The following is a 57671-nucleotide window of genomic DNA, read 5'->3' as shown; positions in this document are numbered from 1 at the left end:
ATGTTCCACTTTGATCTGATCTTCCAAGGCATAAGATGGATTTTTAGCGATACTTTCGAACCAAATTCCACCACAGGCAAGAATTAGTTTTTCAACCTCATTTTTCTTTTCAGTTTTCCAGTATTCATCATCAATTTGATCCAGTGCTTTGTACAGTTGGATCAATTCAGCAATGATCAATTCGGGCTTATCAATTTGATATGTTTGATTGATGTGATCAATTAAGGACTGAACTTTACTGCCGTTTTGAATTCTTTTCCATGAGGTGTCAACACCATCCAAGAGTGTGTTTTTGGCAGGTGCACCGTCTACATACTCAAAGTATTCGATTGATGAGCCACGTTGGCTTGCTGAACCAAAGCCTTGGCTTTTGTGTGATGAACGGCTGTGTGCGGCAATTTCCCCATAAGAAGCTCCTAGAAGAGAATTGTAATCCCCGATATCTATTTTTAACTGATCTTCACGTGTATTGTTTTGACCTCCGAAGTTAGCTGTATTCCAAAGCAAGCGTTTAGCTTTCCAGGGGCGTACAAATTGAAGTTGCTCTGGAAATTGATTCGGATCAGCAGCAGCTTTAAAGGCTTCATGTGCTAAAATTGCAGACGCTTGATGATGACCATGTCCACCCCTTGGATCTGGAGGAAAACGTGTGATGATGACATCGGGCCTAAATTTGCGGATAATCCATACGGCTTCGCGAAGAACACGCTGTTTATCCCAGAATTCGAAAGTTTCTTCTGGAGTCTTTGAGAATCCAAAATCATATGCTGAGGAAAAGAATTGCTCACCCTTATCGATTTTTCGAGCAGCCAGTAATTCCTGCGTTCGAATCAATCCAAGTTCAATACCTTGTTCTGTTCCGATGAGGTTTTGTCCGCCGTCACCTCGAGTTAGGGATAAATAACCTGTTTTATATTTTTTTTCCTGAGCTAGCCAAGCGATTAGCCGGGTATTTTCATCATCCGGATGTGCCGCAAAATAAAGGACTGAGCCCAACACGTTCAGTTTTTCTAGATTAACTTTAATTTCAGCAGCATTCCACTGTGGATTCTGTGCTTTAACGATTGAAGTTGACAAGATACCAGCCAAAATAATAATAACAGAGAGAAAAGGTCTTCGCATGTTTAAAGATAAAGATTTTGATGAACAACGGATTGTTGGAGATTGTAATTTTATTGACAGTCTTTAAGTAGCGTGTTTATGACGTTGGTTTATTGCTTTGACTTACGGATATTAACCATTAACCTGATTCAACTTAGGTCAATATTTAGCGAAGAGGTAAAGGGATCGATCGTTGAAAGGTAAAACAGAGGTATAAATAAAAAACGGAAATCCCAATCAATTTGGAATTTCCGTTTAACAATTAAAATATTTTTTCCTGAAACGAATTTTTAGAGAATAGTTATTTTGTCGCTTCGCTCCAAGTGGCAACCTTTAACATAGTAAATATATGTAGAAAATATTTAGTTCTGTTAGATTACTTTAATTAGTTTTCCACATTGCTAAATTTTGTCAACATTTTAGCTTTTGGAAAACATATAATATATAGGCGTCATGCGTTTAAGATGCTGCAATACAACGATCTTTAGGGTAAGATAGATTCTCCACTACCTTAAAAAAAATCTGGATTGGTCTAAATCCAATTGCATATTTGTTTGACAAATTTCAATTGATGTTAGTTTTTATGCTTCAAATGCTCAAAAACGACAGGAACAACCTTTAAAGAAAGTTTCACACGAATGCTTTTTTGCAAAGACTATTTATCAATAGCACCTAGAACACGCTTCATAAACATATTTAACGCGTCTTTTTTTGAGTTACCTTCTTTAATTAATTTATCAACCTCTACAGCTCCGTATAGGTTTGAAATCAATTCACCAAGAACGTCAAGTTCTTCATCCTTTAAAGGAGCTTCGGTTAATGCTTCCAGTGTCTCGATTGTTTCCAGGACATAATCTACATCATTCTGCTCGATGAACTCTGTCAAATGCTTAATTACTGGTAGTTTCATTGAATAATTCTACTAATGCGTCTAACTTATTTGTTTGTACCTGATTGACTAATTTACCGTTCTTAAAAGCGGCAAAAGTGGGTAGGTTATTGACATTTGCCAGTTTGCGGGATTCAGGAAATTTTTCTGCATCAGCAATAACAAAAGGTACGCTATCATTTTCGCCAGCCAGTTTTTTGAATTTTGGTTTCATGATTTTGCAGTTACCGCACCAAGTGGCAGAGTACTGAACCATCACAATATCGTTATTGTTTACAATTTCTTGTAAATTATCGTTTTCTAATTCTTGTAACATGATTTTATTATTAAGGTGATTGTTGGAGAAATCAACAGGAGCCGGGAAAAGCTCCTGTTGATAAGACACTGTGGTCTTGTATTGTTAGTGTTTCGCTAAATAATCAGCTACACCTTTTCTATCTGCGTTCATGGCATCTTTACCTTCTTCCCAGTTTGCAGGACACACTTCGCCAAATTTCTGAACGTGAGCGTAAGCGTCGATCAAACGTAAATATTCTTTAACGTTACGGCCCAAAGGCATGTCGTTTACTGATTCATGGAATACACGGCCAGTTTCATCGATCAAGTAAGTTGCTCTATAAGTAACCGCAGAACCTTGAGCCAATGTTCCGTATTCAGGGTGTTCAACTTCTTGAACATCTAAGATTCCCAATATACTTGATAAGTTACGGTTGGTGTCTGCCAAAAGAGGATATTCAACACCTTCAATTCCACCGTTATCTTTTGCTGTGTTTAACCAGGCAAAGTGTACTTCATTTGTATCGCAAGAAGCGCCGATTAAGACTGTATTGCGTTTTTCAAACTCAGCAGCTGCTTCTTGGAAAGCGTGCAATTCAGTAGGACATACGAAAGTGAAATCTTTTGGATACCAAAATAAAAGCACTTTTTTACCTTCTTTAACTGCTTTTTCAAAAATGTTGATTTGTAAATTGTCGCCTAAATAATCAATTGCATCTACTGTAATGCTTGGAAAACTTTTACCTGTGAAACTCATAATATATCTTTCTTTTTTTTGTTGACACAAAGATACAGCAACTCGATGCAAAAAGCGAATTGATTTTACCAATACACTATCGTCAAAATCTATTATGACTAGATTATAACAATAAGTTTTTATTATAATAATGATAACTTGATCTCATGATGAACAGATCATTTGAATGTTTCTTGAAAATAAATGAATTAATACTGCGGTAGTTACAAATTTATGGCCTAAAATAATTGCAGTTTTGCAAATCAAAAGCTACTTTTGCGACGTTCAATTCTAGAACAACACAATGCTGGAGGGGTTCCAGAGCGGTCAAATGGGACGGACTGTAAATCCGTTGCTTCGGCTTCGAAGGTTCGAATCCTTCTCCCTCCACCATTTTTCATTTTCTAAATCCAGTTTATCTTTCAGGTTCTAAATTTGCGTTTGTTCGGGACTATTCCATCGTACATGAAACGGCTTTAATATAGATTTTTTGCTATTGTGGATGTTAATGGCTTTAGTATAACCAGTCTATACAGGGGTTACCTCTCTTTTTGAAAAAAATATAACAGGATTTTAGACTAGCTATTGACTTATATATAAAATAAACCTAAGTTTGGCTTCTGAAAAGGCCCCGTAGTTCAACGGATAGAATAGATGTTTCCTAAACATTTGATAGCAGTTCGATTCTGCTCGGGGCTACTGAGAAAAGCGATGGATTTCCATCGCTTTTTTTGTTTAGTGTTTAATAGTTTTTCTTTTCTTATCAAAATAAATGCGTAATAGAATTGTAAATTTTTAATAGAATGTTTACTTTCGGATCATTATTTACACATACAGCAATTTTACTTTTGGCCTGTAATTCTGTAACATAGATTGAATGGGAAAATTTTTATTATACCAATTTAGAAAGGTATATGCAGCTAATCCTGCTTTTTTTGTTTGTTTTGCCATTTGGATGGCCTTAATGACAGCTATAGTTGTATTTATACCGAAGGGAGATTCATTCCATTTTGTGAATACACGTCATGCATTTTGGGCCGATATTCTTTTTACAATACAGACCTATTTTGGAGATGGTCTTTTTGTTATAGGTGTTTTTATTGCTTACTGCTGTACACAGCAGTGGAATTTTGCTCGAGCTATCCTCGGGACTTATATCTTTTCAGGGCTGATCTGTTGTGTATTGAAAAACCTTTTCGATGCCGATAGACCGGCAACGGTATTTCATGGAGACCCAACATTCCATGTTGTTTCTTGGTTGCGTGTAGCGCACTTTAACTCTTTCCCTTCTGGACATACAACGTCGGCCTTTGCGATGGCAGCTACGTTAGCCATTATCTCAAAAAATAGGGCTTTTGGTATAATTTTATTTGTTCTTGCTGTATTAACGGGCTATTCTCGGGTGTATTTGGGCCAGCATTTTGTAGAAGATGTATGGTTTGGATCGATTTTAGGAACCAGTACAGCTTGTTTTTATTTACTTGCAATGCCTTATGTTTTAAGAAGTAAACGCATGTCATTTGGCCTGAGATTTCTTCAGGTCAAAATCTAAAGTGCAAATTCGGTAAACATGTGCGTTGATAGATTAGGCTACGCGTGTTTCTTTAAATAAAGATAATCGCCCAACCATCACAAACATCAATAGGCCGAAACAGGCAAAAACACCGTAGGAATAGCGTAGGCTAAAAGCTTCAGCAATATATCCAATTAAAGGCGGTCCCATTAAGAAGCCCAGGTAACTGATGCTTGAAACCATGGCTAAGGCTACTCCAGATGGTACATTTTTGTTCTGCCCAGCAATGCTATAGATAGATGGGACGTTACAGGCCACACCCATACCTACCAACATAAAGGCTAGGGTACAGATGATAAATTCGGGGAAGATAACCGATGTCATCATTCCGACGAACATCAGGAGGCCACTGTATTGCAGGGTTCTTTTTCTCCCTAATTTGCGAATGACAGCATCACCAACAAAGCGCCCAGTGGCCATCATAATCATAAAAGACGCGTAGCCAACGACAACAAATTTTTCAGGAGCTTGAACGATCTCTTTGAAATAGACCCCACTCCAGTCAAACATTGCCCCTTCTGTTGCCATGCTGAAAAAGCCGATAATGCCGAGTTGAAGTAAGCCACCTTCTGGTTTAGAGAAAAAACTACGCTTTTCCTTTTGAGGAGATTTGCCCGGAACCAGATACTTTTGGTTGATTAGTGTATTCGCTGTGACAATGACTAATATGATTAAAAAATGATAAAAGGTGTTCAGACCCAAATTCATCGTTAACAAGCCAACTAGTGCGCCTGTGAAGCCAGCGATGCTCCAGGCCCCATGAAAAGAAGTCATTATTGATTTTTTGAAAATCTGCTCAGTTGCAACGCCTTGCGTGTTAACGGAAATATTACACATATTGCCAGTGACACCAAACAGAAATAATATGCCTCCCAACTGCCAGGCATTCTGTGCGAAGGGGATGGAGCACAAGACCAAGGTGTAAGCGATAGGTACAATACGCAAAACACTTGCACTGCCATATTTTGTGACCAGCTTTCCTGAGAGAGCCATTGTTGCAAGCTGCCCAACAGGAAGCATTAATAAAATTGTACCCAATTGCCCCTCACTTAAATGGAGATGAGCTTTAATAACGGGAATTCGACTTGCCCAAGATGCAAACGCGATCCCTTGGCAAAAAAAGAAAAGTGATACCGCGATTCTTATGCGATTTCGTTTGTTATAAAGATCTTCTTCTGAGTGAGTTAACGTTGCTTCCATAGTTTCTGATTTGAGGGGGCAAAGTTAAGGATAAGTATCCCATTAAAAAATATAATGATTCAAAAAATACTTCAACTTTTGGGTTGCAATAGGGATACAGAAATATGCCTATATTTAAATTGTTTATCGGTAAGCTTATAATTATATGCTATTGTTGTGATAATTATCTTCTCTTGCAATCTTCTGGTAAGAAAATAGTACCTTGTCCTTTTTTGAATTCGGCTAAAACATATGTATTCAATGTGATATACTTTGCATAACCATTCCTTGTATAAAAACCGGAAAGAGACACATTTGTTTCAGTCTATTTCAAGCATGCTTCAAGTTAAGAAGATATTAGTTGCGGAAGTCAAAAATAGGCCAAGTGGGAACTTCTACTTCATTAGAAAATAAATACCAATGAAATAGGGAGGAAAGGCCTACGATCAAATGTTGAAATAGTGAAGAAATAAAAATATAAAATTCTTCACTATTTCATAGTGGTTTGTTCAATACCTATTCTACCTTTGTATTGGCAAACAATTATTAGCCTCCTAGATAACATGATAAAAAAACTAATCTTAAGTACAGTTCTAGCCTATGCTGGAACAACCTGTGTTATTGCCCAACAACCCACATTTTTGTCCCATCCGACATTGAGTCCCGATGGTAAGGAAATGGTTTTTAGTTACGAAGGTGACCTTTGGAAAATAGGGAGCCAGGGTGGTGTTGCAGTTCGGCTGACAGGAATGGAAGGAAATGAGATCAATCCACGAATTTCCCCTGATGGAAAATGGTTGGCTTTCTCGGCCAATCAAAATGGTAACATGGACGTCTATGTGATGCCTTTGGCTGGTGGAGATATACGACAGCTTACATCGCACGATGCTTCGGATGAAGTAGACAGCTGGAGCTGGGATAGCAAGACGCTTTATTTTACGTCATCGCGTTACAATAGAATGAGTGCTTATCAAGTCGCTTTGGATGGCGGAACGGCAACAAGGTTGTTTCCTCATGTCTTTAATTATATCAGTAATGTGGTGCCAACACCTTCAGGAGAATTATTATTCAATGACAGCTGGGAAGGCTATAGCTCGGCCAACCGCAAGCGATATAAAGGTGCTTTCAATCCGGATATAAAGTCCTATAATCCCAAAACAAAAGCTTTTCAACAGTATACAGATTATATAGGTAAGGATTTTTGGCCGACAGTAGACCAGAAAGGAAACATATTCTATGTGTCCGACGAAAGCAATGGTGAATACAATCTTTATCAAATAGCTGGAAAAGCGAAAACCCAATTGACCTCTTTCCCAGAATCAATCAAACGTCCGTTTGTCGCGGCAGATGGTAGTAAGATCGCTTTTGAAAAGGGGTACCAGCTTTATATTTACGATGTCAATGGAAAGAAAACCATGCAGCCCAGCATCGCACTTAACCGTAATCAGGTCCTAGGAAAGCTGAAGGAGTTCAATATTTCAGGTAACATCAGTAATTTCGACGTTTCACCGGACGGGAAAAAGATGGCATTTGTATCCCGTGGGGAATTGTTCGTTTCGGATATCGAAGGAAAGTTTGTTCGTCAGATGCCTAGTCAAGGGGAGCGCATCATGGAAGTTAAATGGCTTAAAGACAGTAAAACATTGCTCTATAGTCAAACGCATCAAGGGTATCAGAACTGGTTTTCACGTACAGCAGACGGTAAAGGAGAGGTAAAACAATTGACACAAGATCTGCGTAACAATCGAGATATTACATTCAATGGGGATAAAACAAAAGCGGTATATCTCAGCGGACGTGATGAAGTTCGTCTATTGGATTTGACAAGTTTGAAGAGCCAAACAGTAGTTAGAGATGAAATCTGGGCATTTCAAAATTCTTCGCCCTCATTTTCTCCCGATGGAAATTATCTTTTATTCACGGCTATACGCAATTTTGAACAGGATATTTTTGTGTATAACCTGAAAAATGAGCAAACGACAAATTTGACAAATACAGGTGTTACAGAAGCAGCACCATATTGGTCTCCTGATGGTAAATACATTTATTTTGCGAGTAATAGGACTAAACCTTCTTATCCTACTGGTATGCAAAACTCAAGCATTTTCCGAATGGCATTGACCAACTTTGACCAACCTTATCGTAGCGCAAAGTTTGATGAATTATTTGTAACACCTGAAAAGAAAGATACGACAGTAAATAAAACTGGTGCAACTAAGAAGGAAGATGCTGCTAAGGATAAGAAGAAAAATGATGCCGACAAGGTAAAGTCAACCGCAATACCAGCAGCCGAAGCAAAGAAAGCTGTTTTGGTCCAATTGGATTTAGAAGGATTGCGTGACCGAATTGAGCAAGTCAGTCCAGCATTTGGAACACAATCTGATCCTTTGGTGATACAAAAAGGGGATAAATCCTATTTGTTCTATGCTTCCAATCATGAAGGAAAATATAGTACATATCGTACCGTATATGAGTTATTTACACCAGCCAAAACCGAAAAAGTCACAGATGGAGGTATGGGGCAATTTGTAGAGTCTGCAGGCAAGTACTTCGTGCTGACCCGAGGAACAATTCAGAAATATAATCTTGACTTGAATAAGCTTGATGCGGTCACCATGAGTTTTAAATTCAATCGGGATCTTGAGAAAGAGTTCAATCAGATGTTTTATGAGACATGGGCCAATCTGGAGGAGAATTTCTACGATAGCAATTTCCATGGTGTAGATTGGACCGCTGTTAAAAAGAAATATGAGAAATATCTTCCAGGTATCAACGATAGGACAGATTTGCGCATCCTCTTAAATGATATGTTGGGCGAACTCAATTCGTCACATTTGGGGTTCAGTTCTATGGGGCAGGAAGAACGTAAGCCGTTTGGTTTTGTAACGAATGAAATCGGTGTGATCTATGATACAAGCAACCCTTATAAGATTAGCTATATTGTTCCGAATGGCCCCGCAGCAAAGAAAGAGGCCGATATTCACGCGGGTGATATTCTCATGGCGATTAATGGAACAAAATTGAATACGCAGGCAGACCGCGATAGTTATTTTACTTGGCCTTCACTGGAAGAAGAAATCCAATTGACCTTGAATCGTAATGGCAAGGAAATTCAGACAAACATTCGTCCGGTATCAAGCGCTGTGTTTAGAGACCTCCTCTACGACCAATGGATTAGAGATAACCGAAGCCGAGTTGATCAGTTGAGTAGCAATAAGATAGCGTATTCACACATGAAAAATATGTCGGATACTGAGTTACAGCGGTTCTTGATCGACATGGCTGAACAGGAGAATAACAAACAAGGGATTATTTTAGATTTACGGTATAATACAGGCGGAAATGTGCACGATGAAGTTTTACGATTCCTGTCACAACGCCCTTACTTACAATGGCAATACCGAGGTGGTAAACGTGCGCCACAAAGTAATTTTGCACCATCTGCCAAACCTATTGTTTTATTGATTAATGAGCAATCGCTGAGCGATGCTGAAATGACCGCTGCGGGCTTTAAAGCCCTTAAATTGGGGAAAATCATCGGTAATGAGACCTATCGTTGGATTATTTTTACTTCTGCTAAAGGCTTAGTCGACGGATCAAACTATCGACTTCCGTCTTGGGGATGTTATACGCTTGATGGTCAGGATCTCGAGCAAACCGGAGTTGCCCCAGATATTCTTGTAAAAAATACAGTACAAGATCGGATAGAAAATAAAGATCCGCAATTGGAAAGAGCAATAAAAGAAATTCTTGACAATATCAAATAGGGAAGTAACAATTAGAATTACTTACTGTAAATAGGCTGTCCAACTTTTTTGAGACAGCCTATTTTTTTTAACGTCTCATGTTTTTATGAATACGATCTTCTAATTTTTGCTATTTATTACCCTTCAGCGTATGATTTACCTCATTCGGTTCATTTACTTCATTTGGTCCCACCCTTTGCTCTGTGGAAGTTAATAGACGATTTTAAATGGTTTTATTTTTTTAAGTATCTGTTTATCAGTTTTTAATGTTTTTGTGCACTGTTTCATTATGAAATTGGTGATTTTCCTGCATCCCTTCTGAAAATATAAGGCAATATGGAAAAGATTGTATTACAGGTAAAAGAATCTTGCTCTGCAGATTGGGGTAAGATGACGCCGCAAGAACAAGGCCGTTTCTGTGGCCAATGTGAGAAGATGGTTGTTGATTTTTCACAGATGAATGATCAGGAAATTGTGGATCAAATAAAAAAAGCCAGTAGGGGGTTATGTGGTCGATTTTATGAAGATCAGTTGATGCGCGAATTGGATGCTACTATTTCTTTTTCTAAAACCCCCATTTGGCAAGGCAGATGGACAGGCATTGCTGCGGGCCTCCTATTGGTTGGATCCTTGAGTTTTCATACTGCTCAAGCACAAAACAAACTGACTGGAGAAGTTGTCGTTGTCCAAACAAAAACGAAAAATGCTCAGATAAAGAAGCAAGGTATGGACGACTCATCAAACGATCATTCAGCTTTAAAAGGAAGCGGTGATAGTACGAAGGTAAGCATAAAAGGTAAAGTTGTTTGTGCTGGAAACGATGTAAGCATGGTGGGAACAGAAATATCCCTAGGAAACTATCGTACGGAAGTGGATGCAAATGGAAATTTTCAACTTTGGGTACCGCAATCTCTGTTTCGAGTAGATCAAGAGCTCCGTGCGCAGATGTTCGGCTATAAAACAGCTGTGGTTCCATTCAAAAAAGGGAGTAAAATGCAATTGGATAAACCAATAGAAATGGAAGTTAAGCCAATGATTATGGGAAAGATCGCTGCGCCAAGGACACAAAACAATATACAACGGAAGAATAAATAGTTTAAAGATTCTCTTTAGTAAGAGACCAACAATCTCGCTTGAATGTCATAAAAGTCAAAAAAATAGTCTTTTCCACTTGACTTTTTCTACGGTGAACCTTACATTTGGATTATCGAATGACTTCGTAGCTCAGTTGGTAGAGCAACAGACTCTTAATCTGTGGGTCCTGAGTTCGAGCCTCAGCGGGGTCACTTTCAAAAAAGCCGTTTTACGTAAGTAGGATGGCTTTTTTATCGCTAACCTAAGTTAGGGATTGCCATTGTGCAGATATTAGCCTTAAATCGTTTTTCTGATGTTGTATGTTGTAATTTTCGGATGACTAATTCCATTATTTTTATTGGCATCGCGTATTATTTCTGCTAGGAAAACATAAAACTCTTTAATCTGTTATTAATTCAGCAAATTTATTACGTAAATTTGTGTTTCAGACGATAAGCTTATGGAAGACAAGAAGATTTCGATATTGTATGTTGACGACGAAGAAAACAATTTGTTTTCTTTTAAAGCGACATTTCGACTAAAGTATAAGGTGTTTACGGCAATTAGCGGTGCCGACGCAATCGATATTGTCAAAAACAACCAAATACATATTATTATTACTGATCAACGGATGCCGGAAATGACCGGTGTGGAGTTTTTGGAAGAGATTATTAAAATAAACGCAGCCCCAATGCGTATTCTTTTGACAGGATATACAGATATGGCGGCTGTTGTTGATGCCGTTAATAAAGGAAAAATCTTTCATTATCTCAACAAGCCTTGGAGTGAAGAGGAGCTTGATCAAACGATTCAACGCGCTTATGATGTTTATGCAGAGCGTCAAAAGATTGTGGAGACCAATTCTCAACTTGAGACTTCGAATGATCAGTTGGAGTTTTTGCTTCGCCAAAAGCTGCTTTCCTAAAAGAATGTTATTTTAGGAAAGCAGTTTTTATTTAAAATGCCTGTTTGCGTTGAGATAACACTCGCTTCCATAGGATATGCTTGGCAGCGGTGAGGGGCTTATTTGCTCGGTATAACGACTGTAAACGTGGTGCCCTGATTTGGTTGTGACTGCACGTCAATTTTTCCATGTAGCTTCAAGAGCGCATTCTGGACATTATAAAGTCCAAATCCCATCCCCTTAGCTTGATCACTAGCCCTGAAAAATAATTTGAAGATATCTTCAACATATTCTGGAGATATCCCTATCCCGTTGTCACTCACAATAATTTTGGCTTTTCGTTCTGATACCAAAACCGAGAGTTTGACATACTGGTTCTCCTGCCCTTTGCGTTGGTATTTAAAGGCATTAGAGAGAAGGTTATGCAAAATGAGTTCTAGCAGTGCTTTGTCTCCATTAAAGATTTCCTTTTGGTCCACTGAGATTTCAAAAGCAACATCTTTATTTTGCGTATACATGCTGTAAAACTGGCGTATGTTGGCAAAGAGTTCTTCGAAATTTATCTCTGACAACATAAGTTCACCTCTTCGTAGGAGATAATAGTCCCGTAGACTGTCAATATAAGCATCTAAGCTGACCAATGAACTATCCATTAGGGCTAGTAACTCATGAATGCGGTCTATACTGTCAAACTCCAGTCCAAGTTTTACAGCAGAAAGAACACCTGTTAATGGGTCACGAAGGTCATGACTGACACTATAAGCAAATTTATCCAATTCATCATAAGCTTTTTGTAGCTCTTGATTCTTAACTTCAAGCATAGAGTTAGCAATATAAAATTTATTTGCTTCTTCTATAGCGGAAACGATCTCTTCATTCATCCATGGTTTTCGGACAAACCGAAAGATATGGCCCTTATTGACTGCATCAATTACAGTTTCCATATTGGCATAAGCCGTTAAAAGAATACGAATCGGTTTTGGGAAGTCTTTTTTAATGCGATGCAAAAAATCTATGCCCATCTCATCAGGCATACGTTGGTCACAGAAGATAATACGGATATCAGGATGACTATGAAGTATCTTCTCAGCTTCGCTCGTGTTGGATGCTGTATGGATAGCATAATCGTATCTAAAGTTTGCTTTAAAGCTAACCAAATTGTTTACTTCGTCATCGATATATAATATTTCAAGCTCCCTCTGCATAATTTTATTATATGGTTTATTCCCTTACAAAAGATATGAAAAAATAATAGTTAATTGAACTATTTTAAGTTTATAGTGGTACTAATTATTCTGTTGAATCGGAATGATGAGCGTAAAACTTGTTCCCGCTCCCACTTCTGAGTCTACAATAATCCGACCGTGATGTTTCGCAACGGTATTATAGGCAATGGACATCCCTAGACCGGTACCCTCACCAACGTCTTTCGTGGTAAAAAATGGTTCAAATATCCGTTCATGGATTTCTTTAGGAATGCCGATACCATTGTCGGCTATTTTGATAAACACTGATGTATTATCGCTATAAACTCCGGTCTCAATCCATATTTTGCCACCAACATCGTGATTAAATTTTTTATTTACAGCGTATATGGCATTGGTCACAATATTCAGGAAGACTTGATTTAGCTTTCCTGCATGGCATTCGACCTTTGGCATATCGCCATAGATCTTATCAACTTCAATCGTGTTATTCAATAAACTATTGAGAATAACCATGGTTGATTCTAGCCCTTCATTTAGATCGGCAAATTTTAATGTGTCCTCGTCAACACGTGAAAAGATACGCAAACTCTTTACTATTTCAGCGGTCCGGTGGGCTCCATCATGCATCCCTTTTAATAGAAAATCTACCTCTGTTTTTAGATAGTCAATATCCAGATCATCTTTGAATTTTTTAATCTGCGTTTGTTTCTCTGTATCGGATATTCCTTCTTTAAAGGCTATGCGCTCCACTTCCTCCAGTGTTTCCCAGATCATCTTGATATCACGTTTTAAAGGAGCAACGTTGGATGTAACAAAGTTGATTGGATTATTGATCTCATGTGCAACCCCAGCAGTCAATTGACCTAAGGAAGCCATCTTCTCGGCTTCAACAAGTTGAGACTGTGTTTCCTTCAAGTGAGTAAGTGTGGTTTGTAGAGACTCATTAGACTCTGTTAACTCACGCGTCCGCTCATCTACTTTTTGTTCCAGTACAATATTTTGCTCGCGTATCAATTTTTCGTTTTCTAGCGAGATCGCTAACTCCCTGACTTGTGACGCTTCTTTCTCTTCTTTTAAGATATTGATACTATAGGCTAGACCGAAGGACAATAAGGCCATCTCTACAACAGATGCAATTTGTACGGCATTGCTTGTGAAATCGTTATATTTTAAGATGCCATAGTCTTTCAGTAAAAACACGACGGAACCTAATAATAAAATTGTCCAACCGTAAACAAAATATTTAGCCGGTTTATAACCATTTATCATCACACGATAGGATAGGTAAAGGACAAATAAAGACCCGGCCCCTGTTGTTAGCTGCATAACCATGAACGCTGGTTGTGTCAGGTTGAGCAGTGTAAGAAGGCTGCCAATGACAAAAAGGATGATAAAAACAGTAATCACACGTCTTGACCGAGGCGCATTTTTCGGTAATTGAAGAAATGAATCTGCAAAAAGCAGGGCACATAAGCCTGATAAACATCCAAAGATAATAGGCCCCTTTGTTGCAAAATAAGTCCAATTTGGCCACAAATATTGAAAACTGTAACCTTTAATACCCATTTGTGTTATTCCTGCGCAAAGAACATAAAGTACATAATACAGATAGCCTCTTTCACGAACAGAAAAAAACAAGAATAAATTGTATATCGCCATAATGCCGACAATGCCAATATAGATGCCGCTTAACAAACTGTCGTCATTCATCTCTTTTAAGAAACTGCGCTCATTACTTAAATAGATGGGGAGAATAATCTGTTCCGTACTTTTTATACGAAGAAAAAATATGGTCTTCTCATTTCCAGGTAATTGAATGTCGAATGCGTAATTGGGAACCTTATATTTTCTAGCTGAAAAAGACCGATGTTCTCCCAACTTGATCGATTTATAACTACCATTTGATGATGGTATAAAAAGTTCGACCTCATCGAGAAGAGGATAGGCAATCTCGAGCAAGAGTTCAAGTTTTTCTTTGCCCTTATTTGTCACGGGCAATCGAAACCAGATGTCAGCGGGTGATATGCCCAAATTGGGTACCTTGCTTTCTACCGATTGAAAGGAGGAAGCTGAAGTGTCCGCAAAGTTAGGTTCGCCTTTTCCCGTATAACGCTCCAGGCCATATCCGATTAATATGCGCTGTGTTGGGTGATCGATAATAACTTCTCCAAAACAGGCTGAACTGCACGTAAAAATAAATAAGAAGATCAAATTAAGCCAGCATTTCATCACTATATGCTATTTTTTTGCTTCGGCTATAACTAAATTCATAGAAACAAGGAAACAGCCAGCCTCATCAGCGTGGTCTAATGTTTTTTGAAATCCCTCCATTTCAGCTGTACTCAATTTCTCTTTCTCAACCATCTCCAGAAGAATTTTATCTAAGAAAAGATAGCGATTGGCCTCTTCTTTCGAACGGGCTACCATACAGTATGTTTGCAATTGAACTTGTTTAAAGCCTTGAGTCAATAGGTCTGAAGTTAATTTATTCCCAGCCCAGCCATTGTTGACTTTTTCTTCGGTCAAATAATGACATATCTTAGCCTCAATGTTAACATGTTTGCTGTAAAACGTCAGGCTGTTCCAAATGGTCTCAACGATCACTAAGGGTTGACCTTCACGCAAAACACGGTGAACCTCAGCAAACATTTTTGGCGCTTCCAGCAGATGTTGTACAACGCGCTCCATTCTAATGCCAGAAATGGAATTATCTGTAAAGCTAAGTTGATAAACTTCACCCTGAACAAAGTCGACGTTCTTTACCTCTTCACTGCTTGTTTTGGCATGCTCGATTAAAGCCTTATCATGATCCAACCCAACGACAAGTACATTATGGCCCAACATATTAGCCAAATTGATGGCATCCATTCCAGTTCCACAGCCAAGATCGACGACAACCCCCTCTTTAATCGTATTAAAAGGAGTATATGAATGTATTTTTAATTGTTTAAGAAAATCACCGGTATCCATTAAATAGCCGGCACCATAATGTTTAGTGTCCATTATAAGATATTTAAATTACGATCATCTGGTTTATGATCTAATGATGTATGTTTCAGATTTTTAATAATTTCATTTAAATCCCATTGATTGAGATTCGGAATATCGATTTGATAATGAATTTCAATCTCCTTATTCCGCAAAGTTTCTATGCGGACAATATTGGAATTATTACGAAGCGACAAAATTGCATCTTTGTTTTCCTGATCGGCTTCGGTCAAGGTGTCTAGATTGCGCATAATCATTACGGTAGCCAGTAGATCCAGCTTCGGATAATAGAATGTGCCATTATTTCCAACACTTGTATCAATGCGGTAGCCAACACTTTCTGCTAATTTCACCGTGTAAGGAGCACATAAAGCAAAGAGTGATTTAATGCCAACCTGTGTACTGATGGCGGCACCAGCTCTCGTCAAAAATATGCTGCCAATGCCATATCCAGCAATCTCCCTGGAGTTCCAAAGGCCACAACCTTCACCTGTCCCCTGTTGCGCATAATCATAAACAAGGTCTAAGATTTTAGCGTCCATCGCTCCCGTGGCCTGTTCAATGGGAAGTGGTTCGCTCCCTCCAGATACGTGTATACGTACTCCACCATAGACTTTATCGCCATCAAGGGATTCTACGATCAATACGAATGATGCGGGATTGTACATCCAGTCATTTTTGGAAGAAGTTACTTTCTTTACGCCTATAGCAGTTAACACGTGCGCGTGTCCTTCTATGAAACGTTCACAGGTTTGGGGATCGTCGATAGCCCGAAATGCTCTGAGTCTTACTACTGGACGTCCGTCGTTGAATAATAATGCCACCGAATGCTTTGATTTATCGTTTAAACGCAAAACTAATCAATTAAATGCAAAGGTGTTTACTCTTCAAATAAATTATACCCTAATGCAACCGCCTGCACCTAGTGATGGTAAAAATTGTTTGATTCCTTTTTCACCTTTAAGGGCCCAAATAGCCCCTTTTAACTGATGTCATCGAAAATACATTTTATCATCTTAATATGCTGTATTTTCGATATACAATAAATTTGACCTTGGAAATATTAACGTTTCTGGAGGCTATTTTTATGAATCTGACCGTCTTTCATGATTAACAGAAAGTTTTTTTCAGGATCTGCCAATAGTTTTAAATTCTTAAGAGGATCTCCGTCTACAAGGATTAGATCTGCCAACGCTCCTTCTTCTACTGTTCCCAGCTTGCCAGGATAAGGACTTCTTAATCCCGAAAGCTGCAGAAGCTCGCCATTGTCTTGGGTAATCATTTTAATGATTTCGACATTCGTAAACCACTTTTGAAGGCGTAAAATAAAAGTATTCTGCAATTTATTCAGGTCCGGTTCAAAAAGGAAATCTGTACCCCAAGCTAGTTTTACCCCATATTTCTTAGCCATAGGCCATACTTTTTCTTGACCTTCAATGACAGGCTTACGCTTGATTCTTCGTTGTGGATCCATATCGGGTGTATCTTCCACAAGATTCTGTAAACTAAGCCAGATATTTTTTTCTGCAATTAGCTGTAAAGTTTCTTCATCGAGCAATTGTCCATGCTCTATACATTTTACGCCAGCTTCGATCGCTCTTCGAATTGCTCTTGGCGTATATGCATGTACGGTGACATAGGTTCCCCAGTCTTCGGCTGCATCTACTGCTGCTTTCATTTCGTCTAGCGTATATTGGGTGACATCCACAGGATCATATGCTGAAGAAGTTCCTCCGCCTGCCATGAGTTTAATTTGACTTGCCCCGAATCTTAGATTCTCTCTTACTGCAGTCAGCACCTCATCACGACCATCGGCGATGAAGGTTGCTCCATATCGCTCCGCACGAGAGACAACGCCGAAAAAACGACGCGATTTTTCCTCCGGTGTCCGAAAATCTCCATGCCCTGCAGTTTGGCTTACAACGGCACCAGAAGGCCAGATTCTAGGCCCTAAAAGCTTGCCCTTGTCGATCGCTGCTTTTAATGGAAATATGGGGCCGCCGACATCACGTACACTTGTAAAACCCCGCATTAACATCTGTTGAGCCGATAGCCCCACCGTCTTGATCAAGAAGTCCTCGGATAGGTCATTTGTCATCATTTGAGGCATTGTCAAAGCTCCAAATACCAAATGGACATGCACATCAATCAATCCAGGTATCAGTGTTTTGCCTTTAGCGTCAATTCTGACGATATTCTTTCCTTGTGCGTCAATAGGGGATGTACTGATGGTCTGAATTGTATTTCCGTTTATTAAAACATGTTTTGGTGGAGTTAAGGTTTTAGTTGTATAGTCGAGCAGTTTGACATTTTCTATTAAAACTTGCTTTTCCTGTGCTTGGATAACATGTACAAAAGCCGAACAAAGAAATAAAGTAAGTAGTTGACCTAAACGCATAGCTTGGAGAATTACGTTAAAATATAATATGACAAATCAATTTTAATTCAAGCTAACTAATGTGCTTGAAAAAATATCTTCTAAGTTAAATTATAAATTCAATATATTTCAATTTTTTCACTATAAATTTTTGCTCTGCCAGCCTTTTTTGAAGAAGTCTTTGTGTAATGTACGCTGTTAATCGCAAGAAAAATGCTAAATTTATCCAATCATGATATATAAAAAATCTATTATAAATTATTTAAATATCGTAATTCCCAAGATTGTCTCCATAAGAGAGCTACTCACCTATGCCCTCTTACTCGGCTTATCAGCTTATGTATTTCTACTGGTTTTTCAGCCATTTGGAACGTATAATTTTGAGAATGCCTATAAATTTAGCTTGTTATCCGGATACGGGGCTATTTTATCCATTGCATATGCCTTAATTTCTATTGTCTTGCGTAAAAAAAGGGGGACAGTTGCGATAGAACTATTTCGTATTTTTCTTGTGTTCCTATTATCAAGTTTTTTAAATTTCGTCTATCACGGTTGGTTCATCAATCAGGCCCCGTTGCAGTGGAACAACCTGCCCTATATTGGATGTTACACGCTTTCACTTTATAGCCCTATTGCAGCGATTTATTTTTTGCTTCGAGTTGATAAGCGTCATTCGAATCATGAAAAGAATAAATCGTCGATAGAAAGTCTTTCAATAAAGCCAGCTATGATATTGAGTCAAGCGAATGACTGCCATTTGGCTTTGGTCGATATTCCCAATGGTAATCAACCGTTAAAGTTGCTGCCAAGCGATTTTATTTTTGCAAAATCGATGGATAATTATTGCATGATCTACTTTAGGAAGGATGGCATGGTAAAGAAGCAGATGGTACGAATTACGTTGAGCCGCTTATCTGAACTGTTGAATACAATGTCTATTCACCGATGTCATCGGTCCTTTCTTGTCAATTTTGAAAAAATCCTTGTAAAGGAAGGGAATGCCCAAGGTTTTTTGTTACGTTTTGCAGATACTGAAGATTGTGCTGTTATTTCGAGGTCTGCTATAGAATCAGTTAGACCCTATTTGTCGGACTGACCACCCACGTTTTGGTCAATCGTCCCTAAATCTTGCCATACGCCACATAACTTTGTATACTCGTCTTGGGTAGCATAATTTTGTTCAAAAAAAAGATGAACACAAAAAGTTTAAACCTGCTGGTATTATTTCTCTTCTTCGGAATATATTTTATCCTCGATTATTTGTTTTTTGCGCCCCTTCAATCCATGATAATCAACTATGTCCAAAGTAGATTTTTGGGGCATGTACTGACGTATTCAATTAGCCTTGTACCGTTGCTTTTTGGGGCAATGCTGCTTAAACCGAAAGGGCAGAATGAATTCTTGGAAAAATTTGGGTTGAAAGGCAATTTTTTACAGGGGCTTTCTTTTGGAATAATAGCTACCTTACCGATGTTCTTGGGGTATGCCTTTGTTTTTACCTTAAATCGGAAAATAGATCCAAACGGGCTATTAATAAATAGTGTGTCATCAGGATTCTTTGAAGAAATGATCTTTCGTGCCTATTTTTTTGGTTTAGTTTTTCGCTATACCCGACTAGGTTTTATTCCATCCATTTTAGCTACATCACTCCTGTTTGCTTTACTACATCTTTATCAGAGTCAGGATTTGGGTGAATTGGTCCTGATTTTCGGTATGACTTTCTTCGGCTCTATCCTATTTTCGTGGTTGTATGCTGAGTGGAAGTTTAACCTTTGGATACCGGTAACACTTCATGTTTTGATGAATTCGGCTTGGATGATTTTTGATGTTTCGGACAATGCTGCCGGAAATGGATGGAGCAATTTTTTCCGCTTTTTGACCATCATTGTAGCAATCATAATGACCATTGTCCATTCAAGGAAGTCAAATGGCGGTCTACAAATTGAAAGGAAAAATTTGTGGCTAAAAGATTAGAAATCCGGAGTTTTTTTAATGAACCTTCATAGCTGTAGATATGTTCTTCAAATGATCTGGCCCACATTTGGAATGAGCGTTGATTTAGGTTGCCAAAACTATGAAGCTTTTGATAATAGTATTGGATCTCGAAGAACCCCTGAAAACCAGTATTTTTTTTTGGCATGGGAATCGCTACCTTGACCTTTATGAATAGACAGCTATTTTCACCCCTATCTTTATTCCTAGGAGCGACGTTATCCATTGGAATCTTGAGCTGTGGACACAATACAAAAGTCAACGGTGCGGATTTAAAGGATTCTGCTGAACTTAAAACAGTCGCTGTGAAGGATACGATGGCTGCTGCTAAATTTCCTCCTTTGCCAATTGACTTTGACAAGACGAAGGTTTTAAAAAATACCTATGTTGTTGATCGGGCTGGAGCCGAACTTAGACAAGGCGCGGATAAGGCTGCCCCGCTATTAGGAAAATATCCCTATGGTACCAAGCTCGATGTGATCGGTGAAGAAGGAGAATGGATTGCCGTAATGGATCGTATCCAGCGCGATTATAGCGGGAACAATGGCGAAAAAGGTGATGTAACGCGATGGGAAAAGGTCTATGTAGCGAAGTCCAAGCTGGGGAAACAAGATAAAATTACAATCTCTCCCAAAGATTTAAATTCAATCGTTTCATTGACGATAAATGGTAAAGAAATGTATTACGAAAATGGACATTCTTTAGATAAGTATCTCCAGCTAGAGTTGATTGATGAGCAAACGTTCTTAGCCGCTCGGAATACGGCTAAAAACTACTTGATCAAGGATACTCTGTCTTATCCCAAAAATGGAAAGATTTTGGAATTGCCGTTGACAAATGGGAAAAAGCTAACATTTAAGGATAAGGATATCGATAATGAATTAGAAGCCAGCTATTCTTATAAAGGGCATTACGATTTTTTAAATGCTTTTGCTGTTGATGGGAATTATTGGGAAAGTGCTGATGTGCGGCTTTTTGATAAACAAGATGGTCATCTTATTGTGGAATGTGGGGATTATCCATTCTTCTCTGCCGATAAAAATTACCTGATGACCTTGCATGCCGACCCCTATGAATCGACGGGCGACCTGCAGCTCTTCCACGTGAAACAAGGAAAGGTGACACCGATGCTTTTTATTAGTTTTAAAGAGTGGATGCCAACCTGGAAAGAAGAGTTAATGTTCTGGGGAAAGGACGGTTGTATCTATACTGCTGCCAACCATGTAGACGGTTACTGGGGTGAAGAAGGATCGCTGAACGAAAGATCACAATTTATCAGAATCAAGATATTACCCCATTAAACAGGCACAAACCATACTTTTATTGGTTTACTGCAGGCGTATATATTTATTGTTTTTCTGTTTTAAGTAAAACTATTCTGGCATGCACCTGTTGTATTCCATAAAATAGATTATAGTTTGTAATTTAGCTGGATGAAACTAAGAATATTATCGTTATTTACTATCCTTCTTCTCTTTTCCACGTTGTCTATGGCACAAGATAAGCCATGGAAACAGCATAATAAATGGATTTGGGGTCCTTCAGTAGGGTATCAGTATCAAAGTGGTAATTTCCTTAAAGTTTCGGGTTGGGGATTATTTGCACCTAATGATTTTCAGTATATGAAAATTGATGCCGGAGCCAATTTCAGCTGGATGGAAGGTAAAACGACTGTTATTCCAGAGCTGGGGTTTACCTATTATCTAAATGATTTTGTTGTTTTTCCTTTTGTAAAAGCAGAGTTAACACCTTATACCATAACGCCAAAAGTTGGTGCAAGTCTATTCTCTATTGTGGATCTGGGAATAGGTTATGGATTTGATTACAATACTAAGAAAAATTTTAAGCCGATTGACGGAATTACCGTTTCAGTAGGGGTAAATATTCCGCTCAATTTTCATATTTATTAATTGAAAAATGCGCAGTAAGACGGTTTATAAACTCCTGGGGTCACTTGTTGTGTTATTAGCTATAGTTAGCAACCTAAAAGCGCAAGACCACTTAATCGGTCCGACGTTAAGCTACCAGTTTCAAAAAGGGAGTATAATAAAAACTGGTGCTTATTTCGCATTTCCTTTTATAGGAGATCATATTCTCCGAGCAGATGCCACAGCCAACTTTACTTGGACACAAAAGAAGTTTGCCGTGATACCTGAGGCTGCAGTAACGTATTATCCTCAAACATATGTCTTAACTCCCTTTGTTCGTGCAGAGCTTACTCCGTATACCTTTACGCCCAAAGTTGGAGTGAGTTTGGCCACATTGGTGGATATTGACTTTGGTTATGGATTTTCCATCAATGAAAAAAAAGATTACAATCCGATAAAGGGGTTCGCGGTGTCTCTTCGATTTAGTATTCCGCTAAATTATCGAATCAATATGTAGCTTAGATTAATGGATCCCACATCTGCTTGGTTTACCTTCCAAAAGCTAAACTTGACAGGACCATTTTTTATGATAGTCTATTTCACTTGCAAAGTAATTGCGCTAAAGCACTTTTTAGAGAGGACTAGATTAATTGTCAAGCCAGTTTTTGAAGGCCGTGACTTTCTCCCGTGAAACAATGAGCTCATCCGATTCATAATGCTTAAGGTATATTTTTAACCGGGCATTAGAATGTACAGCAATATTTTTGATAGCATCAAATTGAACTATAGTGCTTCGGTTGATCCTAAAGAAATCCTTAGGGGATAGTTGTGGCATCAGCGCATCCAATGTTTGGTCCAAAAGATAGTTCCCCTTTTCATTGGTATAAAGGTAAGTGCCTTTGTTTTCGCTGTAAATACATTCGATTTGCTGGGTGGTCACTACTTTTAGGTTTTGGCCTATTTTGATGGTAAAGCGTTCCTTATATGTTTGGACAGTGTTTCTAAATAAAGCTTCAAAAGATGCCAGATCGAGCTGTGGCTTTGGGTGTCTTAATTGACGGAATTTTTCAATAGCATTTTTCAGCTCTTCATCTTCAATCGGCTTCAGGAGGTAATCGATGCTATTTTGTTTAAATGCCCGCAACATATATTCATCAAGACCGTTGCAAAAGTGTTTGGTTTTTATTTTATTGATATTCAAGTTTTTAATTTGTTTCTTGTTGATTTTCGTTATATTTAAGGTATGGAAAAGACAGAAAAAGTTAGCTTTGTTGATTACATGGTTCAAAGACGGAAAATCAAGCAGGAATTCTTCGATCAGATCAATACATTGGTAAATTGGCATCCGATTTCAAATATTATCAACAAGCATTACCACAAAGGGGAAAGCAAAATGGGACGCCCTAGTTATTCTGGTCTTGTCCTCTTCAAAATGACACTTCTACAGACCTGGTATGGTCTGAGTGACTACGAAGTAGAAGACCGTATAAACGACAGTATCTCCTTTAGTCGCTTTGTTGGCATCAGTTTGGACGATTCGGTTCCCGATCACAGTGTTATTAGCCGTTTTCGCAGCTCGCTGACAGAAAAGGGTGTTTATGAGAATCTATTCAAGGAGCTGAACAAGCAGTTGAATAAACATAAAATATTGGTAAAACGTGGAGCTATCGTTGATGCCAGTATTGTTGATTCTCCGCTAAAACCAAAAGGCAAAGTTATTTACGAGATCGAAAGTGACCGTAGTGAACATCCTCGCGAAGATTCTGAGCTGGATAAAGAGAATAGTGAACAGTTATTGATCCAACAAGAGAGCCCGGGTGTTGACCATGAAGCTCGTTGGATAAAGAAGGCTGGGAAAACACGTTATGGCTATAAAAAGCATTATGTCACCGATACAGAAGGCCTGGTTCTGGGCGTGGTAACCACTCCAGCAAATGTAAATGAAATTGCCAATCTTCAACAGGTAATATCTTCGGCTGACCTTCCAAAGGGCATCCATATCTATGCTGACAAGGGATATCGTTCCTCTAAAAATGAGGAATTGATCAAATCAGGAAAGCTAAAAAGCAGGATCTTGCATAAGGCAAAGAAAGGAACAGCGTTAACCGAAAGAGAGAAGTTAAGAAACAAACTGATCGGCAAGATCAGGTTCAAAGTTGAACGGACCTTCGGGAGCATCCGGCGATGGTTCAACTCAAGCTGTGCAAGGTATAAGGGGATCGCCAAAATGCATACACAAAATCTAATGGAAGCCATGGCGTACAATCTTTACAGATCACCTGGGATACTTGTGTCCAATGCAATAAAAAACACAAATTAAGCAGTTGAAAAGGCCTCAAAAAGAGGATTTTTCAAGAAAACGCAACTAGATTTCCGAATCCAAATCGGAAAAAACTGCAAAAAAAAGCAAAAATAACCGATCAGAAAATATCAACATTATTTTGCAACGGTCTTTCATCGTATGCGGTGGTAAAAATAATGGCCGAATTAGGCTTCACCTGCTCAAGGATGTCAAATGAAATCCCATCGGCGAGCTGAATATCCAAGAACAGTAGGTCAGGTTCGGTATTTGACATAAACCATTCGATAGATTCTTCCACAGTCTGCAGTACGGCAGCTACCGTGTAACCGAGGTTCTCCAGTTTTCTTTGGAGTAATCTAGCTGATGGGAGTTCGTCTTCTATAATTACTATTTTCATTGTTTTTTGCATGCTTATCGATCATCAGACCGTTGTATTGTTTAATTTATCGAGCATCGTTGTGCCTATGCTATTAGTTTTGCTACGATTACCTCTTGCATGTTTGTTTAAGAACAGGTTACTTTTAAGAGACTATTTCATTGATGATGGGCAGTCCGACAGAAAATAAAATATCAGTTTCCTGAAGATGTACAGATAAATTGGACAGTATAGCGTAACGTTCCTGAATGTTTTTCAGACCGATTCCCGAATGATCATGGAGCACTTTCTTCTTTTGAAGATTATTTTCAACATAGAGGTAATTATTTTTTCGATAAATCTTCAATAAAAGAGGCTTCCTGACCGAAATAATATTGTGTTTGATTGCATTTTCGATCAGTAATTGAAGGGAAAGGGGTAATATAAAACCAGTATGTTGTTCCGCATTGATCTGTAAATCGATCTGTATACCGGCTTCGAAGCGAAGACTCAAGAGGTTTAAATAGGCCCTTGAAAAAGTAAGCTCATCCTGTAAAGAAACGAGGCTTTTGTCTTTTTGCTCCAATACATAGCGATATATCTTAGAAAGGTCCGTGGTAAACATGCTGGCCTTTTTGGGGCTTTCTTCAATTAATCCATTCAATACATTCAGGCTGTTGAACAAAAAATGTGGATCGAGTTGATTTTTGAGCGACTCAAATTGTGCTGTTATTTGCTGTTTTTCCTGATGAGATTCTTTGATTTGATAATCTTTGAATCTTTTATAGAAATAGAATCCAAAAAAAATCATAGAAATGCACCAAGATATCATCGCAGTTTGAAAATAATATGCAACACGTTGTTGGTGAATAAATTGGTGGAAACGTTGTGGGAAATTTTGGGCAATACTGGGTTTAAACAGTCCGGAAAAAAAAGCATTGACAATAAAAACGACCAGTATGGTCAAGAAGAAACTGACACTGTAAAAAACAATCATCTTTTTTCCAAAATCTTTACTGCTTGGGTATTTGTTCCCGACCCATTTCGATAGATAACTATGACCTAGAAAGAGAAAAAATCCGTATAGTAAACCTCTGACCATATTAGGATGAAAGATGATGGATATCCAAGGGACATCATTGTGGTCAAGTTTGGCCACAACCACAAAATAGATGGTTACGACCAAGCTTGCGAGTAATGCTTGTATAATAGCTTTAAATGGTGCTTTTTTCACAAAGTGTTATTTGCATTCTTTTATCAACTGTTCTGCCCGATCTTTGCCCCATGAAGGTGCAAATGGTGTAGTAGTTTTCTCTTCACTGAATAAAGATAGTGCTTTCTTTACATCCTCACATTCTTTGCTGGTATCCTGGTTGAAATATTTTTTTGCGTTTATTTGGAATTCCGCTAATCCCAATACCGCACGTGGATTATTTGGCGCAAGGGTGATGGCTTTTTTATATAGACCTATAATCTTAGGTGAAAGCTCTTTGGCTTTTGTCATCGGATCTGTAATCATCAATGCCGTTTGGTTCATCGCTTTCAGCACAAGCCATTCTGAATTATTGTCCTGGGCGCTATTGTTTAGTATTTCTTCTGCAGACTGTATATATTTTGTCTGTGTCTCTTTATTTTTCTCCCTGAAGGATGCTGTTGTCAGTACCATGGCCTGATAATAGGCAGGAATCCAATTGTCCTTTTCTGCCTGTGAAATACGTTCTAAAAGAGCGGCCGCTTTCTGCGTCTCACCCGATTGCCATAGGCTCATGGCTTGTCCCATACTTTTTTCAAAATTGCTTTGTGCAAATGTGCTGCCGCTTATAAGGCAGATGATGGCGATAATAAATGATTTCATGATCTTTCGTTTTTAGTAGTAAATATTTTTCTAAGTTATTGTTGTTGTGTTTGATGTATCTGATATTGAGTGTTATTGAAGTTGGTAATCCTTTTCTGCAAACAGAAATAATTCTGGATGGACCGACGTATTTCGATGATGAGCTGATGTTTATTATAGATTGTCCAATTGATTGTCTTTTTCATTTTTACTGATTGTCCAAAAATAGCCTAGAAATACAAAGCGTTTGGCAGTAGGGACAATCGGTCTACGGTCGTAGATTCCTTGTGAATTTGGCCGGTCTGCATATTGATACCCATAGATTGGGCTAGCGCCAAGAACATTACTGACGGAGAAATGGATAATTTTTTGCTGGCTGTAAAGAAACGACCAACTCATAGACAGACTATTGTAGCCTTTTGTATGGCCATTCATGAATACTGTTTGGTTGGGATCATTGTAATTTCTGCCGGATACAAACGAATTTGTCAAACTGAGCTGTGAACGTAGGCTTGATAGCCAGTATTTTCCAACGATATAGAAACTGTGTTTGTAAACATAAGGGGGAGTGACTGTCGTCGGATAATTCGCTTCATTTCTCTTACTGTCGGTATAGGAATATGAAATCCAGTATTGGAGGTTTTTGATGGTGCTGCTGTTTTTATAAAATAAGTCAAAGCCTTTGACCTTACCGCTTCCGTTATTGTCATATTGGCTGTCATATTTTGGAGTTATACTGTTGTATTTTGCCAAATTGTTATATTCTTTGTGATAGGCTTCTAAGCGAAGTAAGTGCCCGCCACGCGAATAGAAATAATTTGCGATATAATGATTGGCCTCCATCCAGTCAAGTTGTGGAGCATATTTTTAACAGCGGTGTTGGCGCCTGCTGATGGAAGTTCCCATAAGCAAGTGATAGCTGCGTATATTTATTTAATGCATAGCCCAGCGAAGCCCTCGGTTCTAACGTGCTCTTCGCCTGTAAATTGGAAGAAGTTTCTCGTAAGCCGATCTTCCCGATTAAGTTCGGGAGGATGCCGAAGGTAGTTTCCGTAAATACAGCGGTCATCTTGCTATGATAACCATAGCTATAGCCAAGGGTTTGTCGGTGATATTCTTCTTGATAATTCGTGTCGAAATATTCTATTCCTCCGATACTTTTAATCTTATTGTTCCAGATCTTACTTAGCGTTCCTTTTAAGTGAAGACTCTTTTCTTCATTAGGTAGGTAAACGTCATCGTAATGCAGCTTATCGGTCAGGTAGCCTAGGCCAATACCAGACTGGAATGTCCATCGGTTCCCCAAATTCTGACTGTAGCTGATGTTGGCGTAGGCATTGTTGGATTTCTTTTTCAATGGGACGGGCTGCTCATAATTGATGTCCGCTTGGTAAAGTCCCATATTTTCGAAATTGTAAGCCCCATAAATATTTAGAAAACCTTCTTTAAACTGATGGCGATAGATCATTTCTCCAGAAGCGTTTTCATAGGGTTTCGTCCATTTTATATCTGGTGTAATAATTTTGGAATAGGGTTTTAAGTTTGTATAACTGCTGTTGAAGGTGAGAGAGTTTTTGCCCCATTGTAAGGTATGTCCTAGCCCTAATCCAACGGAAGATAGCGAAAGCTCTGTTTTGGACTGCTCTATGGTATTTTCAGTGTTTAGCGCTAGAATGCTGGACAGCGCATTGCCAAATTCTGCAGAATAGCCGCCTGTAGAGAAATTCACGCCTTTAAAGAGCATAGGCGAAAACCTGCCCCTTACAGGAACTTCGTTTGGTGTTGCGGTGTAAGGTTGGGCTACTCTGATTCCATTGATGTAGGTCTGTGTTTCGGAAGCATCTCCACCGTGAACCATAAGACGTCCATTCTCGCCCCCAACCTGTGCTCCGGGCAATGTTGCCAGTGCGCTGATGATGTTTCCCATGCTGCCTGCCGTAGTGACAATATCCAATGGACTCATTACCGTGTTTTTTCCGGAGCTATTGGCTTGTAGGACCCCTGCCTGAATCGTAACTTCCTGTAAGCGATTCTCGCTTTCTTGCATTTGAATAATCAGCAATTCTTTTTGAGGTAGCTGGATAGGCCTGTTATATGTTGGGAGGCCCACAACAGACGCTTTAATGATTTTAGTGCCTTGTTCACTGGTCTCAAATACGAAATTTCCAAGGGAATCGGTGGTGCCACCATCATAGGTGCCTTCAATATAAACATTGGCTAAATATATAGGTTTGCCGTTTTTGCCCAGCACTTTCCCTTTCAAGATGGACTGCGCAGATACGATGGTAATACTTAAAAATAGTAAGGTTAATAACAGCTTCATTTTTCTTTAATTTTATTCAAATATCCGCGGCTGTAAGTGTTCCTGCGAAAAAGAGTGGATGGAATGTCAAAATATCATGACGAATTGCAGGATTCCAACTTTATGCTGTAAATTGATATCGAAAAACAAAATTTCCTCCATAAATAAGTTCCGCAATGGAAAGTGGAGAACGCGAAAAATTGCTTTTATATGCGACGTACTTATATCGGATATAAAAGTCATTTTACTTTCGTTTGATATTGAAAATAAGAGTTTAAAATTAAGTCAGAAAAATGCGAATAACCATTTTAGATGACTATCAAGACGCTGTCCGAAAGTTGGACTGTTTCAAAATTCTTGATGGTCACGATGTCCAAATATTGAAACAGTCCTATTCAGATCCGGCTTTACTGGCCGAAAAATTGAGCGATACGGAAGCGCTAGTGCTCATCAGAGAACGGACGCGGATTACAGAAGACCTGTTGTCTCAGCTTCCCAAGCTTAAGTTAATTAGCCAGACGGGCAAAATTTCAAACCATTTGGATTTGGCTGTTTGTAGCCGTTTCCATGTGGCTGTTGCTGAAAGTATGGGCTCTCCTGTTGCTCCGGCTGAATTGACCTGGCTTTTGATCATGAATGCCCTCCGTGGTTTACCTAAGGCTCTTTCAGATATGGACAAAGGCCTATGGCAAACGAATATAGGAGATTGTGTCGCCGGGAAAACAATAGGGATATGGAGCTATGGAAAAATAGGGAAGCGAATAGCGCAATATGCAAAGGCTTTTGGTGCACAAGTAATTGTTTGGGGAAGCGAAAATTCCCGAGAGGAAGCTGTAAGAGATGGTTTTTTAGCTGCTGCCAGTAAATCCGATTTTTTTCATTTTTCAGATGTTGTTACTTTACACCTTAGGTTAGTGCCTGAGACGCGAGGTGTCGTAAAGCTCGAAGATCTCCGGTCTATGAAGCCGACAGCGCTTTTTGTCAACACCTCTCGTGCTGAGTTGGTTGAAGAAGGGGCACTATTGACCGCGCTCGAGACAGGTGTTCCGGGGATGGCTGCGGTAGATGTCTATGAGTCCGAACCAATCTTTGATCCGAACTATCCGTTATTGCAGCTGCCAAATGTACTTTGTACGCCACATATTGGCTATGTGGAGAAAAATGGTTACGAACAATTATTTAGACTTGCTTTTGAGAATATTGTAGCCTTTTCTGGGGGCGATCCACAGCATATCGCTAACCCCGAAGTTTTGACCCACTAATTAAATGAATCGGCTATACATAGATGAATAATTTTACGCATTTAGAACAACCAACAGGTCGCGTTATTGTGGTCGGCGGTAAGGAATATCTTTTTTTTGGTGGAACTTCCTATCTAGGGCTGGCAACAGATAAAGCATATGCTTCTATTTTCATAGAAGGTATACAGCGGTATGGTATCAACAACGGCACTTCACGAAATAATAATGTGCAACAGGCCATATTTGATCAAGCCGAAGAATATGCAGCAAAGCGTTTTGGTTTTGAAGCAAGCCTGTTGCTCTCAAGTGGATATTTGGCAACGCAATTTCTTGTAAGAACCTTGGCGACCGAAGGAGAAGTATTGTATGCTCCCGCTTGTCACCCTTCTTTATGGCTAGATAAGAAGCCCGTCGCAACTGGGCATTTTGTTGCGTGGGCTAATGCAACGATCGAGTATATCAATCATTCAGCCCAAACATCATTTATCATCGTTAGCAACAGCTTGGACAATATGCGGCCAGAATTGTACGATTTCACTGTTTTCAATCGTATTGATCCGGACAAAAAGATTATACTGCTCTTGGACGATTCTCACGGAATAGGAGTTTTGCGCAAGAATAGCATTTCATTGGATAAAAGTAGTGTTCAACAAACTAATATTGAACTGATCGTCGTCGCATCCTTGGCAAAAGGCCTGGCAACGGATGCTGGATTGATTTTGGCCGATGGGGAACGGATCAGGTATCTCAAGCGATCAAACTTTTATACAGGGGCTTCTCCAAGTTCACCAGCGAGCTTATATGCATTTGTTCATGGAGAGCAGATCTATCTACAGCAATTCGAAAAGCTGCGGTATAATATTGATTCCTTCAAAGCACATATGGAGTCTGGGTTAAACACTGTTGCTGATTTTCCGGTCTTTTCTTCAATGGATACGGGCCTTTATGCGAGGCTGATGAATGCTGGAATACTGGTTTCAAGTTTTCCTTATCCCCTCGCTACAGACCCGCTATTAAATCGGATTGTGGTGAACGCGCACCATACCAAGGCAGATTTGGACCAGCTGAGTCATGCAATTGGCATATATTGATTTTTATATGACAAGTAATAAGTCAACATCTTGTAAATTAGATAATTGTTTTTATTTTTGAGGTCTATTTAATGGTTGGTTGGACGCAATGTCTCGTTAATTGATTGTAAATGTTTGGCTTTTGGAAGCTTATTTATCAAAAAAGTATTTAAATAATTTCCATTACTCATTTTAAAACAATACTTTTGCATCCCCAAACATTAGTTGGCTTAAGGGTTGAAAAATAAATAATTACAGTAAAATAGATATGACTAAAGCAGAAATTATTGCAGAAATCTCTACCAAAACTGGCTTAGAGAAGGTAGATGTTCAAGAAACCGTAGAGGCGTTCTTTAAAGTTGTCAAAAACGCAATGATCGGAGGAGAAAATGTATATGTAAGAGGTTTTGGTAGCTTCGTAGTCAAAAAAAGAGCTGAGAAGACTGCAAGAAACATTTCAAAAAATACAGCAATCATTATCCCTGAACACTTTGTTCCTAGTTTCAAGCCAGCTAAAATTTTCGTAGAGAAAGTAAAGAATGGCAATAAATAATCTTTAAAATAGATTAAAATGGCAAAAACCAAACAGATAATAGTAATAGGATCAGTAGTAGCCTTGGTTGCTGTGCTTTTAGCACAGCCTATTAAAGGTTTGGTGAACAAAGAAAAACAAACTGCTGCAGCATCTGAGTCGAAGCCTTCCAACGAAGTAAATTTGGAAAATATATCTTCGATGACAAAACAAGGTTTAGATGCTAGTTTAGTCAAAGAAATTTCCGATATTGAGGGCCAAGTTGCAAAAGCTTCTGGAGAGGATAAGATAAAGCTGTTGCAACAGTTGGCAAATAAGTGGGATGATGTCGCAAAACCAGCCCCTCAGGCTTTCATCTATGAGGAAATGGCAAAGGTTTCACCGAAGTTTGAATATTGGTTGAAAGCAGGTAATGCTTATCGTGCCGCTTATACAAATTTGCAGGATTCTACTTTAGCCCAAGCGTTGAATCAAAATGCTATTCATGCATATGAGGCTGCGTTAAAAGCGAATACAAGTAGTTTGGATGCAAAAACAGGATTGGGTGCCGCAATGGTATCAGGAACGAACAACCCTATGGCAGGTATTGCCTTATTGCGCGAAGTCGTTGCTGCCGATCCTAAAAACTTAGAAGCAAACAAAACTTTGGGATTGTTTTCATTACAATCCCGTCAGTTTGACAAAGCCATCGAGCGTTTTAAGACCGTTATCGATCAAAAACCCGATGCTGAGTCATACTTTTACTTAGCCACAGGCTATGAAAATATTGGGATGAAAAAGGAAGCCGTTACAGCTTTTCAAAAAAGTAAGGAACTGGCAGCCGATCCTTCCCTATCACAATTCATCGATCGAAAGATCGCGGAATTGAGCAAGTAATTAATTTATTATTTTATAATCATTAAAAAATTTAGCTATGCCAAGCGGAAAAAAAAGAAAAAGACACAAGATGGCTACTCACAAACGTAAAAAACGTTTAAGAAAAAATAGACACAAGAAAAAATAGTCTTGTGATAAGCTTTTAAACATCTTGGCCCATTTTGCTGAGATAGCTTTACGAAACGATCTACATGTCTGTGAAGGGGATGTAGATTGTTTTTTTCGTAACAACGTTCTTTAAATGTTTAATCGGATACCCAAGATTGCGATAGGATATTGCATAGGTATCAAAAATGAGTAGCTTTTGGTAAAGGAATTAATTATCGATTCAACTCCTGATAAAGGGGTAACTATTGCTTTACTACAAGATAAGCAGCTTGTTGAACTTAACCGGGAGCCCGCAAATAATAACTTCGCCGTTGGAGATATCTATCTCGGACGTATTAAGCGAATTATGCCTGGGCTTAATGCAGCTTTCGTGGATGTAGGCTACGAAAAGGATGCTTTTCTACATTATTTAGATCTGGGTCCTCAAGTTCAATCTTTGCTAAAGCTTACGCGTATAGTGAAGAATGGCAGTTATCAAGAGAAACTGCTCAATAGTTTAAAACTTGAAAAGGATATCGATAAAGCTGGTAAGATCTCTGATGTCTTAAGCAAAAATATGCTCGTGCCAGTACAAATCGCCAAAGAACCCATTTCAACAAAAGGGCCGCGTCTGAGTTCAGACCTTTCAATTGCGGGCCGTTTTGTCGTTTTGGTACCTTTCTCAAGTACTGTTTCCATTTCCAAGCGTATCAAAGGTAGTAATGAACGCAATCGCCTAAAAAAGATTGTCGAAGGAATTAAGCCAGCTAATTTTGGCGTTATCATTCGTACAGTTTCCGAGGGTAAGGGTGTTGAAGAACTACAACGTGACTTATTGGACCTGATCTCAAAATGGGAGCTATTTACCAAACGTCTTCGTAATGCTGAACCGCCTCAAAAGGTTCTTGGCGAAATGGATCGTGCATCCACTATTCTACGAGATATTTTGACAGACGAGTTTTCGCATATTTATGTTAATGATCCTTCGATCTTCGAAGAAACAAAATCATATATACACGATATATCTCCAGACTTGGAGAAAATTGTCAAACTTTATAAACATAAAGAGCCAATTTTTGATCATTTCGGAGTTGAAAAGCAAATCAAGGCAGCTTTTGGCAAAACTGTAACATTGCCGGGCGGTGCGTACCTCGTTATAGAGCATACCGAAGCCTTGCATGTCATTGATGTCAACAGTGGTAACCGTTCTGCTAATAAGGAGAATCAGGAAGACAATGCATTGCTGGTCAATATGGAAGCAGCAAAAGAAATTGCGCGTCAGCTGCGTTTGCGTGATATGGGCGGAATTGTAGTCATCGATTTTATCGATATGCATAAACCCAATCATCGAAAAGAGTTGTATACGTTCTTAAAAGAATGTATGGTAGCGGATAGAGCGAGACATACAATTTTGCCTCCAAGTAAATTTGGATTGGTTCAAATTACACGTCAGCGCGTTAGACCTGAAATGAATATCGTCACAAACGAAAAATGTCCGGCTTGTGATGGTACAGGTGAAATCCGATCAAGTATTGTCCTCATGGATGATATTGAAAATAATTTGAGCTTTATTCTTCAAGAACAAAACGAAAAGAAGGTGACCTTATGTGTTCACCCTTACATAGACGCCTACATTAAGTCTGGTTTGATTTCTAAAAGAATGAAATGGTTCATGAAGTACGGAAAATGGATTAAAGTAAATCCAATGACGTCATATTATCTAACTGAATTCCATTTCTTCAATGCGAAGGATGAAGAAATCAAGTTATAATAGAAAGAGATTAACGAAAAGGGTTAGTAGTGATACTAGCCCTTTTTTGTTTTTATATCATTGTACTGTTTATACCCAATGGATAATTATGCCGTCTTTTTCCATTTTGCGGAAGTAAGTCATTTGTCTTTTGGCATAGCGATGTATTTCTGTCTCCAGTTTTGTGGTAAAAGCAGAATAATCGAGCTGTCCAAGAAGATGGAGTGACGCATATTTATACTCCAAACCATAGTATTGAAGTTGCTCGTGTGTAATACCTTCTGTCAAGAGCCCGCGCACTTCTTCTAAGAAGCCTTCATTCAATCGTTGTTTTAATCTTTGGCTAATGTGTTCGCGTCTGATTTCCAACGGGGGACTTAATCCGATAACAATGCTATCTACCGCTTGTTGCTGGACGATGTGATCGGGGTGGTTCTCTAAAAACGCTAATATTTCTATTGCTCGGATTATACGTTTTTTGGTTGAAAGATCGATTTGAAAGTTCACAGGTAGTGTATATTCCTGAAGACGCGCTAACAGCTCCGTCTCTGGATATGCAAGTAATAACTCCTTGAAGCCTTCGATTGATGGGATCAGCGCATAGGGATTTTCTTGGATTACACTTTGAATATATAAACCTGTACCACCACATAGGATGGTATGTTTTCCCTTTTCTAGAATGGATTGTTGGGCTTGACGGAAGTCAGCAATAAAATTTCCGAGATTGTAGCGTTTTCCCGGTTCATGAATGTCGATAAGATGATAGGGAATATCTTGGTATTCCGATAGGTCTTTTCCCGTACCGATGTCCATCCTTCGATAGATTTGGCGGGAATCAGCACTGATGATTTCAGCATCAATGTGTTGGGCCAGTTGGACGGCCAGTTTCGTTTTTCCAGAAGCTGTAGGCCCTAAGATAACGATAACTTTCTCTTTTGGAACGGTTTGCTGTTCCAAAAGAGAAAGTGTATATTTTAATCTGTCTATCACAGAACAAATTTAGTCCATTTTTCTGTTCCTTCGTTATTTTTTACAACAGTATCGATAAAAGCCATGCCTCTTACGCCATCGTAAACTGTTGGAAAATCCTGTTGTTCAGCTGTAGGAGTTTTTCCTTCACGTTTTGCTGTAACTGTTGCCGCAAAATTACGGTAGATATTCGCAAATGATTCTAATAGCCCTTCAGGGTGACCCGCTGGTACACGGGTATTATGTGTTGCAAAAGAACTCAACGTATAAGGCGCTGCGTAAGCATTACCTGTGCGATAAAGCTGACGAGGTTGATCAAGCATTTTGATAATTAAATTGTTCGGATCCTCATTCGCCCATTCCAATCCACCTTTTTCGCCATAGATACGGATACGAACAGCATTTTCTTCTCCGGCTGAAATTTGCGAAGCCATCAATACGCCTTTAGCACCATTTTCGAAACGTAAAAGCACCGAACCATCGTCATCCAATAGACGGCCTTCAACAAATGTTGTTAGGTCTGCACATAGCTCTTGGATTTTTAAGCCCGATACATATTCCGCTAAATGCGCAGCATGGGTACCGATATCACCCATAACCAACGATTTGCCCGAGCGTTTCGGATCTGCACGCCAAGCGGCTCCAGCATTCCCCTCGCGTTCCGTTAAACGACTTAACCAACCTTGTGGATACTCAACAACAATCTTTCTGATCTTACCGAAGTGACCTTCTTTGACCATTGCTTTGGCTTGTTTAACCATTGGGTAGCCTGAATACGTATGGGTAAGGCACAGCGTACGACCAGTACGTTCTACGGTTTCTTGTAATTCTTTTGCTTCTTCAACAGATACTGTCATTGGTTTTTCAACGACAACATCAAAACCTTTTTCTAGCGCTAATTTAGCGGGAGCAAAATGTAAAAAATTGGGTGTTACGATCGTTACAAAATCCATGCGTTCGCCTTCGGGAAGCAAAGATTCTTTTTCGATCATCTCTTCATAGTTTAGATAGACACGCTCAGGAGCTACAAATAAGTCTTCTCCAGATTGTTTTGAAATCTGTGGATCAATACTAAATGCACCACAAACCAGTTCAATCTTGCCATCCATAAAAGCAGCAATACGGTGTACAGCGCCAATAAAGGCGTCGTTTCCGCCTCCGACCATACCCATGCGAAGTTTTCTCTTCATAACGTTATTATTTTTGATTATTTATTTTTCAAACTTTTACAGTGTACAATATACACAATTTAGCTTATTTTATGTATAAAATCATCTTGATGCTACCCATATTTTCTTTGGGAAAGCCATGAGGGAACTGCTCCCTAAGCGCTTTTAATTCATCTGTATTTCGATAGGTATACCGCTTTGTTCCCGTGATCCAAAAGTTAATCGGTGTCGTAATTTCTTTGGCAACAAACCCAATTTTTTCGAGCGAAGAGTGTTGGCTCCAATCACGATCGGTGAAAGTCATAATGTCTCCTGGTGAGAAATCGCTACAAAAGGCTTTAATTAATTTGCTTAGGCCTCCTATAACATTAATACCTGTTTTATTACAAAAGCGTAATAGTTCAAATGAGCGATAGTCTTCATTTTTATCCAGCATTCGGCGTCCTCCAGAGAATACCGCGACGGCGACAAGCTCTCCTTGTTCATAAAGGCCATAACGATACTTGCCGGGAAGAGCGGTTTGTAAATGATGTTCCACGAGGAACTGTAAACTCGTTCTTTTGTCGATCCGGGCAACTACAGTATTACGTGCGTAGATGCGTTTGTCATTTTTTGTTCTAGAAACAATGCGCCTGACGATCAAATCAAACTTTGTTATTAATTGGTCTTCATCGATATGGATGCAGGGGTCGGAAGTATCACGTCTAACGGATTTGTTATGAGGGTATAGTAAAATGTTAATTGCTAATTCCGGAGAGGATATTTGTATAAATCCATCATCCTGGCAAAATCCTAATGGGACTTCAAGAGCTTGCTCGAGCCTAAGCTTGAACTGCGTTGACAAATTTATAAACGAAGGATCCATAAAACAAAAGTAACTTTTATGGAAGTTTTGACGAAATATTCACTTTTAATAATTATCCGTACCTTTGTACCGAAAAATATAATGGTGCTACAGGGTATCCTTGTTAAAATAGTACAATGACTCTGGGTGAGCAATTAGCCTGACATGATCTGAAATAAAATCGTGCTAAAATTACAACAGGTGCCTAGTGATCTTTAAAAGCAAACAACGTGTAACGAACTCAGGTATAGCAATGAGTATCGGCACTTATAAATAATTATAATACATATGAAACTTCCGATAGTGGCGTATGGCGATCCTGTATTAAGAAAGGTCGCTGAAGAAATAGATGAAGACTATCCAGATTTAAAGAAATTGATTGATGATATGTTCGATACCATGTATGCAGCTCATGGTGTTGGGTTGGCAGCTCCACAGGTAGGTTTGCCTATACGTATGTTCGTTATCGATGCAACTCCTTTCGCAGAAGATGATGAAGAAAACAAAGAGGTGCTCCAATCGTTCAAAAAAGTTTTCATCAATCCTATCATGGTTGAAGAGTCTGGTGAGAAATGGGCTTTCGGTGAAGGATGTCTGAGTATCCCAGATATTAATGAGGACGTATTGCGTCACAGAAATATTCGCATCAATTATTTAGATGAGAACTTTGAAGAACATGAAGTAGACTTAACAGGTTTGGCTGCACGTGTGGTACAACACGAATATGATCATATTGAAGGTAAACTATTTACCGACAAATTGAGTGCCTTGAAGAAAACGATGCTGAAGGGGCGATTAGATGCTATCGCGAAAGGAAATATTCGCGTTGGTTATAAAATGAAATTTCCACAGCAAAAGAAAAAGCGTTAGTTCATACTAACGCTTTTTCTTTGTTGCTTCCTCCTGATAAAATTGGTTGGAGATCAAGAATATCCGTGTTCTACCTACCAATCCATCCTTTTATTCCATTTTTGAGATTGAATTGGTCATTCTGTAAAGCGTGTTATAGAAACTACACCCGCGAAGAAGGACATTCCTCAATCCAACCGGGGTAAATATAGACGATATTTAACGGCTGTCATTCGTATTAAAAATACAACAGCAGCCCCAATAAAGGCAGCCCAAGAAAGATCAAGATCGAGATGCACCAGCAAGATATACGTGAGACCTCCACCTAAACAGGCCGTAGCATATACTTCTTTTTTAAAGATTAATGGGGTTTCGTTGAGTAGGACGTCGCGCGTCATCCCCCCACATACCGCGGTGAACATTCCAAAGATAATGGCAGCATAGGTATTGCTTTCGTAATTGAGTGATTTTTGTACCCCTAGGATAGTAAAAAAGCTAATTCCGATGGCATCAAAAAGTGTCAGCGTGCGATAATAACCATACAACTGTTTGTTGAAGACAATGGCAATTAAAATTCCGAGGAAAATAGCAATGAGGTAATTGCTATCATTAACCCATACTGGGCGCAGATTCAAAAATACATCCCGCATCGATCCACCGCCAATGGCTGTCACAAAGCCTAAAAAGGCTGCCCCAAAAATATCAATATCTTTACGTTTTGCCGACAGCGTGCCTGATATTGCAAAAAATAAGGTGCCAAGCAAATCGCTTAGATAAAAATAGTTGGCATCAGTAATCATGGTAATCCTTTTTAAATCATTATATTAAAATCTCCAGTTGACGGTACCACATACCGCTTAACACCAACGGGGATAAACTTCCCTTTATTGGACAAATTTAGGAGAAATCTTGATAGTTTAAATTCACCGAAAGGCGAATAGCTTTCAAACCCGCGATTCCCTGTACATCCTCCAATTTTAAATGTTCGATGGTATGCTCAATGATGCCCATGTCGTAGATTGCCTTTATACTCAACATAAGGTCCTCCAGGATTTCATCCGATAAATAGACAATAGCAATTTTATTGACCTGAGTAAGTCGTTCTTTGGTTCGCTTTATCCGAATTTTGTCTATCCTTTTTTTGATTATTTCATAACGGATATTGAGTGATCCCTCTACATCAAATCTCCGTTCATCTTCCCGGAAGCTGATATCAATGCTATGTGGATTGATAAAAATCAATTGTGTTGTTTCTAAAGCCAGAGGCAGAATATCCTTCGCATGGTAAGCTTTCAGCGCAATTCTAGCCATAGAAATAATTTGCTGACGCCTAAATACATTAATAAATTCGTAGCTAAATGGTTGTTGTGGTGTAATGGATTCGCCGATATAAATGTCATATTCAATACCGTCTGTCCTGAATTTTTGAAAATACGATGGGTAATTCCCCTGGATAAAGCTATTGAAATGGTCTAGTTCCTTACCGATCAATTGATTGATTTGGCGTAAAGAAGTTTCAAATTCATTCCTATAAAATTCACCGGTTTCTCGATTGGTGAAAAAATGCTTCGCATAATGTTCAATCACCTCTATTTTTGACGGAAATTGCTTTCTGGCTTCTTCTAAAAATGGCTGTACGTCTTTCCTAAAAAACTCAATGATCTTGACCATCGACTCATCAAAAGAAATATGATCAAGAGATTCTGTAATTTGATCAACACGTGCTGAAAAAGTCATAATCAACTTGTGCTTTCCATCTAAAGAGAGCTCATCAATAAGCATTGCGAGCTGTTTGACCTTGAAGCTAAAGTCTTTCAGAATGGAGGCGTTTCTTATGATGGTGGAGTCTTTGACATCGACAGCACCGTAGAGCGGATAGACTTCTTCAAATACAACGGCTTTGATATGCGCATCCCGACTGTCGTTTTCCAGGTCCTGAATGTACTGGGCCGCGATATGGTTAAATTTCCACTGAACCGAAGGCTGTATGGTCGTAAACCGGTTGATGATGATATCGTCGATACGTTTTTTAAATTCTAGCGTAATATCCTGAGATAATTGTGATAAAAGCGGGACCAAAGAACCTAAGGCTTGCATTGTCTCATTGTCGAGCTGATCTTGTTCACGACTGTATATTTCCAATATGCCTGAGAGGGAATGATTATGGATAAGTGGAATACACAGATAGGTCGTTACCCCCGAGTGGCCAATCCGCTCGTCTAAAATAGATGTGGTATTTCGGAGGCCATTCGTCGCATTATTGGTATAAAATATCACATGCGGATGTTTTAGGTAGCCCGCAAGTTCAGGATTGATCTTGAAGGTTTTATTTGCGGTATACGCTTCCGCAATCAAGATGCTCTTATTGGTGATTGAATAATCGAAAAATGGGACTCCATTTAATTGGAATAACGGAAATAAACTAAATACGGTATCAGCCCCCTTTAATAGCGGTGTGATGATTTTTTCTAAATCAGCGAAAAAGAGGTGATAATTGTATGTAGGAAGGTCCAAGAGAATGGACTGAATGCGGCGTAAAGTATGTTCCGTACTGGTCTTTCTGAAAGTTACAATACTAAAGCCTGATAACTCAAAATCTTCCAGTTTAACGGTATTGATAACGGTATTCCAATCAAAAAGCGAATCACTAGGATTTTCCGATAAACGACCGATATCAAGCGCAGGCAGTGTTTTTTTTGCCTTTATCTCAACAAATTTGAAATCGATGTCCAAATCGTAATAATCCACGATCTCCCCCTGATCATTGAGTTGATGATAAACAATGCTGCTGTTTTCATTGGAAGAAAAGCCATACAGACGCTCGAAAATGAGGGTATAAAAGAGCTTTTCTTGATTAGTAAGAAGGCTTCCGGTACGCATCTTCCCTTGAATTTCTTGCTCCACAAGCTGATGGCTAGTTAGGTCGAAAAAGGCTTCCGTTCCATAGAAGGCTTCTTCTGCTAGGGCTGTTGTGAGTGCCCAGTACCTTTTTGGAGCAGTGTCAACCAACGATACGGAGAGGCTATAAATCAATTGCAGAATATCTTTATAGGCATTGAGGTTATGCTTGCAGAGTTTACCGTTGAGATGCTCTATTTCTTTGATGCGTTCCAGCGCATACAAAGGAATCATATCATCGGATGAAGTGCCATTTTCAATAAAAGATTCCAGGTATTTGAAAAATGGTTCAAAGTCTAGCCTGCCATTTGCATACGTATTGGCCATTTTCGCCGTTGTGAGTTGTACTTTCTTTATCTCCATGGATCGAAAATTTTAAAAGCGGAAGCCTGTGCTGAAATAGGGATACCAGCCTTCATTGGATTTCGTCATGACAAAATGCAAAGGAAGTGCATTGGCGACGATGTAATAAATGCCTCCACCCACACCTTGATGAAACTTATCGCTGTTATAGCCCTTTGCCCACACTTTTCCAACATCATACATACCCATTAGTCCAAATTCACCTGGAAGAACATAGCTTTTGACATCAATTACTTTGACACGAGCCTCTAGGTTATTGTAAAGCATCTGTTGACCTGCAAATCGATACTGGCGAAATCCCCTGAGATTTTCATGGCTGCCTAGAAATAGATATTGATAAAATGTAGGGTTCCCAACAACGGTGCCCCCTCCTGTTCTATTGGCGAATATAATGCCTTCATTGAAAGCGCTAAAGTAACCCGTCATTGCAGCACTTAACTGCGCTGAGTTTTTTGAGTACTGATTGAGTCCAAAATAAGAATTCAAAGCGGCTTCAATATATAGCCCTTTACTTGGGTTAATCTTTCGATTACGGGAGTCTTGTGTTAAAAAGGCATTGATACCTGCAAAAGCTTTGTCTTTGGTAATCGATAAACTATCGTAAGAATGTAAAGCTTGGGGATTTAAAATAAATCGATCTTCATTTTCAATCGGATCTAAGTGGTAAAATTGGATATGCGGACCTACGGCAAAGTTTAATGTAGCTGAAGGTTTCCACCTTAACTGTGGATTGACATTGAAAATATTGAATCTACTTCTGTAATATTTTGCACCATACTGTTCCTTTAAGAAGAGCGAGTTATTACCTACGCCGAAAAAATTCTGCGTGTTGTCAGGAGCTTTTGCTAGCGCATCGACAACAAGATCCGCATCCCCGACAACAGCTATCCATTCGCCTCTATAGTGAATTTTATAAGCTCCGGTCCGGAAGGCTGTTGCTACAGTAAGTTGTTGCTTATAGGTAAAAGGACTTTTTCTAAATCCACGCTGATGTGTATAAGCAGCCCCTAGCCCCAGCGAAAAACCGTCATCAGCATTATAACCCGCAGTCACCAGGGGAAGCCAGGTGTTGTACAGGTTTACAGGAACAAATTGCGTGTTGGTACTATCTTGTGCATAATGAAGCTTTATTTTGTTCTTTTCACCCAGTAAAGTGGAATTTTTGGTGTTTTCGTAAAGCTGTATTTTCGATTTGCTTTGGTTGATCACATAAGTCTTTGGCGTGTTATCGCCAATAATTCGGAGTTTTATAGGAGAATTTGCGTTATCGATGACAACAGAGTCTTTTCCTTCAGCCAGATAGAGGCGAATTTCTTTCGTCAGGGAATCTTTATAGGTTTTGTCCATCAATGCTTTGGTGACTTTCCCATCTTTATTGATCTTCGAAACTTTGACTTTTAAGTTTTTATTCGCTGTGCTGTATATTTCTACTTTTTCATTTTTGTCGCTGAGATGAATATCGACAATGTTATTAATGAAATTGTAATACTCTTCCATCGCCATGGGCAGTGCATCACGACGGCTTTGAAGTGTTTTAAAAATTTGCTCTCCACGAATAGCAATGGACGATTGCGGCAGGCTATGTACCGACTCCCATAATACCGAATCTGTGAGACGTGCTACAAATTGCTTAACCTCTTTGGTCCATTCCTTGTGAGGAAGCTGGTTGCTCGGATGAGCATTTAAAAAGCGTGATTTAAACAAAGAATAGCGAATATCGGGAATACCGGTCGTGAAACCTTGCATGACTGGGTTGACAAATTGCTGATAGATATCTTTCATTAGAAAACCTTGTGTGACACGCAGTGCCTGATCCCGATCGCGGGGAATAGGAATATAGTCTTTATCGTGATCTGTGCTATCCTGATTTTCATTGTACCAACGCCATTGATCCTCGTGTCGATCCCAGTCGCTTACCAGTACATCCAGCATTCTTGCGCGGAGATATGCCTTAGCCTTAAAGTTATCGTCGTTATCTTCCTGTAGTTTTCGTACAGCTTTTGGGCTGTTGTCTGAATCACCAAGAGGTTCGCGTTCTTCTAGTAAAGCCACCGTATGCTCAAAAAGCGGAGCGTATTCACCCAATATGCTGTCTTGTGCAACAACGCCGATGATTGGATGGGCATGTTGGACGTTCACGGCATTTGCCAAAGCGGGGATCATAAGCGCGGAATAGGGATGTTGCGCGCTAGTGGCATCGTCCAAGATATCCTGTACAAAGGTGCCATGTAGCTCTTCTGGTATGAGGGATTCAGTCCTTTTATTGACTGATCGTAGGGCCCATTCCCGACCGCTTGAATCTGTAAGTCGTAGAGAAACCGATTGCATCCCGCCCCCCTGTTTGACAGGATGCAGTCCCCCGTATAAGGTTGAAAGTTGGAGCAAAGGTAAGGTGGTTTCTGCAGCCCATTCTTTGCGGTAGTTTTCGCCAAGGAAGAACTTTTTGAATTTACTGGCTTTACCATATTTTGCATTTGCAACGATACTTACACTGTCCTTGATGACGGTTTTAGCAAAGGACTTGCCCTGATGTGCAGGTGACTGTGTATGTTTTTGTTGTGAATAAACATGACTAGCAAGAAAAATAAGAAAGAATGGTACAACCTTTTGCATGCCTATTTTTGTTCAAATTTATAAATGATCCCTTTATCCTGATTACCGGCTTCGCTGCTGATGTAAAGATTGAATTTTGAATCAAAGTTAATTCCTTCAGGTTGAGGGAAGATCTTCGGATCTAATGGAGAGAGCGATTTTACACGAAAATTCTCATCGGTTACCACAAGGGCTTTGTCGACAGAAGATAAGATATACCATTCCTTGCTGTCTGCTTTTTTCGCTAACGCAGAAGGTTTGAACGTTTTCTTAATTTTAGCATCAAATGCCTGAAGTTGATCAAGCTGGATGGCAAATTCTCCTTTCGGCTGGAGTTGACCACGCTCGTCAATTGAAAAGACATAGCCAGAGGTTTGTGGTTGTTTTCTGTCGACCTTGCATTCTTTACATAATACGTATGCTTGATTACTTTCGCGGTCAACAAAAAGCCCCTCATACTCTCCCTTTGGGAGTAAATTTTTCTGTTCAACAACGTTTTTTATATCGTCCTTTTCGGCAATCGGAAAGGAATAGATGCTGCCATTGCTCTTTAAGATAAAGAAATGTGTATTGCTTATCGAGATATCCTCATAGTCGCCATCTTTTCCGAAAGGGTTGAACGTGACTTTTTGTGTCGGTTGGTTAAATTTATAAAGAAAGCCCTGCTCGTCTTGGATGGCATAAATATCGTCATCCTGTCCCGCGAGGAAGGCTATTCCGGATATTTCTAACAATTCGTCTGGCAAACTCATTTTTATGCCCGAAGATAATGTATAGGGTATTTGTTGCGGTTTTTCAGCTTGAACATGAGCGAGCTTGTTGCTATTTTCCTTGGCTGTATTATTCGGGTTGCAGGCGAGAAAAATAGCGGAGGCTAAGCCTAATGCCATAGTTGTCAATATCGTCGGGTTTTTCATCATTATATGATTAAATTTAAATTGATGAAGTCATCAGATTTCTGAATGAGCTTACGTGCAATGGTTATTTTGTTGGGCTTTCAGGCTGGTCATGCTTTTATGAGATGCCCTGCTGAAGAGTCCTATTGTTTCATTTTGCCTTTCAAATAATTAAGGATTTGTTGCTGCGAAACATTCTTCTGTTGTGTTTCTATTGCCTGATTTTGCCCATGTTCATCCAGCAAAGTTGCTTCGGTGTCGTCCGCAAACTGAATATCGAACAGCTCCTGTATTTGATGGGCTAATGTTAGATTCAGCAGCGGAAAGCAAGTTTCTATACGTCGGTAGATATTGCGGTTCATCCAGTCCGAAGAACCCAGGTATACGCTGCTTTGTGCTTGATATTGAAAAATAAATATTCTGCCATGTTCTAAATATCGTCCTACAATCCGTTTCACGACAATCTTGTCGCTCAATCCAGGTACTTGTGGTTTTAGCCTACAGATTCCTCTGACCAATAACTGCAGTTTTACCCCTGCCCGGCTTGCTTCATACAATTTATTGATTAACGATTCTTCTTCAAGATTGTTTAATTTAATTTTTATTGTAGCTGTCTCTCCGGCTTTAGCAGCTTGGATGGCCTGGTCGATCAGGGATAAAAACGTATGTTTGAGGTTGAACTGTGCAATCAGTAAATGACTAAAAGACAGCTCATTTGGACTATGGGGTTTTCTCCGGGCCGGTAAAAACTCGAATAACATATTTAATTCGTTGGTCAATAGCTTATTTGAGGTAATGAGGAAATAGTCTGTGTAGACCTTCGCCGTTTTTTCATTTAGATTTCCTGTACCTAGCAATGCACTTTCACGACCTTGTTTGCGTTTGACCAGCGCTATTTTGGCGTGTACTTTTAAATTGGGGATACTATAGGTAATTTTTACCCCCTGTTCTTTCATCAATCGAGCCCAATGTATATTATTTGCTTCATCAAAGCGCGCTTTCAATTCGACAAATACATTGACTCTTTTTCCATTTTTTGCTGCGGTAGCGAGTGCTTGTGCAATATGTGAATCACCGGCGATACGGTATAAGGTCGTGTAAATCTCGTCTACGGTTGGATCTATTGCAGCCTCGTTAAAAAAACGCAGTATGGGGTCGAACGATTCATAGGGAGTACAGATCAACAGATCCTCCCGGTCTATTTGGTCAAAGATAGATTCCTTAAAATTCTGATTCTTATTAATTTGCAGCTGTTTTGGATAAGAAAGTTCGGCTATTTTAATCGGAAATGAAAATAGATCCTTGAGATTGTGGTAGTTTCCGCCTTCGACAATGCTACTTTTCCGTAGATCAAATAATGTTGCCAGTGTTTCTATCAACTGTTTTGGCAGATTTGGCTGGAATAGAAAGCGTGTTGCATAGCCAAGGTCACGTTTATTGACTTCCATCTCGATTTTTTGGGCAATATCACCCTCAAATTCATCTTGGAGATTTAATTCCGCATCCCTTGTGATTTTAAAGGAATAGAAATTTAATGAGGTATTTCTTATGGCTTCAGGAAAAAATGCTCTGATAATATCATCTATGAGCACGACATATTTATTGCCATCGATTTCACAGGTGAAAAAGCGGCCAATATGATTTGAAGGGACATTTAGAAAGAATACCAGTTCAGTATTGTCGTCTGTAACGACGAAGTAGAGCTGATTGTTGATCGGGAAAAAAGAGGTGTCATCAATCGGTATAATTTGGAGGTAGGAGGCAATTGTAGTAAAGAAATACTGGGCTGTGAGGTCTTTTATTTCGGTCGGAATAGCTTGATTGTAAATAAAGAATATATTTTCTTTTGCTAATTCTTGGATAATATCAGCTAGTATTAGGCCAAATTTTTCCTGTTGTTTGCTGATGGTTTTTGACGCTTTTTTATACGTCCCAATATCTATGTTCGGAATGAGCTGCCCGGGATTTTGCTTCATTATTTTTTTCCAAGCCATCAGTACAGGCATTCTAACCCGATAAAATTCATCCAGATTGGATGAGAAAATAGCGAGAAACTGTAGTTTTTCCAATAAAGGTACCTCCTGACGACCAGCTTGGTCAAGTACCCTATCATTGAACGACAGCCAGCTGATGTCTCTGTTGATATAAAGGTCTTTCTTCTTCATCCGTATAAATTTATGGTTATGGCAACATGCTTACAACAACATCAATAAATGATGCAGTCTATTGGTCGCTAATGATTGATTTAAAGGCAGCATCTTTTTAAATAAAAAAGAAAGTTTGAACAATATGATCCTGACATATTCAGCTGTATTTATAGGATTGCATTAAAATATGGTTGCGACGACAAAGGAAACAACCGATATAACAAGACCAAACATAAAAATTCCATATGCGTATCGTAGAAGTTTGTATTTTCGGCCTAATACCACACCTTGTGAATAAACATCCTTGGTAAGCATGCCATATAGAAATTCCGAATCGACCATTACCTTCTGCATGCCTTCGTTGTAGTCGTCGAGTTTCATCTTGTAAAAGTTCCCAAAAAAGAGCAGATTGACTGATTTTTGTTCGATTTCCTCCTTTGAGAATTTACCAGAGGGAATTTTGGGTATTGTTGACAATATTGCCATGACCATGGTTGCTACCACGGCCGTTGTTAAGATAATTGTTGGGATAATAAGGTGCTCGTTGGCATCTAGTTTCCGGAATAAGACAGCAATCACGACGGAAAGGATAATAGAATTGACCGTTAACAAGATGTTGGCCTTGTTGTCTGCCATGTCGCTTAATCGCTGATTGTTTGAGGACGTAATCCGAAACATTGTTTCTATCCCACGTTCTGGCTTACTGCCTTTCTCCTTTTCCTTTTTGTCTTCTTTTTTGCTTTCTTTATTTTTTGAGATAGATTTCTCCTGTTTTTTCTCCAGTTCTTTTAGATTCATCTCCTTTTTGGCATTAAGCTTTTGCTGAGCATATTCAGTATGGTAATGATGGCTCATTAATAGTTTGATTGTGCCCGCCCGCCATACGTCTTTATCGATCTCCTTCCCTAATACTGCTTCAGCTTCGGCTTTCATCAGTTTGTTTCTGGTAACGAAATCCTCATTCCCAAAATGAAATAGGTCCGCGTCGCAGAGAATTTGTTCCAGTAGGTTTGTGGGATCCTGAGGCATTCTCGTTGCCAAAATACAACCTTTGATTTTTTCCTGTACGGCTTCCGGTATTCCTTTATCCTGGAGAAAATTGAAAGCAATTTCGACACTTATCTTCTCATGGCCGATAGCATTGTCAGATTTTACGTAGCCAAGGTCATGAAAGTAGGCCGCGCTAATAACAATAAAGTGATCCTCCTCTCCTAGTTTATAGTGCGATGAAATCTCCTCCGCAGCACGTACAACAGAACGTGTGTGTATCGTATTGTGAAAACAATGGCAAACTGAAATATTTTCTGTAATATAAGTTTCAGCATATTCTTCTACCTGTTTTAAAAGCTGAGCATAATCTATCATGGACCAATATGGTTTTATGTGCAATAAAAGTATTTAATATCTTTAATTTCTTAAAAATAAGGTCTTCTTTTTTGTTATTTATTAACCTAGATCAAATTTACTGAAAAAAGAGATATTCCAATAGTTGTAAAATTACCTGTTATATAAGTAGAAGGTTGACTGTTAAAACAGATCGTTAATCGGATAAGGTCTTTCAATATAGGTCATGAGGCTCAGGCCAACTGGGTTTGGATCGTTTTATAATGCGAGTGCCCCCCAGGGTTCTTCCCTAAACGGAGAAGAGTTCTGGATTGCTTATTCTTTAGTTTAGTTTTTATCTAGAGTTAGTTTAGCCTTTAGTTAGGGTTTGTTTAGCTATAACCTAAGCTATACCTAAACAAACCCTAACTAAACCCTAAGTAAACCCTAAGTAAAGTGGTAAGAAAGTATAGCTATTAAAAGGGTCAATCAGGAGTGCTGTATGCTTTCATCCCTTTATAAGCTGTGCTGCGGTATCCTTGCGGTGCCATCTTTCCGGCGGCACAATTTTCCGTCCTTTCCGGTACGGATTCTACCCGAGGGGCCGCGCAGGCTTTTGGCAGAAGATCCTGACCGGATTATGCACCTTGATGTTTTTCTATTCTTTTGGCTGCTATCTTTGCGCCCGTTCCCGTCCATCGGCTGCGCTGCCATTCCCGTCCGACCTTAGTACTTTCTTGCGCAAGCCACCCCCTTCCGGTGTCCTGCGCGGAAGCCCGCACGGGAAGCAGGGACAGAAATCCGCTGCAGATCTTAGGAAAGTACCCTTTTTGCCACCTTCGACGTAGGCCTGTGGTCAGAAACCAAAAAGAATCTTGCACCGTTACAGGCAGTTAAGGATAAAATGAAAATAATAAGAACAAAAGGCTTGGAAGTCTGCCCGAAAACTCCCTATCTTTGCACCACTCCGCAAGGGAGGGACGGTTACTTCGAGAGAAGGAATCCTGAAAAAAGAAGGGTTTAAGAGAAGTCTGGCAGGATTTAAAATCCCGCTCAGTTTATTTTAAACGCGGAAATCGAAAAAAAGGAAAAGAAAAAAAACTTCAAAAAGTTTTTGGAAGTTCAGAAAAGATTTCTACCTTTGCAGTCCCAACGGAAACGAAGGGAAAAACAAAAAAGATAAAGACGGCGCAATGCCATCGGAATAAAGCAGATACGGAAGTTGAAGCGACAAAGTTCTTTAAGAAAACACAATCATGTAAGCGTGACGAGTAGACAAACGAAAGTCATGAACAAATTCAAGTAATTCGTTCAATTCGATCCAAGATCAGAGATATAAAAAAAGAATTCTGATTATGTAAATAGTTGGAATCAAAAACTTCATTTTACAATGGAGAGTTTGATCCTGGCTCAGGATGAACGCTAGCGGCAGGCCTAATACATGCAAGTCGGACGGGATCCGTCGGAGAGCTTGCTCGAAGATGGTGAGAGTGGCGCACGGGTGCGTAACGCGTGAGCAACCTACCTCTATCAGGGGGATAGCCTCTCGAAAGAGAGATTAACACCGCATAACATATCTGACCGGCATCGGTTAGCTATTAAATATTTATAGGATAGAGATGGGCTCGCGTGACATTAGCTAGTTGGTAGGGTAACGGCTTACCAAGGCGACGATGTCTAGGGGCTCTGAGAGGAGAATCCCCCACACTGGTACTGAGACACGGACCAGACTCCTACGGGAGGCAGCAGTAAGGAATATTGGTCAATGGGCGGAAGCCTGAACCAGCCATGCCGCGTGCAGGAAGACTGCCCTATGGGTTGTAAACTGCTTTTGTCCAGGAATAAACCTAGATACGTGTATCTAGCTGAATGTACTGGAAGAATAAGGATCGGCTAACTCCGTGCCAGCAGCCGCGGTAATACGGAGGATCCGAGCGTTATCCGGATTTATTGGGTTTAAAGGGTGCGTAGGCGGCCTATTAAGTCAGGGGTGAAATACGGTGGCTCAACCATCGCAGTGCCTTTGATACTGATGGGCTTGAATCCATTTGAAGTGGGCGGAATAAGACAAGTAGCGGTGAAATGCATAGATATGTCTTAGAACTCCGATTGCGAAGGCAGCTCACTAAGCTGGTATTGACGCTGATGCACGAAAGCGTGGGGATCGAACAGGATTAGATACCCTGGTAGTCCACGCCCTAAACGATGATAACTCGATGTTGGCGATAGACAGCCAGCGTCCCAGCGAAAGCGTTAAGTTATCCACCTGGGGAGTACGCCCGCAAGGGTGAAACTCAAAGGAATTGACGGGGGCCCGCACAAGCGGAGGAGCATGTGGTTTAATTCGATGATACGCGAGGAACCTTACCCGGGCTTGAAAGTTAGTGAAGAGTGCAGAGACGCACTCGTCCTTCGGGACACGAAACTAGGTGCTGCATGGCTGTCGTCAGCTCGTGCCGTGAGGTGTTGGGTTAAGTCCCGCAACGAGCGCAACCCCTATGTTTAGTTGCCAGCATGTAATGGTGGGGACTCTAAACAGACTGCCTGTGCAAACAGAGAGGAAGGTGGGGACGACGTCAAGTCATCATGGCCCTTACGTCCGGGGCTACACACGTGCTACAATGGATGGTACAGCGGGCAGCTACATAGCAATATGATGCTAATCTCTAAAAGCCATTCACAGTTCGGATTGGGGTCTGCAACTCGACCCCATGAAGTTGGATTCGCTAGTAATCGCGTATCAGCAATGACGCGGTGAATACGTTCCCGGGCCTTGTACACACCGCCCGTCAAGCCATGAAAGTTGGGGGTACCTAAAGCATGTTACCGAAAGGAGCGTGTTAGGGTAAAACCGATAATTGGGGCTAAGTCGTAACAAGGTAGCCGTACCGGAAGGTGCGGCTGGAATACCTCCTTTCTAGAGTATCGAAGATCGGTGCTCGTCACGTTACATATGATTGCAGGAAGAAAAAACATCAGAAGAAAGTGCCCGCCCCTAAGGGAGCAGGACCGAGAGAAAGAGATGAACAAGATAAGCTAGTCCCGTAGCTCAGTTGGTTAGAGCACTACACTGATAATGTAGGGGTCAGCAGTTCAAATCTGCTCGGGACTACGAAAACGAATGGGGAATTAGCTCAGCTGGCTAGAGCACCTGCCTTGCACGCAGGGGGTCAACGGTTCGAATCCGTTATTCTCCACATCTCCGGTGAAGTATATAAAGATATACTTCAGGATACCGGAAAAAGAGTTCTTTGACATATTGAAAGAGAAAAAAAATTACAAGAGAAGACAACAGTATAGAGACAATACGTGTATGTGTCTGAAGTAAGGGAGAGACCCTCGGTGAATGCCGGACGATCCCGAACCTAGCATATGTGTATATATATCAAAAGCAGCCGCATAGTAGCAAAAGGCTATGCCGGTGAAGAAAGTAAATAAGGGCACACGGGGGATGCCTAGGCTCTCAGAGGCGAAGAAGGACGTGATAAGCTGCGATAAGCTTTGGGGATTGGCAAATGCGACTTGATCCAGAGATTTCCGAATGGGGCAACCTGACTATTTGAAGAATAGTCGTATAAAACGCGAACGCGCTGAACTGAAACATCTAAGTAGGCGTAGGAGAAGAAAATAACAATGATTTCCCAAGTAGTGGCGAGCGAACGGGAAAGAGCCCAAACCGATCATGTTACGGCATGGTCGGGGTTGTAGGACCACGACATTGTACAGCGCTATGAACTGGAAGCAGGTGGGAAACTGCGCAATAAGGGTGAGAGCCCCGTACAGGTAAAGAATGTTGACATAGTGGTATCCTGAGTACCGCGGGACCGGAGAAATCCTGTGGGAATCCACCAGCACCATCTGGTAAGGCTAAATACTCCTGAGAGACCGATAGTGAACCAGTACCGTGAGGGAAAGGTGAAAAGAACCCCGAACAGGGGAGTGAAAAGAACCTGAAACCGTGTGCTTACAAGCGGTTGGAGCAGGCAGGTCCTGTGACAGCGTGCCTTTTGCATAATGAGCCTACGAGTTACTCTTGTCTGGCAAGGTTAAGTCCTTCAGGGACGCAGCCGAAGCGAAAGCGAGTCTTAATAGGGCGCATAGTCAGATGAGGTAGACGCGAAACCTTGTGATCTACCCTTGGGCAGGTTGAAGTTGCAGTAACATGTAATGGAGGACCGAACCGATAAACGTTGAAAAGTTTCCGGATGACCTGAGGGTAGGGGTGAAAGGCCAATCAAACTGGGAAATAGCTCGTACTCCCCGAAATGTTTTTAGGAACAGCGTCGGCGTAGAGTTTGATAGAGGTAGAGCTACCGATTGGGTGCGGGGGAGTCAAATCCTACCAAATCCAGACGAACTCCGAATGCTATCAAATATAGCCGGCAGTGAGGCTTTGGGTGCTAAGGTCCAAGGCCGAGAGGGAAAGAACCCAGACCATCAGCTAAGGTCCCCAAATTCGTTCTAAGTTGAACTAACGAGGTCCGGTTGCCCAGACAGCTAGGATGTTGGCTTGGAAGCAGCCATTCATTTAAAGAGTGCGTAACAGCTCACTAGTCGAGCGGCCGGGCGTGGATAATAAACGGGCATCAAGAACGGTACCGAAGCTATGGATTTGCATTGAAAGATATGCATCTGGTAGGGGAGCATTCCATCGCCGGGGAAGCAGTTTGGCAATGAACTGTGGAGGTTATGGAAAAGCAAATGTAGGCATAAGTAACGATAAGGCGGGTGAGAAACCCGCCCACCGAAAGACCAAGGTTTCCTGATCAACGTTAATCGGATCAGGGTCAGTCGGGACCTAAGGCGCACCCGAAGGGGGCAAGCCGATGGACAACTGGTTAATATTCCAGTACTCTTCATAACTGCGATGTGGTGACGGAGTAGTGACACTGCCGCGAACTGACGGAATAGTTCGTTGAAAGGCGTAGGTATAGGGACGGTAGGCAAATCCGCCGACCCTGCTGAAACCCAATAGTACAGCAAAGCTCCGGTGGCGCTGATAGAGCAGGTAAACAGACTTCCAAGAAAACCCGCTAAGCTTCAGGTTATGAAGACCCGTACCGCAAACCGACACAGGTGGTCGAGGAGAGAATCCTAAGGTGCTCGAGTGAGTCATGGCTAAGGAACTCGGCAAAATGGCCCTGTAACTTCGGGAGAAGGGGCGCTGTCTCGTAAGAGCAGCCGCAGTGAAAAGGCCCAGGCGACTGTTTAACAAAAACATATGGCTTTGCAAAATCGCAAGATGAAGTATAAGGCCTGACACCTGCCCGGTGCTGGAAGGTTAAGAGGGGATGTCATCGCAAGAGAAGCATTGAATCGAAGCCCCAGTAAACGGCGGCCGTAACTATAACGGTCCTAAGGTAGCGAAATTCCTTGTCGGGTAAGTTCCGACCTGCACGAATGGTGTAACGATCTGGGCGCTGTCTCAGCCATGAGCTCGGTGAAATTGTGGTATCGGTGAAGACGCCGATTACCCGCAACGGGACGGAAAGACCCCATGCACCTTCACTATAGCTTAACATTGAGATTGGGTACAGGATGTGTAGGATAGGCGGGAGATGTTGAAGTGGCTTCGCCAGGAGTCATGGAATCAACCTTGAAATACCGCCCTTTCTGTATTCGGTTTCTAACTCGGCAATGCCGAGGACATTGTTTGGTGGGTAGTTTGACTGGGGTGGTCGCCTCCAAAAAGGTAACGGAGGCTTTCAAAGGTAAGCTCAGTACGCTTGGTAACCGTACGTGGAGTGCAATGGCATAAGCTTGCTTGACTGTGAGACCGACAAGTCGAACAGGGTCGAAAGACGGACATAGTGATCCGGTGGTTCTGTATGGAAGGGCCATCGCTCAAAGGATAAAAGGTACGCTGGGGATAACAGGCTGATCTCCCCCAAGAGCTCATATCGACGGGGAGGTTTGGCACCTCGATGTCGGCTCGTCACATCCTGGGGCTGGAGAAGGTCCCAAGGGTTGGGCTGTTCGCCCATTAAAGTGGCACGCGAGCTGGGTTCAGAACGTCGCGAGACAGTTCGGTCCCTATCTGTTGTGGGCGTTGGAAGTTTGAGTGGATCTGACCTTAGTACGAGAGGACCGGGTTGGACAGACCTCTGGTGAACCTGTTATGCCGCCAGGTGTACGGCAGGGTAGCTACGTCTGGAATAGATAAGCGCTGAAAGCATCTAAGTGCGAAACTAGCCACGAGATGAGACTTCCTTATAGGGTCGTAGAAGATGACTACGTTGATAGGCCATAGGTGTAAAGGTTGAGAGACCAAAGCCAAGTGGTACTAATAGCCCGAAGCTTTCTCAAGCAGACAGACACTGTTGTCTTCCTCTTTAATTTTTAAGAAACAAACAGGAAACGTAACTCTTTCAATAGCTATGTCAGTTGGCATGAAGATGATCATATAAGATCACAATGTCAATAAAGATTTTTAGGTGCCTATATCGGCGGTGTCTACCTCTTCCCATTCCGAACAGAGCAGTCAAGCCCGCCAGAGCCGATGGTATTGCCGTAACAGGTGGGAGAGTAGGTCGGTGCCTTTTTTTACACGGAAGCCCTTGCTGGAAACAGTCAAGGGCTTCTTTCGTTTAAGTACTTCCGTATTTCCATGTACAGGCTATTGCATATCCTCCGCCTTTCGGTTATCGCAGCACTAAGCTTGAGTTTACTGTATGATAATTTTCTAGTGCTAAAACTTGAACAAGCGAATTAAGCCTATTGTAACTCATTCTACTTACTTAATGTAGAATTACTGGTATGGCTTTATATAAACAAAATGCATACGTATGATCTTCTTAGTGAGAGTATTGTTGACGTTATCAAATTCGCAAACCGATAACGTTCGTTTTGCCGAGCAGGAATGAGGTCATAAAACTAGTAATAGAGAAGTCCAAGTTTAGAACATTTATATGGAATTTTAACTTAAATATTTATAATTTTTTACTTAATATTCCATATGCCTCGGGATGTTCAAAACATGAGCAATGAGACAATTATAATACGCTACCTATAGATATTTAAGTTAAATGTTTAATTTTTTTAATGTTTTGCAGGTGGTAAAGTGAATTATTGGAATGAATTGTATATTTGTGGATATTAACTTATATAATGAAAAAGGCTAAATTATTAATGTTGGGCCAAATGATGGCAGTTATTGCTCTACTTATATTTTCCGAAACACTTTGTGCTCAAAAGAAATCTAATAATACAGATTATATTGTTTTCATGAATGGAGATAGCTTATATGGGAAAATTTCTTCAGTTACGGATAGTAAATTGTCATGGCGTGATGGAGATACGCAGATGGATTTTTTTCCAGACCAAGTTTTTCGTGTTTATCAAAATAGTAAAAGCAAAATTTTCGCACCTTCTCATATCGAAACAGGGCTAGAAAAGGTTAAAAATACAAAACCTCAGATTTTTCGGATTAATAAAGAAAAATCAGAGGAATTAAGATTTGCTGAATTAATTCTGGATGGTGAAATAATGGTCTATTATTTTAAAAGCTCTAGCTTGGCGGTGGGAGGTGGAACCTCTGGACCTATTCTCGGTTTCACGACAACGAAATATTGGTGTGCTCTTAAGCGTTCTTCTGGGGAGATAATTGAATTGAATGATGTTGTAAAAGATATTTTGGGGAATGATGTAAAACAAAGGGCTAAAGCGCTATCAGCATTAATAGAAGATGAACCAACCATATTAAAGCAATTTCAGCTTGAAAGAAAATATAGTTACGAGTTGTTTTTAAATTATATAAAAAAGTATAATGAAGCTAGGTTATCTAAAGAAAATGGGGCCAGCATCGTTTCGGAACGTATAATATATTAGCTTATTGGCGTCATAAATGACGCCAATAAGCTAATATATCATCAAAAAGGAATTCTGAGATAATAGACTTTAATCTTCTTCTGTATAAAAGTCGATCAACGAGGAGATATAAGGATCTTCCCATCCATCCGAGATATTTTCAAAGTCTTCATCCGGTATATTTGTCTGCCTAATCTCCAAGGATGTTCCTTTTTTATGTTCATGCAGCTTTAATGTAACGATAGAAGGGCTGTCTGTTTCACCGAAATACCATTCTTGTACAATTTTTGTCGAAGGTTCCAGTTCCAAGAATCGGCCAGTTATAGCACCATCCCACAAAGAGAATTCCCCATTGACAGTAGGGTCTATAGACACAAGGTCCCCTGTCCAAAGACGAGCGGTAATTTCGGTCGTTAATGCAAGATACAGCTCCTCTGGAGTTGCAGGAATAATAGCATATTTCTTGAATTCTTTCATGGTACAAAGTTACTCTTTCTTGTAATTTACCACTTATTTTGACTTCATTTTTATTTATCTTAATTTTATCGCAAACTATTGGGACAATATGAGTAATTTTCTGCCAAATTCTTTAGTGAAAAAGTTAGGAGTGAATCCGTTATTTGATACTGATGCATTTATTAAGATACATGAGGAAGGTATTCGGGCGACAGCAATACGCCTAAACCCTAATAAATTAGAAGATTGTCCGTTTCCTAATGCAGGGCAAGTTCCCTGGTGTAATGTGGCTTATTATCTTCAGGATCGTCCAGTGTTTACATTAGATCCATTATTTCATGCTGGAGCATATTATCCACAAGATGCTTCGTCCATGTTCATTGATCATATCATTCGAAGTTTGAAGTTACATGAGGGGAGTATTCGGGCGTTGGATCTATGTGCCGCCCCCGGAGGAAAGTCTACCTTATTAAACAGTAGTTTACATCCGGAATCACTCTTGGTTGCAAATGAAATTATTAAAACTAGGGTTACAATCCTGCAAGATAACTTAATGAAATGGGGAAATGCAAACACAGTAACTACAAATAATGATCCTGCAGCGTTTAATCGTCTTCCTGGATACTTCGATTTGATGGTTGTTGATGCGCCATGTTCTGGATCTGGAATGTTTAGAAAAGATGCCGATGCCATCGATGAATGGTCCGAAGCTAATGTTAAGCTTTGTAGCGAAAGACAACAACGGATTTTGGTTGAAAGCTTGAGTGCTTTAAATAAGGGCGGATATTTGTTTTATTCAACCTGTTCTTATTCACCAGAAGAGAATGAAGATATTGTCGATTGGCTATTGGGTAGCGGCGATTTTGTATCTGTTGAAATAGCTATTGAAGAGCATTGGGGAATTGATCATACAAATTCTAATAAGCATCGTGCACACGGTTATCGATTTTACCCGCATAAATTAGGTGGAGAGGGCTTTTTTATTGCTGTCCTTAAGAAGGTTGGTGAACAAGAAACATTCAATAGAAAGCGAATTAAACCGGAGAAATCAGATGTACCCAAAGGAATTTTAGATAGCTGGATTTCGGATAGTACTAGT

The 57671-nt window shown here is 40.0% G+C and carries 45 protein-coding genes, 5 tRNA genes and 3 rRNA genes (2 of these 53 cut by a window edge); 26 read left to right on the top strand and 27 right to left on the bottom strand.

Annotated features, from left to right (window positions below):
• The 4 genes from CBM24_RS26915 to CBM24_RS26900 form a co-directional block, all read right to left on the bottom strand.
• Window positions 1–1122, bottom strand: the start of a protein-coding gene (locus tag CBM24_RS26915) for a PIG-L family deacetylase (RefSeq protein WP_088163377.1). Its footprint begins 1332 nt before the window's first position; the window shows 1122 of its 2454 coding nt (coding positions 1–1122); the start codon lies at window positions 1120–1122; its stop codon lies beyond the left edge, outside the window.
• Between the two features lie 634 nt (window positions 1123–1756).
• Window positions 1757–2011, bottom strand: a complete 255-nt coding sequence (locus CBM24_RS26910; protein ID WP_046673203.1) for a DUF6952 family protein — start codon at window positions 2009–2011, stop codon at window positions 1757–1759.
• A complete protein-coding gene (locus CBM24_RS26905) occupies window positions 1992–2306 on the bottom strand; it encodes a thioredoxin family protein (RefSeq protein WP_046673204.1) in 315 nt (104 codons plus the stop codon). Before CBM24_RS26905 ends, CBM24_RS26910 begins: the two co-directional genes overlap by 20 nt.
• An 84-nt stretch (window positions 2307–2390) precedes the next feature.
• Window positions 2391–3023: a peroxiredoxin gene (locus tag CBM24_RS26900; protein WP_070562738.1), complete on the bottom strand. Its 633-nt coding sequence runs from the start codon at window positions 3021–3023 to the stop codon at window positions 2391–2393.
• 288 nt (window positions 3024–3311) lie between these two features.
• Between CBM24_RS26900 and CBM24_RS26895 the strand changes: the two genes are divergently transcribed.
• The 3 genes from CBM24_RS26895 (at window position 3312) to CBM24_RS26885 (ending at window position 4554) form a co-directional block, all read left to right on the top strand.
• Window positions 3312–3395, top strand: a tRNA-Tyr gene (locus CBM24_RS26895).
• A 234-nt stretch (window positions 3396–3629) separates the two neighbouring features.
• A tRNA-Arg gene (locus CBM24_RS26890) sits at window positions 3630–3701 on the top strand.
• Between the two features lie 178 nt (window positions 3702–3879).
• Window positions 3880–4554 (top strand): phosphatase PAP2 family protein, encoded by a 675-nt coding sequence (locus CBM24_RS26885; protein WP_088163376.1) that lies wholly within the window; start codon window positions 3880–3882, stop codon window positions 4552–4554.
• A gap of 33 nt (window positions 4555–4587) precedes the next feature.
• Here CBM24_RS26885 and CBM24_RS26880 read toward each other — a convergent pair whose 3' ends face one another.
• A complete protein-coding gene (locus CBM24_RS26880) occupies window positions 4588–5775 on the bottom strand; it encodes an MFS transporter (RefSeq protein WP_088163375.1) in 1188 nt (395 codons plus the stop codon).
• Window positions 5776–6317: 542 nt separating this feature from the next.
• On the opposite strand from CBM24_RS26880, the gene CBM24_RS26875 reads away from it, so the two are divergent.
• The 4 genes from CBM24_RS26875 to CBM24_RS26860 all read left to right on the top strand — a co-directional run bounded on the left by CBM24_RS26875 (window position 6318) and on the right by CBM24_RS26860 (window position 11499).
• Complete coding sequence (locus CBM24_RS26875) at window positions 6318–9521, top strand: S41 family peptidase (protein ID WP_088163374.1); 3204 nt, start codon at window positions 6318–6320, stop codon at window positions 9519–9521.
• A 315-nt stretch (window positions 9522–9836) separates the two neighbouring features.
• Window positions 9837–10595, top strand: a complete 759-nt coding sequence (locus tag CBM24_RS26870; RefSeq protein WP_088163373.1) for a hypothetical protein — start codon at window positions 9837–9839, stop codon at window positions 10593–10595.
• A 118-nt stretch (window positions 10596–10713) separates the two neighbouring features.
• Window positions 10714–10786, top strand: a tRNA-Lys gene (locus CBM24_RS26865).
• A 248-nt stretch (window positions 10787–11034) separates the two neighbouring features.
• Window positions 11035–11499: a response regulator gene (locus CBM24_RS26860; RefSeq protein ID WP_046673283.1), complete on the top strand. Its 465-nt coding sequence runs from the start codon at window positions 11035–11037 to the stop codon at window positions 11497–11499.
• A 98-nt stretch (window positions 11500–11597) separates the two neighbouring features.
• On the opposite strand, the gene CBM24_RS26855 is transcribed toward CBM24_RS26860, so the two are convergent.
• The 5 genes from CBM24_RS26855 to CBM24_RS26835 all read right to left on the bottom strand — a co-directional run bounded on the left by CBM24_RS26855 (window position 11598) and on the right by CBM24_RS26835 (window position 18072).
• Complete coding sequence (locus CBM24_RS26855) at window positions 11598–12683, bottom strand: hybrid sensor histidine kinase/response regulator (RefSeq protein ID WP_088163372.1); 1086 nt, start codon at window positions 12681–12683, stop codon at window positions 11598–11600.
• Between the two features lie 81 nt (window positions 12684–12764).
• Complete coding sequence (locus tag CBM24_RS26850; RefSeq protein ID WP_088163371.1) at window positions 12765–14915, bottom strand: 7TM diverse intracellular signaling domain-containing protein; 2151 nt, start codon at window positions 14913–14915, stop codon at window positions 12765–12767.
• Window positions 14916–14924: 9 nt separating this feature from the next.
• Entirely contained in the window at window positions 14925–15689 is a 765-nt protein-coding gene (locus CBM24_RS26845; RefSeq protein WP_088163370.1) for a methyltransferase domain-containing protein, read from the bottom strand.
• Window positions 15689–16498 carry a hypothetical protein gene (locus CBM24_RS26840; protein WP_070562848.1) on the bottom strand — a complete coding sequence of 270 codons (810 nt, stop codon included), beginning with the start codon at window positions 16496–16498 and terminating at the stop codon, window positions 15689–15691. Before CBM24_RS26840 ends, CBM24_RS26845 begins: the two co-directional genes overlap by 1 nt.
• 239 nt (window positions 16499–16737) lie before the next feature.
• The gene (locus CBM24_RS26835; protein ID WP_088163369.1) at window positions 16738–18072 is read right to left on the bottom strand and encodes a metal-dependent hydrolase family protein; all 1335 of its coding nucleotides are present in this window, start codon (window positions 18070–18072) and stop codon (window positions 16738–16740) included.
• Window positions 18073–18283: 211 nt separating this feature from the next.
• On the opposite strand from CBM24_RS26835, the gene CBM24_RS26830 reads away from it, so the two are divergent.
• From CBM24_RS26830 to CBM24_RS26810, 5 genes are all read left to right on the top strand, one after another.
• A complete protein-coding gene (locus tag CBM24_RS26830) occupies window positions 18284–19147 on the top strand; it encodes a LytTR family DNA-binding domain-containing protein (protein WP_088163368.1) in 864 nt (287 codons plus the stop codon).
• Window positions 19148–19242: 95 nt separating this feature from the next.
• Window positions 19243–20025, top strand: coding sequence for a CPBP family intramembrane glutamic endopeptidase (locus CBM24_RS26825; protein ID WP_088163367.1), 783 nt, complete (start codon window positions 19243–19245; stop codon window positions 20023–20025).
• 188 nt (window positions 20026–20213) lie between these two features.
• Window positions 20214–21344 (top strand): SH3 domain-containing protein, encoded by a 1131-nt coding sequence (locus CBM24_RS26820; protein ID WP_157698594.1) that lies wholly within the window; start codon window positions 20214–20216, stop codon window positions 21342–21344.
• Window positions 21345–21476: 132 nt separating this feature from the next.
• Window positions 21477–21953 (top strand): hypothetical protein, encoded by a 477-nt coding sequence (locus CBM24_RS26815; protein ID WP_088163365.1) that lies wholly within the window; start codon window positions 21477–21479, stop codon window positions 21951–21953.
• Between the two features lie 7 nt (window positions 21954–21960).
• Entirely contained in the window at window positions 21961–22428 is a 468-nt protein-coding gene (locus CBM24_RS26810) for a hypothetical protein (RefSeq protein ID WP_088163364.1), read from the top strand.
• 129 nt (window positions 22429–22557) lie between these two features.
• Here CBM24_RS26810 and CBM24_RS26805 read toward each other — a convergent pair whose 3' ends face one another.
• Window positions 22558–23112, bottom strand: coding sequence for a LytR/AlgR family response regulator transcription factor (locus CBM24_RS26805; RefSeq protein ID WP_157698593.1), 555 nt, complete (start codon window positions 23110–23112; stop codon window positions 22558–22560).
• Between the two features lie 96 nt (window positions 23113–23208).
• On the opposite strand from CBM24_RS26805, the gene CBM24_RS26800 reads away from it, so the two are divergent.
• Window positions 23209–24231 carry an IS5 family transposase gene (locus tag CBM24_RS26800; RefSeq protein ID WP_157698597.1) on the top strand — a complete coding sequence of 341 codons (1023 nt, stop codon included), beginning with the start codon at window positions 23209–23211 and terminating at the stop codon, window positions 24229–24231.
• A 100-nt stretch (window positions 24232–24331) separates the two neighbouring features.
• Here CBM24_RS26800 and CBM24_RS26795 read toward each other — a convergent pair whose 3' ends face one another.
• From CBM24_RS26795 to CBM24_RS26780, 5 genes are all read right to left on the bottom strand, one after another.
• Window positions 24332–24610 carry a LytR/AlgR family response regulator transcription factor gene (locus CBM24_RS26795; RefSeq protein ID WP_088163837.1) on the bottom strand — a complete coding sequence of 93 codons (279 nt, stop codon included), beginning with the start codon at window positions 24608–24610 and terminating at the stop codon, window positions 24332–24334.
• Window positions 24611–24734: 124 nt separating this feature from the next.
• On the bottom strand, window positions 24735–25802 hold the full coding sequence (locus tag CBM24_RS26790) for a sensor histidine kinase (RefSeq protein WP_088163362.1): 1068 nt from the start codon (window positions 25800–25802) through the stop codon (window positions 24735–24737).
• Between the two features lie 6 nt (window positions 25803–25808).
• Window positions 25809–26423 (bottom strand): tetratricopeptide repeat protein, encoded by a 615-nt coding sequence (locus CBM24_RS26785; protein ID WP_088163361.1) that lies wholly within the window; start codon window positions 26421–26423, stop codon window positions 25809–25811.
• Between the two features lie 153 nt (window positions 26424–26576).
• Window positions 26577–27245: a hypothetical protein gene (locus tag CBM24_RS27870; protein WP_232475645.1), complete on the bottom strand. Its 669-nt coding sequence runs from the start codon at window positions 27243–27245 to the stop codon at window positions 26577–26579.
• 4 nt (window positions 27246–27249) lie between these two features.
• Window positions 27250–28725, bottom strand: a complete 1476-nt coding sequence (locus tag CBM24_RS26780) for a carboxypeptidase-like regulatory domain-containing protein (RefSeq protein ID WP_232475644.1) — start codon at window positions 28723–28725, stop codon at window positions 27250–27252.
• A 272-nt stretch (window positions 28726–28997) separates the two neighbouring features.
• Between CBM24_RS26780 and CBM24_RS26775 the strand changes: the two genes are divergently transcribed.
• From CBM24_RS26775 to CBM24_RS26755, 5 genes are all read left to right on the top strand, one after another.
• Complete coding sequence (locus CBM24_RS26775) at window positions 28998–29966, top strand: D-2-hydroxyacid dehydrogenase family protein (RefSeq protein ID WP_088163360.1); 969 nt, start codon at window positions 28998–29000, stop codon at window positions 29964–29966.
• A 23-nt stretch (window positions 29967–29989) separates the two neighbouring features.
• Window positions 29990–31036: an 8-amino-7-oxononanoate synthase gene (locus CBM24_RS26770; RefSeq protein ID WP_088163359.1), complete on the top strand. Its 1047-nt coding sequence runs from the start codon at window positions 29990–29992 to the stop codon at window positions 31034–31036.
• A gap of 247 nt (window positions 31037–31283) precedes the next feature.
• Window positions 31284–31568, top strand: a complete 285-nt coding sequence (locus CBM24_RS26765) for an HU family DNA-binding protein (protein ID WP_046673299.1) — start codon at window positions 31284–31286, stop codon at window positions 31566–31568.
• Between the two features lie 18 nt (window positions 31569–31586).
• Window positions 31587–32423 carry a tetratricopeptide repeat protein gene (locus CBM24_RS26760; protein WP_070562796.1) on the top strand — a complete coding sequence of 279 codons (837 nt, stop codon included), beginning with the start codon at window positions 31587–31589 and terminating at the stop codon, window positions 32421–32423.
• 304 nt (window positions 32424–32727) lie between these two features.
• The gene (locus CBM24_RS26755) at window positions 32728–34281 is read left to right on the top strand and encodes a ribonuclease E/G (RefSeq protein ID WP_046673301.1); all 1554 of its coding nucleotides are present in this window, start codon (window positions 32728–32730) and stop codon (window positions 34279–34281) included.
• Window positions 34282–34350: 69 nt separating this feature from the next.
• Here CBM24_RS26755 and miaA read toward each other — a convergent pair whose 3' ends face one another.
• From miaA to CBM24_RS26740, 3 genes are all read right to left on the bottom strand, one after another.
• Entirely contained in the window at window positions 34351–35250 is a 900-nt protein-coding gene (gene miaA / locus CBM24_RS26750; protein ID WP_088163358.1) for a tRNA (adenosine(37)-N6)-dimethylallyltransferase MiaA, read from the bottom strand.
• Complete coding sequence (locus CBM24_RS26745; RefSeq protein WP_075990358.1) at window positions 35247–36419, bottom strand: Gfo/Idh/MocA family protein; 1173 nt, start codon at window positions 36417–36419, stop codon at window positions 35247–35249. Before CBM24_RS26745 ends, miaA begins: the two co-directional genes overlap by 4 nt.
• Window positions 36420–36483: 64 nt before the next feature.
• A complete protein-coding gene (locus CBM24_RS26740) occupies window positions 36484–37263 on the bottom strand; it encodes a hypothetical protein (RefSeq protein WP_088163357.1) in 780 nt (259 codons plus the stop codon).
• A 267-nt stretch (window positions 37264–37530) separates the two neighbouring features.
• On the opposite strand from CBM24_RS26740, the gene def reads away from it, so the two are divergent.
• A complete protein-coding gene (gene def, locus CBM24_RS26735; protein WP_088163356.1) occupies window positions 37531–38112 on the top strand; it encodes a peptide deformylase in 582 nt (193 codons plus the stop codon).
• A gap of 167 nt (window positions 38113–38279) precedes the next feature.
• Here def and CBM24_RS26730 read toward each other — a convergent pair whose 3' ends face one another.
• The 7 genes from CBM24_RS26730 to CBM24_RS26700 form a co-directional block, all read right to left on the bottom strand.
• Complete coding sequence (locus CBM24_RS26730) at window positions 38280–38891, bottom strand: trimeric intracellular cation channel family protein (protein ID WP_088163355.1); 612 nt, start codon at window positions 38889–38891, stop codon at window positions 38280–38282.
• A 97-nt stretch (window positions 38892–38988) separates the two neighbouring features.
• On the bottom strand, window positions 38989–41352 hold the full coding sequence (locus CBM24_RS26725) for a GAF domain-containing protein (RefSeq protein WP_088163354.1): 2364 nt from the start codon (window positions 41350–41352) through the stop codon (window positions 38989–38991).
• A gap of 12 nt (window positions 41353–41364) precedes the next feature.
• Window positions 41365–43965: a hypothetical protein gene (locus CBM24_RS26720; protein ID WP_088163353.1), complete on the bottom strand. Its 2601-nt coding sequence runs from the start codon at window positions 43963–43965 to the stop codon at window positions 41365–41367.
• Window positions 43966–43967: 2 nt separating this feature from the next.
• A complete protein-coding gene (locus CBM24_RS26715; protein ID WP_232475643.1) occupies window positions 43968–44864 on the bottom strand; it encodes a hypothetical protein in 897 nt (298 codons plus the stop codon).
• Between the two features lie 119 nt (window positions 44865–44983).
• A complete protein-coding gene (gene ppk1 / locus CBM24_RS26710; protein ID WP_088163352.1) occupies window positions 44984–47005 on the bottom strand; it encodes a polyphosphate kinase 1 in 2022 nt (673 codons plus the stop codon).
• 162 nt (window positions 47006–47167) lie between these two features.
• Entirely contained in the window at window positions 47168–48352 is a 1185-nt protein-coding gene (locus CBM24_RS26705) for a Pycsar system effector family protein (RefSeq protein ID WP_232475642.1), read from the bottom strand.
• 596 nt (window positions 48353–48948) lie between these two features.
• Entirely contained in the window at window positions 48949–49191 is a 243-nt protein-coding gene (locus tag CBM24_RS26700) for a hypothetical protein (protein ID WP_088163351.1), read from the bottom strand.
• A gap of 506 nt (window positions 49192–49697) precedes the next feature.
• Between CBM24_RS26700 and CBM24_RS26695 the strand changes: the two genes are divergently transcribed.
• From CBM24_RS26695 to CBM24_RS26670, 6 genes are all read left to right on the top strand, one after another.
• Window positions 49698–51227 (top strand): 16S ribosomal RNA (locus CBM24_RS26695).
• 121 nt (window positions 51228–51348) lie between these two features.
• Window positions 51349–51422: transfer RNA gene (locus CBM24_RS26690), tRNA-Ile, on the top strand.
• Window positions 51423–51433: 11 nt separating this feature from the next.
• Window positions 51434–51507 (top strand) — tRNA-Ala (locus CBM24_RS26685).
• 227 nt (window positions 51508–51734) lie between these two features.
• A 23S ribosomal RNA gene (locus CBM24_RS26680) occupies window positions 51735–54616 on the top strand.
• Between the two features lie 124 nt (window positions 54617–54740).
• Window positions 54741–54852: ribosomal RNA gene (rrf, locus tag CBM24_RS26675) — 5S ribosomal RNA — on the top strand.
• The 16S, 23S and 5S rRNA genes sit together here with 2 tRNA genes alongside, the layout of an rRNA operon.
• Window positions 54853–55417: 565 nt before the next feature.
• On the top strand, window positions 55418–56137 hold the full coding sequence (locus tag CBM24_RS26670) for a hypothetical protein (RefSeq protein ID WP_088163350.1): 720 nt from the start codon (window positions 55418–55420) through the stop codon (window positions 56135–56137).
• 69 nt (window positions 56138–56206) lie between these two features.
• Here the strand turns inward: CBM24_RS26670 and CBM24_RS26665 are convergent, their stop codons facing one another.
• A complete protein-coding gene (locus CBM24_RS26665) occupies window positions 56207–56593 on the bottom strand; it encodes an SRPBCC family protein (RefSeq protein ID WP_088163349.1) in 387 nt (128 codons plus the stop codon).
• A gap of 88 nt (window positions 56594–56681) precedes the next feature.
• On the opposite strand from CBM24_RS26665, the gene CBM24_RS26660 reads away from it, so the two are divergent.
• Window positions 56682–57671 carry the 5' portion of a methyltransferase RsmF C-terminal domain-like protein gene (locus tag CBM24_RS26660; protein ID WP_088163348.1) on the top strand. The gene runs 378 nt beyond the window's last position, so 990 of the gene's 1368 nt are visible here — the first part of the coding sequence; the start codon lies at window positions 56682–56684; its stop codon lies off the right edge, out of view.

It is taken from the genome of Sphingobacterium sp. G1-14 (assembly GCF_002196555.1).
GTDB classification, from domain to species: Bacteria; Bacteroidota; Bacteroidia; order Sphingobacteriales; family Sphingobacteriaceae; genus Sphingobacterium; species Sphingobacterium siyangense.
The sequence above is the reverse complement of the archived record's forward strand: the minus strand, read 5'-3'. Positions and strand labels throughout refer to the sequence as shown.

What these genes read in the sequence shown, in the direction of transcription:
- CBM24_RS26910 (WP_046673203.1), bottom strand. Translation starts at nt 2,011, where the DNA reads ATGAAACTACCAGTAATTAAGCATTTGACAGAGTTCATCGAGCAGAAT.
- CBM24_RS26905 (WP_046673204.1), bottom strand. Translation starts at nt 2,306, where the DNA reads ATGTTACAAGAATTAGAAAACGATAATTTACAAGAAATTGTAAACAAT.
- CBM24_RS26900 (WP_070562738.1), bottom strand. Translation starts at nt 3,023, where the DNA reads ATGAGTTTCACAGGTAAAAGTTTTCCAAGCATTACAGTAGATGCAATT.
- CBM24_RS26885 (WP_088163376.1), top strand. Translation starts at nt 3,880, where the DNA reads ATGGGAAAATTTTTATTATACCAATTTAGAAAGGTATATGCAGCTAAT.
- CBM24_RS26880 (WP_088163375.1), bottom strand. Translation starts at nt 5,775, where the DNA reads ATGGAAGCAACGTTAACTCACTCAGAAGAAGATCTTTATAACAAACGA.
- CBM24_RS26875 (WP_088163374.1), top strand. Translation starts at nt 6,318, where the DNA reads ATGATAAAAAAACTAATCTTAAGTACAGTTCTAGCCTATGCTGGAACA.
- CBM24_RS26870 (WP_088163373.1), top strand. Translation starts at nt 9,837, where the DNA reads ATGGAAAAGATTGTATTACAGGTAAAAGAATCTTGCTCTGCAGATTGG.
- CBM24_RS26860 (WP_046673283.1), top strand. Translation starts at nt 11,035, where the DNA reads ATGGAAGACAAGAAGATTTCGATATTGTATGTTGACGACGAAGAAAAC.
- CBM24_RS26855 (WP_088163372.1), bottom strand. Translation starts at nt 12,683, where the DNA reads ATGCAGAGGGAGCTTGAAATATTATATATCGATGACGAAGTAAACAAT.
- CBM24_RS26850 (WP_088163371.1), bottom strand. Translation starts at nt 14,915, where the DNA reads ATGAAATGCTGGCTTAATTTGATCTTCTTATTTATTTTTACGTGCAGT.
- CBM24_RS26845 (WP_088163370.1), bottom strand. Translation starts at nt 15,689, where the DNA reads ATGGACACTAAACATTATGGTGCCGGCTATTTAATGGATACCGGTGAT.
- CBM24_RS26835 (WP_088163369.1), bottom strand. Translation starts at nt 18,072, where the DNA reads ATGCGTTTAGGTCAACTACTTACTTTATTTCTTTGTTCGGCTTTTGTA.
- CBM24_RS26830 (WP_088163368.1), top strand. Translation starts at nt 18,284, where the DNA reads ATGATATATAAAAAATCTATTATAAATTATTTAAATATCGTAATTCCC.
- CBM24_RS26825 (WP_088163367.1), top strand. Translation starts at nt 19,243, where the DNA reads ATGAACACAAAAAGTTTAAACCTGCTGGTATTATTTCTCTTCTTCGGA.
- CBM24_RS26820 (WP_157698594.1), top strand. Translation starts at nt 20,214, where the DNA reads ATGAATAGACAGCTATTTTCACCCCTATCTTTATTCCTAGGAGCGACG.
- CBM24_RS26815 (WP_088163365.1), top strand. Translation starts at nt 21,477, where the DNA reads ATGAAACTAAGAATATTATCGTTATTTACTATCCTTCTTCTCTTTTCC.
- CBM24_RS26810 (WP_088163364.1), top strand. Translation starts at nt 21,961, where the DNA reads ATGCGCAGTAAGACGGTTTATAAACTCCTGGGGTCACTTGTTGTGTTA.
- CBM24_RS26795 (WP_088163837.1), bottom strand. Translation starts at nt 24,610, where the DNA reads ATGAAAATAGTAATTATAGAAGACGAACTCCCATCAGCTAGATTACTC.
- CBM24_RS26785 (WP_088163361.1), bottom strand. Translation starts at nt 26,423, where the DNA reads ATGAAATCATTTATTATCGCCATCATCTGCCTTATAAGCGGCAGCACA.
- CBM24_RS27870 (WP_232475645.1), bottom strand. Translation starts at nt 27,245, where the DNA reads ATGGAGGCCAATCATTATATCGCAAATTATTTCTATTCGCGTGGCGGG.
- CBM24_RS26780 (WP_232475644.1), bottom strand. Translation starts at nt 28,725, where the DNA reads ATGAAGCTGTTATTAACCTTACTATTTTTAAGTATTACCATCGTATCT.
- CBM24_RS26775 (WP_088163360.1), top strand. Translation starts at nt 28,998, where the DNA reads ATGCGAATAACCATTTTAGATGACTATCAAGACGCTGTCCGAAAGTTG.
- CBM24_RS26770 (WP_088163359.1), top strand. Translation starts at nt 29,990, where the DNA reads ATGAATAATTTTACGCATTTAGAACAACCAACAGGTCGCGTTATTGTG.
- CBM24_RS26765 (WP_046673299.1), top strand. Translation starts at nt 31,284, where the DNA reads ATGACTAAAGCAGAAATTATTGCAGAAATCTCTACCAAAACTGGCTTA.
- CBM24_RS26760 (WP_070562796.1), top strand. Translation starts at nt 31,587, where the DNA reads ATGGCAAAAACCAAACAGATAATAGTAATAGGATCAGTAGTAGCCTTG.
- CBM24_RS26745 (WP_075990358.1), bottom strand. Translation starts at nt 36,419, where the DNA reads ATGAAGAGAAAACTTCGCATGGGTATGGTCGGAGGCGGAAACGACGCC.
- CBM24_RS26740 (WP_088163357.1), bottom strand. Translation starts at nt 37,263, where the DNA reads ATGGATCCTTCGTTTATAAATTTGTCAACGCAGTTCAAGCTTAGGCTC.
- def (WP_088163356.1), top strand. Translation starts at nt 37,531, where the DNA reads ATGAAACTTCCGATAGTGGCGTATGGCGATCCTGTATTAAGAAAGGTC.
- CBM24_RS26730 (WP_088163355.1), bottom strand. Translation starts at nt 38,891, where the DNA reads ATGATTACTGATGCCAACTATTTTTATCTAAGCGATTTGCTTGGCACC.
- CBM24_RS26725 (WP_088163354.1), bottom strand. Translation starts at nt 41,352, where the DNA reads ATGGAGATAAAGAAAGTACAACTCACAACGGCGAAAATGGCCAATACG.
- CBM24_RS26720 (WP_088163353.1), bottom strand. Translation starts at nt 43,965, where the DNA reads ATGCAAAAGGTTGTACCATTCTTTCTTATTTTTCTTGCTAGTCATGTT.
- CBM24_RS26715 (WP_232475643.1), bottom strand. Translation starts at nt 44,864, where the DNA reads ATGATGAAAAACCCGACGATATTGACAACTATGGCATTAGGCTTAGCC.
- ppk1 (WP_088163352.1), bottom strand. Translation starts at nt 47,005, where the DNA reads ATGAAGAAGAAAGACCTTTATATCAACAGAGACATCAGCTGGCTGTCG.
- CBM24_RS26705 (WP_232475642.1), bottom strand. Translation starts at nt 48,352, where the DNA reads ATGATAGATTATGCTCAGCTTTTAAAACAGGTAGAAGAATATGCTGAA.
- CBM24_RS26670 (WP_088163350.1), top strand. Translation starts at nt 55,418, where the DNA reads ATGAAAAAGGCTAAATTATTAATGTTGGGCCAAATGATGGCAGTTATT.
- CBM24_RS26665 (WP_088163349.1), bottom strand. Translation starts at nt 56,593, where the DNA reads ATGAAAGAATTCAAGAAATATGCTATTATTCCTGCAACTCCAGAGGAG.